This is a genomic window from Halobacillus aidingensis, assembly GCF_900104185.1.
GTDB classification, from domain to species: domain Bacteria; phylum Bacillota; class Bacilli; order Bacillales; family Halobacillaceae; genus Halobacillus; species Halobacillus aidingensis.
The window spans coordinates 115,344-173,014 of record NZ_FNIZ01000004.1 but is presented as its reverse complement, the minus strand read 5'-3'; the positions used below and the strand labels follow the sequence as shown (position 1 = coordinate 173,014).

Annotated in this window: 50 protein-coding genes (2 of these 50 cut by a window edge); 42 read left to right on the top strand and 8 right to left on the bottom strand. The window is 44.1% G+C overall.

What is annotated here, in order from left to right; all coding sequences use genetic code 11:
- Together BLS23_RS05650 and BLS23_RS05645 are read right to left on the bottom strand one after the other, a co-directional pair.
- A protein-coding gene (locus BLS23_RS05650; protein WP_089651569.1) for a hypothetical protein crosses the window boundary here: on the bottom strand, positions 1-206 show its 5' end (the start). Its footprint begins 295 nt before the window's first position; the window shows 206 of its 501 coding nt (coding positions 1-206); it begins with the start codon at positions 204-206; the stop codon falls past the left edge of the window.
- 116 nt (positions 207-322) lie between these two features.
- Positions 323-826: a hypothetical protein gene (locus tag BLS23_RS05645; protein ID WP_309545188.1), complete on the bottom strand. Its 504-nt coding sequence runs from the start codon at positions 824-826 to the stop codon at positions 323-325.
- A gap of 153 nt (positions 827-979) precedes the next feature.
- On the opposite strand from BLS23_RS05645, the gene BLS23_RS05640 reads away from it, so the two are divergent.
- Positions 980-1,543, top strand: coding sequence for a CotY/CotZ family spore coat protein (locus BLS23_RS05640; RefSeq protein WP_244157100.1), 564 nt, complete (start codon positions 980-982; stop codon positions 1,541-1,543).
- A 105-nt stretch (positions 1,544-1,648) separates the two neighbouring features.
- Here BLS23_RS05640 and BLS23_RS05635 read toward each other — a convergent pair whose 3' ends face one another.
- A complete protein-coding gene (locus BLS23_RS05635; RefSeq protein WP_089651568.1) occupies positions 1,649-2,017 on the bottom strand; it encodes a hypothetical protein in 369 nt (122 codons plus the stop codon).
- 11 nt (positions 2,018-2,028) lie between these two features.
- Positions 2,029-3,219, bottom strand: a complete 1,191-nt coding sequence (locus BLS23_RS05630) for a ParM/StbA family protein (protein WP_089651567.1) — start codon at positions 3,217-3,219, stop codon at positions 2,029-2,031.
- Positions 3,220-3,995: 776 nt separating this feature from the next.
- On the opposite strand from BLS23_RS05630, the gene BLS23_RS05625 reads away from it, so the two are divergent.
- The 3 genes from BLS23_RS05625 to BLS23_RS05615 all read left to right on the top strand — a co-directional run bounded on the left by BLS23_RS05625 (position 3,996) and on the right by BLS23_RS05615 (position 7,126).
- On the top strand, positions 3,996-4,754 hold the full coding sequence (locus tag BLS23_RS05625; RefSeq protein WP_089651566.1) for a CsxC family protein: 759 nt from the start codon (positions 3,996-3,998) through the stop codon (positions 4,752-4,754).
- A gap of 185 nt (positions 4,755-4,939) precedes the next feature.
- Positions 4,940-5,674, top strand: coding sequence for a CsxC family protein (locus BLS23_RS05620; RefSeq protein ID WP_089651565.1), 735 nt, complete (start codon positions 4,940-4,942; stop codon positions 5,672-5,674).
- 66 nt (positions 5,675-5,740) lie between these two features.
- Positions 5,741-7,126 (top strand): hypothetical protein, encoded by a 1,386-nt coding sequence (locus tag BLS23_RS05615; protein WP_089651564.1) that lies wholly within the window; start codon positions 5,741-5,743, stop codon positions 7,124-7,126.
- 50 nt (positions 7,127-7,176) lie between these two features.
- Here the strand turns inward: BLS23_RS05615 and BLS23_RS05610 are convergent, their stop codons facing one another.
- Positions 7,177-7,980, bottom strand: a complete 804-nt coding sequence (locus BLS23_RS05610; protein ID WP_181898649.1) for a CsxC family protein — start codon at positions 7,978-7,980, stop codon at positions 7,177-7,179.
- Positions 7,981-8,246: 266 nt separating this feature from the next.
- Between BLS23_RS05610 and BLS23_RS05605 the strand changes: the two genes are divergently transcribed.
- From BLS23_RS05605 to BLS23_RS05495, 23 genes are all read left to right on the top strand, one after another.
- Positions 8,247-8,978 (top strand): ZIP family metal transporter, encoded by a 732-nt coding sequence (locus BLS23_RS05605; RefSeq protein ID WP_089651563.1) that lies wholly within the window; start codon positions 8,247-8,249, stop codon positions 8,976-8,978.
- 55 nt (positions 8,979-9,033) lie between these two features.
- On the top strand, positions 9,034-9,405 hold the full coding sequence (locus tag BLS23_RS05600) for a VOC family protein (RefSeq protein WP_089651562.1): 372 nt from the start codon (positions 9,034-9,036) through the stop codon (positions 9,403-9,405).
- Between the two features lie 55 nt (positions 9,406-9,460).
- Complete coding sequence (locus BLS23_RS05595; RefSeq protein ID WP_089651561.1) at positions 9,461-9,904, top strand: DUF6376 family protein; 444 nt, start codon at positions 9,461-9,463, stop codon at positions 9,902-9,904.
- Between the two features lie 322 nt (positions 9,905-10,226).
- On the top strand, positions 10,227-11,450 hold the full coding sequence (locus BLS23_RS05590; protein ID WP_089651560.1) for an MFS transporter: 1,224 nt from the start codon (positions 10,227-10,229) through the stop codon (positions 11,448-11,450).
- A 113-nt stretch (positions 11,451-11,563) separates the two neighbouring features.
- Positions 11,564-13,096, top strand: coding sequence for a BCCT family transporter (locus BLS23_RS05585; protein WP_089651559.1), 1,533 nt, complete (start codon positions 11,564-11,566; stop codon positions 13,094-13,096).
- Positions 13,097-13,228: 132 nt separating this feature from the next.
- Positions 13,229-15,223, top strand: a complete 1,995-nt coding sequence (locus tag BLS23_RS05580; RefSeq protein WP_089651558.1) for a penicillin-binding transpeptidase domain-containing protein — start codon at positions 13,229-13,231, stop codon at positions 15,221-15,223.
- 235 nt (positions 15,224-15,458) lie between these two features.
- Positions 15,459-16,970 carry a tagaturonate reductase gene (locus BLS23_RS05575; protein ID WP_089651557.1) on the top strand — a complete coding sequence of 504 codons (1,512 nt, stop codon included), beginning with the start codon at positions 15,459-15,461 and terminating at the stop codon, positions 16,968-16,970.
- A gap of 17 nt (positions 16,971-16,987) precedes the next feature.
- Positions 16,988-18,412 carry a glucuronate isomerase gene (gene uxaC, locus BLS23_RS05570; protein WP_089651556.1) on the top strand — a complete coding sequence of 475 codons (1,425 nt, stop codon included), beginning with the start codon at positions 16,988-16,990 and terminating at the stop codon, positions 18,410-18,412.
- Between the two features lie 18 nt (positions 18,413-18,430).
- A complete protein-coding gene (locus BLS23_RS05565) occupies positions 18,431-19,921 on the top strand; it encodes a UxaA family hydrolase (protein ID WP_089651663.1) in 1,491 nt (496 codons plus the stop codon).
- Positions 19,922-19,937: 16 nt separating this feature from the next.
- Positions 19,938-20,585, top strand: a complete 648-nt coding sequence (locus tag BLS23_RS05560; protein WP_089651555.1) for a bifunctional 4-hydroxy-2-oxoglutarate aldolase/2-dehydro-3-deoxy-phosphogluconate aldolase — start codon at positions 19,938-19,940, stop codon at positions 20,583-20,585.
- A complete protein-coding gene (locus BLS23_RS05555) occupies positions 20,578-21,558 on the top strand; it encodes a sugar kinase (protein WP_089651554.1) in 981 nt (326 codons plus the stop codon). Before BLS23_RS05560 ends, BLS23_RS05555 begins: the two co-directional genes overlap by 8 nt.
- Before the next feature lie 12 nt (positions 21,559-21,570).
- The gene (locus tag BLS23_RS05550; RefSeq protein WP_089651553.1) at positions 21,571-22,431 is read left to right on the top strand and encodes a sugar phosphate isomerase/epimerase family protein; all 861 of its coding nucleotides are present in this window, start codon (positions 21,571-21,573) and stop codon (positions 22,429-22,431) included.
- Between the two features lie 28 nt (positions 22,432-22,459).
- A complete protein-coding gene (locus BLS23_RS05545; RefSeq protein WP_089651552.1) occupies positions 22,460-26,575 on the top strand; it encodes a bacterial Ig-like domain-containing protein in 4,116 nt (1,371 codons plus the stop codon).
- An 80-nt stretch (positions 26,576-26,655) separates the two neighbouring features.
- The gene (locus BLS23_RS05540; RefSeq protein WP_089651551.1) at positions 26,656-27,969 is read left to right on the top strand and encodes a hypothetical protein; all 1,314 of its coding nucleotides are present in this window, start codon (positions 26,656-26,658) and stop codon (positions 27,967-27,969) included.
- Between the two features lie 73 nt (positions 27,970-28,042).
- The gene (locus BLS23_RS05535) at positions 28,043-29,758 is read left to right on the top strand and encodes a cache domain-containing sensor histidine kinase (RefSeq protein ID WP_089651550.1); all 1,716 of its coding nucleotides are present in this window, start codon (positions 28,043-28,045) and stop codon (positions 29,756-29,758) included.
- A gap of 6 nt (positions 29,759-29,764) precedes the next feature.
- A complete protein-coding gene (locus tag BLS23_RS05530; protein ID WP_089651549.1) occupies positions 29,765-31,321 on the top strand; it encodes a response regulator transcription factor in 1,557 nt (518 codons plus the stop codon).
- A gap of 733 nt (positions 31,322-32,054) precedes the next feature.
- Complete coding sequence (locus BLS23_RS05525) at positions 32,055-33,353, top strand: ABC transporter substrate-binding protein (protein ID WP_244157106.1); 1,299 nt, start codon at positions 32,055-32,057, stop codon at positions 33,351-33,353.
- Between the two features lie 268 nt (positions 33,354-33,621).
- Positions 33,622-34,533: a carbohydrate ABC transporter permease gene (locus BLS23_RS05520; protein ID WP_089651662.1), complete on the top strand. Its 912-nt coding sequence runs from the start codon at positions 33,622-33,624 to the stop codon at positions 34,531-34,533.
- 17 nt (positions 34,534-34,550) lie between these two features.
- Positions 34,551-35,393, top strand: coding sequence for a carbohydrate ABC transporter permease (locus tag BLS23_RS05515; protein WP_089651547.1), 843 nt, complete (start codon positions 34,551-34,553; stop codon positions 35,391-35,393).
- A 25-nt stretch (positions 35,394-35,418) separates the two neighbouring features.
- Positions 35,419-36,546: a glycoside hydrolase family 88/105 protein gene (locus tag BLS23_RS05510; protein ID WP_089651546.1), complete on the top strand. Its 1,128-nt coding sequence runs from the start codon at positions 35,419-35,421 to the stop codon at positions 36,544-36,546.
- Positions 36,547-36,577: 31 nt separating this feature from the next.
- Positions 36,578-37,870 carry a Gfo/Idh/MocA family protein gene (locus BLS23_RS05505; protein WP_089651545.1) on the top strand — a complete coding sequence of 431 codons (1,293 nt, stop codon included), beginning with the start codon at positions 36,578-36,580 and terminating at the stop codon, positions 37,868-37,870.
- 56 nt (positions 37,871-37,926) lie between these two features.
- Complete coding sequence (locus tag BLS23_RS05500) at positions 37,927-38,562, top strand: YesL family protein (protein WP_089651544.1); 636 nt, start codon at positions 37,927-37,929, stop codon at positions 38,560-38,562.
- A gap of 68 nt (positions 38,563-38,630) precedes the next feature.
- Positions 38,631-39,551, top strand: a complete 921-nt coding sequence (locus BLS23_RS05495) for an AEC family transporter (protein WP_089651543.1) — start codon at positions 38,631-38,633, stop codon at positions 39,549-39,551.
- A gap of 1 nt (position 39,552) precedes the next feature.
- On the opposite strand, the gene BLS23_RS05490 is transcribed toward BLS23_RS05495, so the two are convergent.
- Entirely contained in the window at positions 39,553-40,233 is a 681-nt protein-coding gene (locus BLS23_RS05490; protein ID WP_089651542.1) for a rhamnogalacturonan acetylesterase, read from the bottom strand.
- The gene (locus BLS23_RS05485; RefSeq protein WP_089651541.1) at positions 40,234-41,217 is read right to left on the bottom strand and encodes a LacI family DNA-binding transcriptional regulator; all 984 of its coding nucleotides are present in this window, start codon (positions 41,215-41,217) and stop codon (positions 40,234-40,236) included.
- A gap of 206 nt (positions 41,218-41,423) precedes the next feature.
- Between BLS23_RS05485 and kduD the strand changes: the two genes are divergently transcribed.
- The 7 genes from kduD (at position 41,424) to BLS23_RS05450 (ending at position 49,288) form a co-directional block, all read left to right on the top strand.
- Positions 41,424-42,179: a 2-dehydro-3-deoxy-D-gluconate 5-dehydrogenase KduD gene (gene kduD / locus BLS23_RS05480; RefSeq protein WP_089651540.1), complete on the top strand. Its 756-nt coding sequence runs from the start codon at positions 41,424-41,426 to the stop codon at positions 42,177-42,179.
- A 55-nt stretch (positions 42,180-42,234) separates the two neighbouring features.
- Entirely contained in the window at positions 42,235-43,068 is an 834-nt protein-coding gene (gene kduI / locus BLS23_RS05475; protein ID WP_208599162.1) for a 5-dehydro-4-deoxy-D-glucuronate isomerase, read from the top strand.
- A 91-nt stretch (positions 43,069-43,159) separates the two neighbouring features.
- Positions 43,160-44,128 carry a dienelactone hydrolase family protein gene (locus BLS23_RS05470; protein ID WP_089651538.1) on the top strand — a complete coding sequence of 323 codons (969 nt, stop codon included), beginning with the start codon at positions 43,160-43,162 and terminating at the stop codon, positions 44,126-44,128.
- Between the two features lie 312 nt (positions 44,129-44,440).
- Complete coding sequence (gene pgsB, locus BLS23_RS05465) at positions 44,441-45,664, top strand: poly-gamma-glutamate synthase PgsB (protein WP_167356020.1); 1,224 nt, start codon at positions 44,441-44,443, stop codon at positions 45,662-45,664.
- Between the two features lie 43 nt (positions 45,665-45,707).
- Positions 45,708-46,157 (top strand): poly-gamma-glutamate biosynthesis protein PgsC, encoded by a 450-nt coding sequence (gene pgsC, locus BLS23_RS05460; protein WP_089651536.1) that lies wholly within the window; start codon positions 45,708-45,710, stop codon positions 46,155-46,157.
- Between the two features lie 13 nt (positions 46,158-46,170).
- Positions 46,171-47,427 (top strand): CapA family protein, encoded by a 1,257-nt coding sequence (locus BLS23_RS05455; RefSeq protein WP_089651535.1) that lies wholly within the window; start codon positions 46,171-46,173, stop codon positions 47,425-47,427.
- A gap of 13 nt (positions 47,428-47,440) precedes the next feature.
- Positions 47,441-49,288, top strand: coding sequence for a gamma-glutamyltransferase family protein (locus BLS23_RS05450; protein WP_089651534.1), 1,848 nt, complete (start codon positions 47,441-47,443; stop codon positions 49,286-49,288).
- Between the two features lie 41 nt (positions 49,289-49,329).
- On the opposite strand, the gene BLS23_RS05445 is transcribed toward BLS23_RS05450, so the two are convergent.
- Complete coding sequence (locus BLS23_RS05445) at positions 49,330-50,724, bottom strand: L-cystine transporter (protein WP_089651533.1); 1,395 nt, start codon at positions 50,722-50,724, stop codon at positions 49,330-49,332.
- 235 nt (positions 50,725-50,959) lie between these two features.
- On the opposite strand from BLS23_RS05445, the gene BLS23_RS05440 reads away from it, so the two are divergent.
- From BLS23_RS05440 to BLS23_RS05405, 8 genes are all read left to right on the top strand, one after another.
- Positions 50,960-51,943 carry a ring-cleaving dioxygenase gene (locus tag BLS23_RS05440; RefSeq protein WP_089651532.1) on the top strand — a complete coding sequence of 328 codons (984 nt, stop codon included), beginning with the start codon at positions 50,960-50,962 and terminating at the stop codon, positions 51,941-51,943.
- Positions 51,944-52,039: 96 nt separating this feature from the next.
- The gene (locus tag BLS23_RS05435) at positions 52,040-52,726 is read left to right on the top strand and encodes a cytidylyltransferase domain-containing protein (RefSeq protein WP_089651531.1); all 687 of its coding nucleotides are present in this window, start codon (positions 52,040-52,042) and stop codon (positions 52,724-52,726) included.
- Between the two features lie 168 nt (positions 52,727-52,894).
- Positions 52,895-53,497, top strand: coding sequence for a hypothetical protein (locus BLS23_RS05430; protein WP_089651530.1), 603 nt, complete (start codon positions 52,895-52,897; stop codon positions 53,495-53,497).
- A complete protein-coding gene (locus BLS23_RS05425) occupies positions 53,487-54,239 on the top strand; it encodes a cytochrome c biogenesis CcdA family protein (RefSeq protein WP_089651529.1) in 753 nt (250 codons plus the stop codon). The genes BLS23_RS05430 and BLS23_RS05425 overlap by 11 nt, the downstream gene beginning before the upstream one ends.
- Positions 54,240-54,255: 16 nt before the next feature.
- The gene (locus BLS23_RS05420) at positions 54,256-54,819 is read left to right on the top strand and encodes a redoxin domain-containing protein (protein WP_089651528.1); all 564 of its coding nucleotides are present in this window, start codon (positions 54,256-54,258) and stop codon (positions 54,817-54,819) included.
- A 10-nt stretch (positions 54,820-54,829) separates the two neighbouring features.
- Positions 54,830-55,513, top strand: a complete 684-nt coding sequence (locus BLS23_RS05415) for a response regulator transcription factor (protein WP_089651527.1) — start codon at positions 54,830-54,832, stop codon at positions 55,511-55,513.
- Complete coding sequence (locus tag BLS23_RS05410) at positions 55,500-56,573, top strand: HAMP domain-containing sensor histidine kinase (RefSeq protein ID WP_089651526.1); 1,074 nt, start codon at positions 55,500-55,502, stop codon at positions 56,571-56,573. Before BLS23_RS05415 ends, BLS23_RS05410 begins: the two co-directional genes overlap by 14 nt.
- Positions 56,574-57,061: 488 nt before the next feature.
- On the top strand, positions 57,062-57,671 hold the 5' portion of the coding sequence (locus tag BLS23_RS05405; RefSeq protein WP_089651525.1) for an AAA family ATPase. 356 nt of this gene lie beyond the right edge of the window; only the first 610 of its 966 coding nucleotides appear in the window; it begins with the start codon at positions 57,062-57,064; its stop codon lies off the right edge, out of view.

Sequence of the window (57,671 nt, the reverse complement as noted above, 5' to 3'; positions counted from 1 at the left end):
TTGGCTTTATCAACGGAATGCTCGAGACGATAGCTCTCCCCTTGATATGTAAACTCTACAAAACAACTGTTACGGTCCCAATTAAAATTGAAATTCTCAACCTTCAGGCGTTTGACCACTTTGATCAATCTTTTTTCACAAATGCTTTGCTCTTTATGTGGCATCCATCGGAATAGAACATTCTTGAATAAACGATTCTTGAACATGCCATTCACCTTCCTTTTTTATTAAGCCTAATCATGCAGTGACTGTATAACTATTTCTACAAGATCGATGCGATGACCTTCCAGTTTCAAGGATAATTTGTAGAATAAAGGAATTTTTATTTTAATCCTTGCAGAAGACGCTCGTCCTTTTCCCGAACGAGATCATAAGTTTCTACCAAATGTTCGGGGACTAATGCACGTCCATAGTTCCAAGCATTGGTTTCAATGACGGCCTTCAGTTCTTCAATCTCCTCATCTCCTCCGTACATGAGTGTGCGCAAATCGTGTTTATGTTTTTTGAATGTGAGGTAGTAGCCGATTTCATGATAGAGGATGATTTTCACAACGTTCTCTTCGGGTTCATTTACTTTTATTTTACTCATATATCCGTTGATTTGTAGATAGTTAAAATTCACTGTATTTGTGGATACATTATAGCTCATGGGTGCTGGAAGTTTATTATTGATTTCATAATTGATGTCCAGTTGATGTTCAAGCAGTGTATCCTTAATAATGTCTTCAACCTGCCGTACGTAAAGCATGAAAATCACTGACCTTTCCTTTCTATTATTCTCAGTATAAGTGAAGGAAAGAAGTGAACCAAGGTACGATACGCTCATAATGAAAAAGTCCTATAATGGGTCATTAGTATTATTCAGGAACCATGAGGGATTGAAGATGAAAGAAAATTCCCTTGCTGTGGGCGCACATATCAAACGAAACTCCTTTCCACACGTATAATACGGTAACTGAATCATTAAGGAGTGAAAAAAATGAGTTATCGAGCGTATGATTATGATTATGACTATGATCACCACCATAAAGATGGATGCTGTGGAAAAAAAGATAAACACCATAAAATGAAACATTATAAAAATTGTGTAGAAGATGTATTAGAGGCGATCCTTTATGCACAAAAGAAAGTAAAAAAAGATGATTGCCACACGTCTTGCCAGCAATCAATTAATGAACTGCTGGGAGAGAAGCGTGTAAAGAAAAACACGATTCCATTCCTTTTATATTGCGGATGTGAACCGTTCAAAGGCACAGGGGTAGCCACTTATTCCTGTCACTCTAAGAAAGAGAAGATCAAGTGTATCCATACTCACATTTTTAAAATTAAAGAATTGAATAAAGACTGTGCGGTTCTGGAGCTTCTTGACTTTAAGTCAGACTTGAAAGATAAGCAACCGAAGCATTGTCACAGCAAACACGGGGACGCCTGTCATCAACTGGATCATAAGAATCTTGATGATCTCGTAGGAACTGGCATCTGCATCACTGTGGATTTATCTTGTTTTTGTGCGATTACCTGTCTGCCAGCTGTCCATTTGTAAACCAAACGATTAAGATGAGGCGAAACGTCGATTTACCTTTCCTATGCACACGTCGGTAAAAGAAAAGAAGGTAGCCTCATGAGTCTACCTTCTGTACATATGTGCTTACCCGCCGAATGCTTCTAACAGATCCTCGATTTCCTGAATGTCCATTTCCTGTGAAACACTTGGTTTGTTGGTAGAGGATGGTACACTTCCCCTTTGGAAAGAGCCTCCGGCCAGCAGTCTCTTTATTTCCAGCAATTCTGACAAGACCCCATTTGTTCCCTCTTGTTGGGGAGTCGCTGTTTTATGGAAGTAGTGACTTAAGGCGGAAAATATTAAATGATTCAGGGTGTTATTTTCTGAGTGATAGGCAATTTCCTCTAAAATTTCAGGGGGGACAGAGTGGTGGTCCCCTGTTTTTACATCAATGAAGGAATCGGGGATCGTAAGCACGGTTTGTTTAAAATAATCGTGATATACGTTTGACATTCCTTCACCCTCTAACTTTTGGTATAAGCATAATCGTCCGTATATTCTTTGTTTTTGCTGATCCACTGCATCTTAGCAAGAATCATCAATCCCTGGACATTCAATTGCGACATGTTCTCAGGGAAAAGTAATTCAATCGGACGGCCGCGCTCATTCCATTTCACGGCTGCTTCTTTAATTTGTTTTTCAGCGATTTCAGCGGCTCCGCCGACCGCAATGTATCGGGATGCACCCTTGATTTCATTGGAACGGCTTCTCACTCTGTCAAAATGCTCGAGATACTTGATCGCCATCAAACGCAGCTGTGGCGTGATGTATTTACTAATATCTTTTCTTACTCCTGCGAATGGTTCAACGTACCATTCGGACTGTCCGGCCACGAGTTTTTCTTCAAGCTCCGAACGTGAATTGAAGCTGTACATTTCATTTTTACTTACTTTTTGTATGATATGGTCGAGGAATTGATTGATTCCGAACGGCTCACCTTCGACAGATGCGACCGGTTTATTCTTCTTAATCCCTACAAAGTCCACCGAATCTCCGCCGAGGTCTCCGATGAGAATGCCTTTAGAAGAATCCTTCACGAGTGAATCGTCCGAGATCATAAGCGTCTCCTGATCCCTCGTCAAAGCTAAGTAGGCAAGCGCGCCTTCCGCACCTACGATAACATCCTCAATTTGTATTTTGATTGCGACTTCCTTCGGTTCTCGTATACCCGGCACTTTATGAAAAATGACCGTATGATTTCCAATCAATCGCTGTTTGAAGATTTCCTTCTTTTCCTTGTATTGGGTGGTTGGTAACGATACCGCCAGCTGATCGATCGTAAATTGGAGATCCTCTTCAGCAGGATTGGTCAATAAAGCATGATACGCAGCGGTTGCAAAAAGCAGAAGGTAGGTGCGCTCTTCGTCAACCTTTTGATTGTTGAATGACGTTAAGCTGACGTTTTTCTGCTGCATCGCTGACTTTCCGATATAAAAGATCTCCCGTCGATCCTGGATGGAAGGGCTTTTGATTTCAACGATCAAATTCTCCTCAAGCTCCACATCCTCTTCATCATAAGGTTTTTCGTAAAATTCCTCATCAAACAATGCGATCGCGTTCGGCATCTGATAATCAAACATTTCTCCCTGGTCTGATACCAAAGCTTTGTACCAGCTGTTTCCGACATCTACGGCAAGAAAATTATTTCTATTCATTTTCTACCTCCTCATTCTACAACGTATGTCGAAGAGGCCGTCCCTGTGCGAATACCCATTTCCTCCCCATCAAATCCACGCCTTATCTTAAAGAATATGTCAGGATTGTGGAAGATTTGATTTCGAGATGGGGGTTCGTTTGCTATGTTGAGCGGTAGGGGTGGCTGGGAAGCTACTCGCTTTCCTGTGGGGGAGCGCCGAGCTTCCTCGGACTACGTCCTGCGGGATCTCGCCTATCTCCTTCTCCCACGGGAGTCTCGCAGCTTCCCAACCACCCCATTCGATGTATGGGTGAAACGAACCCTTTTGCCGAGGATGAGTGACTTTCAAAATTCCTGATCTATATTGATAAAGCGCTCTATAGCAGGATTTCTATGTAGGATATACACTCTAGGACCTAAAAGTGTATATGGAAAGCTTCTTTATTTGTTGAAGAGGTTTTGAGATACATATATGGCAAAAGGGCGTAGGGGAATGGCGAGACTCCTGCGGGAAAAAAGTGCATGGTGAGACCCCACAGGGCGCAGTCCGAGGAGGCTCACCGCGCTCCCGCGGAAAGCGAGCTATTCCCCGCAGCCCCCATCCACTCAACAAACATCTCGAAACTGAGTCTTAAAGAATAGGGAGCTTATGTTTAATAGATAGAAAAGGGGAGATTTCTATTAAAAATGGAGAACTTGTTCAAAGTTCCACGTTTATACTCCTTCATCTGACCATGCTTAATAGAGTAGATTGCATAGAATACAGTGAGGTTAATATAAAGGAGGAAAAAAGTGATGAAAAAAGATAATTGTCACGATAATTGTGTAAACCTTAACGCGTCAGCCTCAGTTGACAATTGCACAAACACGGAAGCGGCTACTCCAGTAAACCCTGCAGATGAACTAACAATCAAAGTTCCTGTTGAACTCGGAGCCTACGATGTTACGACTCACCTTGTTGCGAACATCAAGTTTCCACACCCTGTACTGGAAATCAAAGATATTAAGAAAAGAGTGGTAATCACTCAATGTCGTTTGATGACACGTACGTCAACAGGAAGCGACGACTTATTCACAGGTGGAGAATTCCCATTGTTCATCAAAGGATATGTCCGCAAAAACATTCAATATGCAAGCCCTGTTTACGGTGCTTCAGGCGAATGTATCTCTTCTGACATGAAGTCATTGACGACAAAGATCCACTTTGACTGCATGACGACTGTAGACCTGGAAGGACTCGTTCAGCTTCCTGTAGCAAACACAAGAAGAGAATTTGACTTCTTCCGTGCTCAGGACTTGGGTGAAGGATTCCCTGAGAAAGATCAAGCACTATCAAGTGATCTTTCCCAGTACCACCAAGAGAGCACACAGGCGTACAACGAGCTCCCATACTGTGAGCTTGTCGCGAGTGACATCATCGAGTGGGATGAAGCAACAGATCGCCAATCATACAGTCCTGTTGATGAAGGCTACTTCCACCACATCGTTGAAAAAATGATGCTCAGATTCCGCGTGAAAGTTTTGCAAAAACAACAAGTCGAACTTAATGGCTAAGGGTTAAACAAAAGCACGATTCCTCATAGAAGGGATCGTGTTTTTTATATTATTCTATAGCCCTTTGCCGGTTCCTTCTTATTAACCCTCTTGGCTTGAACGTATCTCGGAATCGAGATAAGAGCCCAGACATCAGCGGATTTCCTACATACGATGGGGATATCTTTCGTTTAGGAGGCCATCGAATGTCTGATAAACATAACGATTCCTATGAGTGTGAAAAAGGGTATTGTAAGCCATGCAAGCCTCACGTAAGCATTGGTAAGATCATCACAAAGGTGCCAGTCGTCCTCGCCGAACTCAATGTCCAGTTGAACATAAATGAAACCATCACTTTCCCAGAACCTGTTCTTGAAATTAAAGATATTAAGAAGAGAGTCGCTTTAACTCAATGTCGATTGCTTCTCCCTACAAAAAAATTGTTCCTTAAAGGATTCGTCCGTAAAAACATCCAATATGCAAGCCCATCGAACGAAATCGAAATGAGCACAGATACGACGGTCGCTTCAGATCTCCATTCGTTCACGGTGGATATTCCATTCGATACGGTCCTTGAAATCAAAGACTTCTTATCCATGCCGGTTATGCCGAAAAATAATAAGAGGGAAGAGTTTGATTTTGCCGTATCCCAATCCTTACCTTCCGGCTTCCCTGAGAAGGATGAATTGTTGAGCAGTGATCTTTCTCAATATCACCAGGAGAGCAGCCAATTTTATAATGAGCTTCCTTATTGTGAATTGCTTTCCAGTAAAATCATTGAATGGGATGAAGCGCTCGACCGCCAACCACTTCCGGGATCTTCACCATTCAATGAAGGCTACTTCACGCAGGTCGAAGAAAAAATGGTGCTCGACATTTGCCTGAAAGTTCTCCAGGACCAGCAAATCCGCGTAGCTTCAGCTTCCAATGATGATTGCTGAGTGACAAGTATAGGGCAGAAAGGAGGGGAGAAAGGATGCTGAAGGGCAAGCACCTTTCTGAGTAATATGAAGAGAGATGAAATCAAGTTCAATCAAACACGCTGGACGAAACGGTCACATCCAAAACCACCGAAAACAAAGGATGAGCGTAGAAGAGAAAATAATTCCTATGATTTTCAATTTGAGGATAATCCTTCTGTTTCAGGAGATCACCATGACATCTATTCACCTTACGACTCAGGTGGAGAAATGCCTCGACCCGTCATTTCCCCACCTTCAAAAATTTTGGATAATGACACGGAAGAACATGTGTTGGCAGAGAACCGGAAGCGAATGTCTTCGTTCCGGAAAGACTCGATGGCCATCGTTGAAAGTCCCAGTAAGGGGGAAGATTTCTTTGGGGAATCATCGGATCGTCCTCAGGTGAGATCCGATAGGGAAAGGAAGAAAAACAACCCATTCTTACCAGAAATACTAGCGTTATTAAAAGAGGAGCCTAGTCCAGACTGGAGCTCAATGAATGAGCCTCAAGAAATGATAGAAGATGAGTTTGAAGACTACTCGATCTTAACAGATATCGTTTCTTCCATGGGAGAGTCCTCGGACGATCGCCAAGGTTTTAAAGATCACTACCAGGCTCAAAAAAATATCATTTTGGATGATGAGGATTCCATGTTGCCAGAAGAAGAAAAATCAATGAATGAAGGCCCATCCGACAACCTATTCCATGAGGTTTGCTCCATGCTGGATGAATCCAGTTCTTGGTCAGAAAAAATCGAATGGTCTTATGATGAAGAAGAATCCTCAGCGATTCTCGAATCTCTCGATGAAAGCCGAGGCTGTATGATGGAGGATGAAGAAGAGTCTTCTTGTGAGCAAGATCAGGAAATGATTGAGAGTTCTTCATCTTTGGAATCCTATGAGGAAGAAAAATCTTCAAACATAGCATGGAATATGACTGTAAAAGTCCCTGTCTTATTATCTACTAAAAAGGTTGAAGTGAATCTGATGGAAACCTTGAACATTCCTGATGATCTATGTGAAATCATTGATATCCAATTATCCATTCACTCTCAAAAGGAAACCGTGGTTCTGCCATCTTCCTATGTTTTTCTTAGTGGCGTACTCATGGTGGAGGTCATTTATGACAATGGAGAATCCTTGCAGCAGCTCAAACAGACGGTGCCATGGGAAGAGACGGTTTGCGTGGACTGGAAGAAAGAGCCGCAGATCCCATGTTCAGATCGGAAGGAATACACCTTCGACTGTGACGAAACAGGAAACGTGCACTATGAGTTTGTGGAGACATTCGTTGAGCCGGTAGAAGTAGAAACGCAAAGTGTGAGCTTTGTCAGTCATAGCGATGCCTCTGTCACGGATGGAAGACTCTATATTCAAGGATCCGCTCATATCGTCTATGACCTTTTACAGAAACAATATGTACACATATAGTTCTAATCACAAGAAAAAGGAGATGCCCCCAGAGGAGCATCTCTTATTTGTTATTGACCAATGATTTTTCGAAAGCGGCTGTAAACCGTTTCTTGTTGTTGAGTTGTTGCAGTCTGAGCATCTTCTTCTCCACCGTTTTCGCCATTATCCATTGGCGGGACTGATGGGAATTCGAGATCTTGTTGTTTCTGAGTCAACTTGATGACAAGGTTGATGTCCATTTTTTCCGTCACTTTGTTGAAACGACCCCAGTTATCAAAATGGTGCACAATGTCCCACTGGTTAACAGCAGAAGCAAGAAGCTTACATTTGATTGGCTGGTTGTAGATTTCGAACGTCAAAGAACCGAATTCGCAACGGTCAGCGCCCATGCCGTCTTTAGAAAGCTCACGGCGTTGGAGGACGTTGTCTTTCACGCTGTATGGGAAATCGAATGGATATTGGACGTCGTTTGCAAGTTCAACCTGATCGTATGCTTTGAACGGGATATCGATGCTGTAATCTTTAACATATCCATACCCATCTTCCACATACTGGATGTTTTTGTGTACAACCCCTTCAACAAACAATTTCACGTACCCAGGGTTTCCGACAACAGGAATCGCTTTACACTGTGTCAAGGAAACGTTTTTCTCGATGTTTTTAATGGCTCTAGCATACGATGGTAGTTCGAAGTCCGCCTCAGTAAGAGACTGAATCAACACATCACCAAGAATGATTGTTTCTTCTGTATCATCCGAAGAAAACTCTTCTGATGCAGTGAAGAGACTCTTTGATTTGGCTACATCGCTGGATAGAGGTGGACATTTTTTACCGTGTCCATACCCATTTCCGCATCCTGTGTTTTTCCTCATATTGTTCACTCCTTCTATATTTTTGTCAAAAGTCTACCTTTCTTTCAGACAAGTTCCTTTTGACTCATTAATACTATATGTCTCTATGAAGGAAGGTGAATGGACGAGTGACGATAGGCATTAAAAATAGGTGCTTTCCCTCGTAATCTATGAGCGGAATTCTTTGAAAAAGTTTTGAACTGGCCCGTATGAGGAGTCTAATTCGGACAGCTTGGTCATATGGTGAAAAAGAAACGGTGAGCTTTGTCTATGACAGGGGGGATGCTATGGAGTGGAGTTTGTGGGTGATGGTGATGTCCGCGTTTGCAACAAGTGTCGGGGCCCTTCCTGTATTATTCATACGTTCCATATCCCACCGGCGGATGGACAGCATTCTTGCTTATACAGCGGGGATTATGGTGGCCGCTTCAACGTATGGATTAATTCCTGCTTCGCTTAAGTTAACCAATTTGTATGTGTTGTGTTTTGGGGTTCTGGTGGGTGCCTTGTTATTGAACGTGTTGGAATACATTATTCCTCACATCGATCTCGATCATGAACGAAGTGATGTGAAACTTCCTCAGCAGGCGCATATGTTTGTTGCGGCTATGACACTCCACAATATTCCTGAAGGGTTATCCGTTGGGGCAAGTTTGGCGAGTGAAGTTGAAAATCTTGGACTTGTTGTCGCCTTATCGATGGGGCTGCAGAATGCTCCGGAAGGTTTTCTTGTGGCTTTGTTTTTGTTGAATCAGGGCGTCCGTAAATCTTTAGGGGTGGCGATGGCCTTTTTAACAGGAGTCATCGAATGTTTAGCTAGTGTTTTTGGTTTTTTCATGGTTCATACCGCCTTGTCTCTCGTTCCTTATGGTCTTGCCTTTGCTGCGGGAGCGATGTTATTCATCGTATATAAAGAACTGATTCCGGAAACGCATGGCCATGGGTATGAAAGGCTCGCTACTTTTTCCTTCCTGCTGGGGCTTCTCAGTATGATCGGGGTTGTGGAGTGGTTCAGGTAGCTACTCGTCTTCTTTTCGATTACACTGATAGAAAAGGTAAAAAGGAGTGGAAGGGATGTACGAAGGTATTCACCACGTGTCCTTATTAGTATCAGATATCGAAAGAGCGAAGCATTTTTATAGTGATGTATTAGGTTTCGAAGAGAGCCCGGACCGTCCTGATTTTGGATTTCCCGGTGCATGGTATGAGGTGGGGGAAACGCAAATCCATTTGATTGTACATAAAGAAGGACGAACTTTCCGTGGCACGACAGAAATTGATTCCCGGGACGGACATTTTGCAGTAAGAGTGAGGGATATCGAGGCGTTCATCCATCGTTTGGAAGAGCATGAAGTTGAAATGCTGAACAAGCCTGAGAATAAAACAGAGTGGCATCAAGTGTACATCAGTGATCCAGATGGAAATATCATTGAGTTTAACAAATAGAGGGGTGCTTCACATCAGAGGTACACGAAGGATATAAGGGAAGAGGTGAAGGCGTATGAAGAAAGCCGCCCTTACGGTTTTATTAAGTGCATCCCTTCTTGGAGGATGTGGACTGATTGATGGAGTGAACAATACTCTCGCGTACGTCAATGAAGCAACAGAATATGCCAATGAAGCCAATACATTTGCAGAGGAAGCTCCGGCACTGGCCGAACGCGCCATCACAGATCCACAAGCGGCGCAGGAACTGGAAACAAAGCTTGAAGGTATGAAGGAAGATATTGAAGAATTCAACGAGCTTGATGCCCCTGAAGTCGCTTCTGACTTGCACCAACAAGTAGTCGATCAGAATAACCGGGCCCTTGAGGGGATTGAGGTGTACCTCTCCAATATGGAAAATGGCCAGCTCGATCCGTCGGTGCTTGAAAATACGGAAGTCTTCCGGACACTCAACGAGCTCACAAGTCTCCTCGAACAAATTCAACAATTCGGCGAATGATCAAACTCACTTTCTGACAAATAGGAATTTAAACAAAAGACTACAGCCCAACTTTACCAGGGCTGTAGTCTTTTTTCTGTATAAGCTTCCGACTGTGGAAGGATGAGTTTCGAGACTCTCATTTGGCAATGGGGCGGACGGAAAGCGACCCTTTTCCCCAGCCCTTGGATCTCACTAACATCTCGAAATCAAGTCTTACACAACCCTGCCATTAACTTGAATACGATTGTTTTTGAAGGGTGTGTCTTTTTCCCGTTTAAAATCTTTTATTACGGTTATATATTTTTAAAAAATAGTTTTGTAGGGATTTGGAGGAAAGGTTATGGGACAAGCAGAGAAACGACTGGGGTTGATTACAGCACCGGGCTATCCGAAAGAATTGGGAGAGGCTTTGGAGCAAGAGCTGCCGGAGCTCCTCAGCTATTATGTGGAAGACAATTACAACTGGGAAGTGGAATATACCGTCGATGCGCTTACAGGAGTGACGGAAAACTCCGTAGATGTTCTGGAGGCGACGATGGATAGGAGTGAAAAGGAAAACTGGGACTTTGCTGTATGCCTGACAGACTTGCCTTTATTCAAAGGGAAATTTCCAATTGTAGCGGAAGCTTATGAAGAAGGCCATGTAGCTTTGATCAGTCTTCCTGGTCTTGGATCGACTCCTATGATTAAGAGAGTGAGAGAGTCTATTTTACAACTCGTGAATGAAATCTATTATGGCAGTTCTGAAGAAGATCGTGAGCACGCAGAACAGAGGATTCAGTCGAAAGATGATGATCAACATGAAGAATTGAGAAATAAAAGCTCAACAAGACTGATGGGAAAGAGAGGATTTGAATGGCTTTCACCGATTCAGAGAGAAACTCCTCATGAAGAGGACGCGAACATTGATGTCCGATTCACTGTGAAGTCTCGTATCAGTGGAGCTTTGCGCCTTTTGACCGGAATGGTTCGTGCTAATCGTCCGTGGGCAATGTTTCCGGCCTTCCTGAAAGTCATCGTTTTTGCTTTTACCACAGGTGCTTATGCCCTGGTATTTCCGACATTATGGAATCTTAGCAACAATTACGGCATATGGCGCATGTTCATGCTTTCGGTAGTATCCATAGTAGCGATGGTAGGATGGATCATCCTTGCTCACAAGCTATGGGAAAAACCGAACGACAAAAGAGCATCGTATTTACGGAAGCTGTATAACGCGGCTACAGTATTGACGCTTTTTGTATCTGTCAGTTTATATTATCTGCTTCTGTTCTTTATCTTCTCTCTTGCGGTGATTGCCTTCATTCCAATGGGGATGTTGAAGTCACAATTAACAGGCGAGGTAGGGTACATCAATTATTTTTATATCGCCTGGACCGCAACGAGTGTGTCCACAATTATCGGAGCCCTCGGTTCTGCACTTGAAAAAGAAGAGGTGGTTCTTTCTTCCACTTATGGATACCGACAGCGCCAGCGTTATGAGCAGATCAAGAAGGCGGAAGAAGAGAAACGAGAAGATGGTGAAACGGTGGAAGACACTCAAGAATTGAAGAGAGTGAAGTGAAGTAAAGTATCCTGCCAGTCAAAAAATTATATGAAAATTGTTTCTTTTAGGTTATGGATAAGGCCCCAGCGGGTAGAAGGGGAGGAGAATCTTACGTAACTTAGGAGGATTGGATGAGAAAGAAGAAATTGATCGATTATAAAATTTTTGTTCCTTCATTAATCATAATGATTGGCATCAGCATTCCATTTGCCTTGTATGAGGCAGAGTCACTGGAACTGCTGAATGCCATTTTTGATTCCATCGTGAATAATTTCAGTTGGGGCTATCTTTGGTATGGTGTGATTTTAGTGGTAGCCGGGTTGTATTTATCTTTTTCTAAATATGGACAGGTGGTCCTTGGTGATCCCAAGGAAAAACCTCGCTTTACCCTGTTTGAATATGCGTCCATTTTAATTGCGATGGGCGTCGGTTCGACTATCATGCGGACAGGGATGCTGCAATGGACTTCTGTCGCTAACGATCCACCGGCAGGGGTGGAAGCAGGTTCTGCAGAGGCATTGCTGTGGGGGAATGCCTACAGTATGTTTTTATGGGGGTTCCAAGTATTCGCCATTTTCGTCATGATTGCACCTGCCATGGGGTATATTCTCCATGTCCGTAAGCGTCCATTGATGAGAATATCGGAAGCCTGCCGGGTACTTTTCGGTGATAGGTTTACAGATGGCATCGGAGGCCGATTCCTGGATGTTCTGTTTCTGATCAGTATTCTTGCCGGAGCATCAGTAACGTTAGGTCTTGGAGCACCGATCATTACGCAAAATTTATCCCACTTGTTCGGGATTGAAGTGAATTTCACACTGACGATTACGGTTACGATCATATGGGTGCTTTTATTCTCGTTAAGTGCCTATCTTGGCATTGAGCGGGGAATCAAAAGGTTGAGTACGTGGAACATGTATATCGCAGGGTTCTTTGCTGTGTTTATTTTAATTGGAGGACCTGGCGTGTTCATCCTCAATTATTTCTCAGACAGCGTATCCTTCTTATTATCCAATTATTTGAATATGTCACTGAATACAGACTCCGTTCACCAGGGAGAAGCTTCACACATTCAGAGTAATACTGTATTCTGGTACGCATACAGTGCGACATGGGCGATGCTGCACAGTGTGTTTGCTGCAAAAATTTCCAGAGGACGCACGATCAAGGAAATGATTTTGACTTACTTGCTTGCGCCTACGCTGATTTCCTGGGTTGCAACAGGAGTGCTTGGTGGACTTGGTGTCTATCGCTATCTCTCTGGCGATCTTTCCGTTTTAAATCTAGTTAAAGAAAATGATCGCATGGCTGCTATACCGGATATTCTTTCTACTCTTCCATTCGGTGAACTGGCCATCATCATCTTTATGGTCGTCGCGCTCATTTTCCTTACGACAACACTGGATTCTACCACTTATACTGTAGCCGCCTACACAAGTACAAGAGACATGAGTAAATTTGAACCACCGAAACTATTAAGGATTATCATTGCCGGGATTATCACTGGATTTGCTCTTGTTCTGATGAGGATTGGTGGATTGGCACCACTGGAGGTCATTTCAGGATTGATGGGTCTCCCTGTCATCATCATTCAATTCATCCTCATTTACGCTGCGAAGCGGATGATCGATGAAGATCGTGCGTGGAGCAATAATATAAGATGAATCGTAAACCCTCTTCATATTTTCATGAAGGGGGTTTTTGTATGGGATGTGGCTTTCTGTTCATTTAGTCATGAATGTACTATGATGAAAATAAGGTATTTTTGTCTATATATGTAAAGGGGAGAGGTAAATATGAAGTGGTGGCGACTCATGTTTGTTGGGATCGGTTTGATTTTACTAGTGGCCTGCTCGGATCAACCGAAGCCGGAAGATGCTTTTCAATCCTATATGGATCATTGGGAAAGCGGTGAGTATGGACAAATGTATGAGATTCTCAGTGAGAACTCAAAGCAACTTATAAGCAAAGAGGAATTTGTTGATCGATATACAACGATTTATGAGGGAATTGACATGGCGAACTTATCATTTACATACGAACTTCCAGAAGAAGAGCAAGAGTATGAAACAGAAGATACACCTTCCTTTGAATTTGAAGGTGGGCTGGATTCGTTGGGAGGACCGATTGAGTTTTCGAACGCGGCAACGCTCGTCTATGAAGAAGGGGAGGAGAGTGACCGATGGGCTGTGCAGTGGAATTCTTCGATGATTTTTCCTGAAATGGAAGAAGGAGATAAGGTGAGAGCATGGACATTGGATCCCGAACGTGGTGAAATTTTTGATGCAAATGGAAGCCCGCTGGCTGTCAATGGAGGCGTCCTTAATGTTGGTCTCGTACCGGGGTGGATGGAAGAGCACACGGAAGAGGAAACAGAAACGCTGAAAAAAGAGGTCGCTGAAATTTTGGAAACGACCGTAGAGGAAATCGATCAGCAGTTGAACCAATCCTGGGTCACTACGGATACGTTTGTACCTGTGGGAGCTGTAGCTGAAAATGATCAAGAGACAATTGAGGCTCTTAAGGATGAAGAGCTGCCCAAGGGAGTGAAGTTCCAGCCCAATCAAGAAGCAAGGAGCTATCCTTTAGGAGAAGCAGCTGCTCATTTGATCGGATATGTCGGACCGATTCAAGCGGAGGAACTTGAAGAGTTGAAAGATGAAGGATATACAGCGGCAGATCAACTTGGAAAGACAGGACTTGAGAGTGTTCTCGAAGATCAATTGAGAGGTGAGGAAGGTGGAAAGGTCGTTATCCAGACGGACGCGGGAGAAACGAAAGAAACCTTAGCTGAAACAGCGGCAACGGACGGAAAAGATTTCAACCTGACGATATCATCGGAAGTGCAGAAATCCCTTCATGAACAATTGTCAGGTGAATCAGGGGCCGCTTCAGCTGTAAACCCCATGACAGGGGATGTCCTTGCTCTTGTTAGCGCCCCTGCTTATGATCCAAATGCGGTTGTCCTCGGTCGCGACGAAAAGTCGACCTTGAACAAATTCAACCGCACCTATTCACCCGGATCGACCTTCAAGCCAATTACAGCTGCCATCGGTCTTGAACAAGGGGTCATTACACCAGAAGAAGAACTATCCATTACGGGAACGACCTATGAGCATAACGGATACACAGTAACAAGAGTTCCAGGAGCGGCTGAAAATGAACAAGTGAATTTAAGAGACGCGCTCGTGCGTTCAGACAATATTTATTTTGCCCGCAAAATCCTCGAAATCGGAGGGGAAACCTTCCTTCAAGAAGCCCGCGAGTTCGGTTTTGGGGAAGATCTTCCTTTGACTTTCCCAATCGAAAATTCCCAGTTGTTGAATGGAGAAACATTCGAACGGGACGCGTTACTTGGTGACACTGGTTTTGGCCAGGGAGAAATTCAAATGAGCAGTCTTCACTTAGCCCTCACTTACACGCCTTTTGTGACCGGTGGGGACGTAATGAAACCGAGGTTGGTTTCTTCTGAAGGTGAGGGTCAAGTATGGCATGAGAACGTGATGAGTGAAGATACGGTTTCGGTCATACGAGAGGATTTGAAAGCTGTTGTCGAGGATCCAGCAGGGACCGCTCATGAGCCTGTCGTGGAAGGCTTGAGTCTCGCTGGTAAAACTGGAACAGCGGAATTGAAACAATCCCAGGAAGAGGATGGACAGGAGAATGGATGGTTCATTGCGTGGGATACAGAAAGTCAGGACCTTATGGTTTCGATGATGATCGAAGATGCTGAAGGTGGAAGTCACTATGTTGTGCCGAAAGTGAAAAATGTTTTTCAAATCTTAAAATAAAACAGATGCCGGGTGAAAGCATGATCATGCTTTCACCCGATTATCTTTATAGACCAAAAACAGACGTAATTTTCTGAATATAATCCAGGTTAACCATTGACAAAGTTAAGGAGCATCCATAAACTAGTAAGTAACAACGTTGTTATGACTCCCTTATTCCCCCTATATGGAATATTTTTTTACACAAAAATAACAACGTTGTTATTTTTGTGATATAAGGAGTGTGGTCTGACTCATGGAACGGTTGAATCGAGAGACAGCAGCCCATTTACCGACGATAGATGTTTCTAACAAATCAATGATTGATAAAGAACTGCCTATTCGCGCTATTCAGTTCGGCGAGGGGAATTTTCTTCGTGCTTACTTGAATTGGATGCTTGAGCGGATGAACCGAAAGCAATTATTTAACGGAAGGACGGTTGCCATCCAGCCCACACCTCATGGGAGAGTTGTACCAAAGCTTGAAAAGCAGGATCACCTGTACACGACGATTCTTCAGGGGATGGAAGACGGGGAAGAAGTCCAACACGTAGAAGTGAACTCAACCATTGCCCGGAGTATCAATCCCTATGACGATTGGGGATCTCTTCTTGCGCTTGCGGAACAGGATTCTATTGAATTTATTTTTTCCAATACTACGGAGGCTGGGCTTGCGTACATGCAGGAGGCGTTTCCGGAGAATGAATCTCCCCTTTCCTTTCCAGGGAAGTTGGCAGCTCTCATGTACCGCCGTTTCATTCATACAAAAGGGGACCCTCAATCAGGGTTTACAATCATCCCATGTGAGCTGGTGGAAGAGAACGGAAAACTTCTGAAAGCCATCGTTGTTCGGGTAGCTAAGGAATGGAGTTTACCCGCATCCTTTTTGAAATGGGTGGATGATCACAATGTCTTCTGCGACACGCTGGTGGACCGCATTGTCCCTGGGTACCCAGGAGAAAGCGCAGAAGAGTGGCAAAAGAAGCTTGGTTATGAGGATGTGCTGATGGCGGTAGGAGAGCCGTTTCACCTTTTTGTCATCGAGTCAGAATTACCTTTAGAGCATAAGCTTCCGTTTCAAAAGGCAGGACTTCAAGTGAAATGGGCAGAGGTAAAGCCCTATCGTGATTTGAAGGTCGGCCTGTTGAATGCGCCTCATACGTTACTTTTTTCTGTAGGGTTTATGGTCGGACTTCGAACTGTGAAAGAAGTGATGGCGGATGACGTTGTTTCCACTTATGTGCGTCAAGTTCTTTATAAAGACCTACTGCCACGTCTATCTTTTGATGATACAGAGAAAAGTCAATTCGCAGACTCTGTCATCGAGCGCTTTCAAAATCCTTTTGTGAAACACAAACTTTCTGCCTTAGGTCAAAATGCCGTACAAAAACTGAAAAGCCGGGTGTTTCCATTAATCTCGGAAGACGAGAAACTGCCGGAATCCATTGCTTTATCGCTTGCGTCCCTTCTTCATTATTACAAACCTCATACGATCCATGAGGGCCATTTCATGGGGGTTCACAATGGTGAAGAGTACAAGGTCCGGGACGATCAGGTTGTTCTGGAAGCATTCATTGATTTTTGGAGCAAGGATCAGCAAGGCAAGGAAGAGGTTCGCTCTTTATTGAGGGACGAAAGGTTATGGGGGAGAAATTTGGCTCTCCATACGGATATGATTTTTAACTATTTTGATGATATAAACCAACATGGAGCTAAAACGACAACGGAAAGCTTGTTTGAAGGAACAGCTGCGAAAACACAAAACTAAAAAAGGATGGGATGATATTGAAAAACTTTGTGGATGAGACATTTCTATTGAACAGTGAAACAGCCGAACGTCTGTATAACAATTATGCCAAAGATATGCCAATCATTGATTACCACTGCCACCTCAGCCCAAAAGAGATTTTTGAAAACAAATCTTATAAGACGATTACAGATATTTGGCTCGACGGGGATCATTACAAATGGCGCTTAATGCGGGCAAATGGAATCGATGAAGAGCTGATTACAGGAGATGCAGATCCATACGATAAGTTTCTGGCCTGGGCTAAAACGGTACCGAAATCGATCGGGAACCCAGTCTATACGTGGACGCATTTAGAGTTACAAAGGTACTTTAATGTGTATAACGCATTGAATGAAGAATCCGCACCTGAAATTTGGGAAAGGGTCAATGAACAGTTGAATCAGAAGGATTTTGGCGTACAGGATTTAATTAAAGCTTCCAATGTCGAAGTCATTTGTACGACGGACGATCCGGTTGATGATTTGCGATATCACAAGCAGCTGAAGGAATCGGATTTTGAAACGGTGGTACTTCCAAGTTTTCGACCAGATAAAGGATTGGAATTGAACCGTGATGGCTTTCAGGAATGGCTGAGCCAATTAGAAGAGGCTTCCCAGTTTTCGATTGATACGTATGAGGATTTCCTTGCTGCTCTTGATGGAAGAGTCCGATACTTTCATGAGGTTGGCGGGAGGGTTTCTGATCATGCCCTTGACGAAGTCGTGTATGAAGATGCGAAGTTGGGAGAGGCCGCAGAAATTTTTATAAAAGCGAAAAACGGTGAAAAAGTCAGTCATACAGAGGAAGCGAAATATAAATCCTTTACGCTGACTTATTTAGGCAAACTTTATAGTGAACATGGATGGGTGATGCAATACCATATCAGTGCGCAGCGGAACAATAATTCGAGAATGTTCGAACGCTTAGGTCCGGACACAGGTTTTGACAGCATGAATGATGGACAGATTGCCAAGCCACTCTGCCAGCTGTTGGACTCTTTGGATAAACAGTCCGCCTTACCGAAGACCGTTTTGTATTCTTTGAACCCGAAAGATAACCCTGTCCTCGCTACGATTGCCGGCAGTTTCCAGGAAGGCGGAGTACCAGGGAAAATGCAATTCGGCACGGCCTGGTGGTTCAACGATACAAAAGAAGGAATGCTCTCACAAATGAAAACGCTTGCAGATATGGGGGTGCTCAGTCAGTTTATTGGAATGCTGACAGATTCCAGAAGCTTCCTTTCCTACACACGTCATGAATATTTCCGCCGTATTCTTTGTGACTTGCTGGCCACATGGGTGGAAAACGGTGAAGTCCCGAATGATGATGAATTACTTGAGCCAATCATCAAGGATATATCCTACCGGAATGCAGCGAATTATATTGGCATCAAGACTCCCACGCAAAGCCTGGAGGTGTAAGAGATGAAAGGATCAACATTGGAAAGGATCTTAAAGATCAATGAACAGGACAACGTTGCGGTCGCACTAAAAGATCTAACCGCTGGAACAGAAGTGGAGGTGGATGGGAAGAAAATCACCTTGAGTTCTGACATCCCGAGAGGACACAAGATCGCCTTGGTTTCCATGAGTGAAGGAACCGATGTAATCAAGTATGGATTTCCGATCGGCCATTTAAAAACCGCAGTGAAAGAAGGAGACTGGATTCATACGGAAAACACGAAAACCAACCTCGACGGCGTCCAGGAATACCAATACGAACCGAAGTTTGCAGAAAATCCTTATCCAAAAGAAAACCTGACTTTCAAAGGATTCAAGCGGGCAGATGGGCGTGTAGGGATACGTAATGAATTATGGATTGTACCGACGGTCGGATGTGTAAATGGGATTGCTGAACAGATCATTAAAATCTTTCAATCTGAAGTAGGAGATATCGCGCCTTTTGACAATATTCAAGTCCTTAAGCATAACTATGGATGCTCCCAACTCGGAGATGATCACGTTAATACAAGGACGATTCTCGGGAATGCGGTCAAACACCCTAATTCCGGAGGAGTGCTCGTTTTAGGGCTGGGTTGTGAGAATAATAATGTCGATGAATTCAGAGAGTCGCTCGGGGATTACGATGAGGACAGAATCAAGTTTCTGACTTCTCAGGATGTTTCCGATGAAATTGAAGAAGGAGTCAATTACCTGCACAAAATCTATCAGGCAGCTAAGGATGATGTGAGAGAAGAAGTTCCTCTTTCTGAACTGAAAATCGGCTTGAAGTGTGGGGGGTCTGATGGGTTCTCAGGAATTACCGCAAACCCCCTCCTTGGCAGGATATCGGATTACATTGCTGCTCAAGGCGGGACGACGGTCCTTACGGAAGTGCCTGAGATGTTTGGGGCAGAAAAACTACTCATGGAACGAGCAGTCAATGAAGAAGTCTTTCATAAAACGGTAGATTTGATCAATGATTTCAAACAATACTTCATTACGCATGATCAACCAATCTATGAAAATCCATCCCCGGGAAACAAAGACGGGGGCATAACGACACTTGAAGATAAATCACTCGGCTGCACCCAAAAAGCTGGAACTTCAGTTGTCATGGACGTGTTGAAATATGGGGAGCCATTAAAAACAAAAGGGCTTAATCTGTTGTCTTCCCCAGGTAATGACCTCGTAGCATCGACAGCACTCGCTGCTGCCGGTTGTCAGGTCGTCTTGTTTACGACAGGAAGAGGAACGCCTTTCGGATCTTTCGTACCTACAATGAAGATTTCAACGAACACCCCATTATATGAAAAGAAAAAACACTGGATCGATTTCAATGCAGGAAGCTTACTGGAAGGGGCATCTCCAGACCAAGTTCTGGAAGACTTCCGCGACTATATCATCAAGGTTGCCAGCGGTGAACTCGTAAACAACGAAAAAAATGATTTCAGGGAAATCGCGATGTTCAAATCAGGAGTAACTCTTTAAATGAGGAGGAACAGAGATGAGTCGAAGCATCATGGAACAGTTAGAAGAAGATAAAATCATAGCGATTCTACGGGGGATCCCTGCTGGTACAGGTGAAAAAGTAGCCGAAGCTTTGTACGATGGCGGCATTCATTTCCTTGAAGTCACCCTTGATACAGAGGGGGCTTTGGGAATGATCAGAAGCCTGAGAAGGGTTTATGATGAAAAACTGAAAATCGGAGCAGGCACAGTACTCAGCGTAGCGGATGCGGAAGCTGCTCTTGAGGCTGGGGCCGAATACATCGTCTCGCCTCATTTTGATGAAGAAATCGTGACCTATTGTTTATCAAAAAATGTAACCGTTTTACCTGGGACGATGACTCCGACGGAAATGGTCAGAGCTACAAATCTCGGAGCACCGGCTGTCAAAGTATTTCCTGCCGGTGCCCTCGGTGTGAAATATATCAAAGATGTCCGTGGACCGCTCGGCCATATTTCGATGGTCGCGACAGGCGGAGTGAACCTTGAGAATATCGAGGAAGTTCTTCAATACGGCGTTAAAGCGGTCGGTCTTGGCGGAAATCTTGTTGACAACCATTGGGTTTCTGAAGGGAAATATGAAGAGATCACAAAGAGAGCGAAGGAATACGTATCAAAAATCGAAGGGGGTGTCGTTCATGGCTGATATCGTCACTATCGGGGAAAGCATGGTTCTTTTTCAGCCTTATACGGGTGGAGGAATTAAATACGCGCCTCTCCTGAGTAAATCAGTAGGGGGAGCCGAATCCAACTTGGCGTTCGGCCTCACGAGACTTGGGAAAAAAGTGAGATGGATCAGTCGTGTCGGAAATGACCCTTTCGGTGAATTGATTCTCGCCACGCTGGCCGGGGAAGGCGTGGATGTTACGCATGCGGTCAAAGACTCTGAATATCCGACCGCTCTATATTTCAAAGAAGCAAAAATCCCAGGAGATCCGAGTGTTTATTACTATCGTAAGCATTCCGCAGCAAGCCGCTTTTCTCCTGACGACATCCGCTCGGAATGGTTTGAAGATACCCGACACCTGCATGTGACAGGAATCACACCTGCGCTGGGGGAAGAGACCGCTGCATTCACTAAAGAAGCGATGAAACAAGCGCGGAAACAAGGACTCACCGTTTCATTCGATCCTAATTTAAGAAAGAAGCTCTGGGATGAGGAGACGGCGAGAAGGGTCCTCCTTGATTTGATTCCCCATTGTGATGTGTTTTTACCCGGCATAGAGGAAGCTGAATTTTTACTTGGAGAAAAGCCGGCCGTCGCTTACGGAGAAGCATTTTTAAACATGGGACCATCCATAGTAGCGATGAAGTTAGGGGAAGAGGGTTCGATTGGATTTACAGATGGACATGTCTTCGAAGCTCCTGGCCACACCGTGAAACAGGTGGTGGATACTGTCGGGGCAGGAGATGCTTTTGCTGCAGGATTGCTTGACGCTTTGCTGGGGGAGGCATCCCTTTTCGATAAAGAAACCATTGTGAGGACCCTTCCTCAAGCGCTTGAACAAGCCAATATTACTGGTGCACTGGCGACGCAATTCGCTGGCGATTGGGAAGGGGCACCGACAAAGGATGAAGTCCGTCAGTATATGAACAATGAAAAAGTGGTCACACGATAGGAGGTTATTTTGATGAGTGTCGGGGTGTTGGCTCATTTATTCGGCAAAATGTCGTATCAGGAACTGGCCGCAAAAGTGGGAGGCAAAGGATTTTCCCATGTGCAGCTTGCGTTATGGAAAGCGTTCAATAACTATGATTTCAGTAAACCCGGTGTGCTCAGTCCCGGTTTAGCGGAGGATGTAAGGGAAGTATTCAGCAAGCATAATGTATCCATTTCCGTGCTTGCCTGCTACCTTCATTTTTTCCATGAAGATGTGAACGTTCGAAGGGAAAATATCGAACGGTTCAAAGAACTCATTCGCCACGCGCGGTTTTTCGGTGCTCCGATGGTGGCAGCTGAAGTCGGCAAGATGAATACGCAGAAACTGACAGGTGATGAATGGCTTATTTTGAAAACATCGCTTGAAGAGCTTGTGGAAGAGGCGGAGAAATGGGGTGTCTACATTGGAATCGAACCGGCAAACGACCACTTGATCGGAACGGCAGCATCGTTGAAGAGAATGCTTGATGAAGTTCCATCCTCTCATATCGGTGTCGTTTTAGATCCAGGAAACCTTGTGCACAAAGACAATTTCGCTCATCAAGACGAAGTCATCCAAGAAGCTTTTGATTTGTTGGGTTCCCGGATTATTGCCGCCCACGCCAAGGACAGGATTATCAACAAGGATGGAGAAATCGAAACCGTTGTGCCTGGAAAAGGGGATTTGAATTACGAACTGTATATGACTTTGCTGGAGCAATACAAACCACAAGTGAAGATCATTATGGAAAAAGCTAAGGAGCATCAAATGACAGAAGCGAAGAGCTACATTGAGAAGGTAAGAGAAGAAGCACGAGTAAAAGCATCCGTCCGTTCTGTTTTGTCCCATTGAGTTTCATCGAAAAATAAGGAGGAATGACATGCAGCACTTTTATAGAAAAAGTTGGGTAGTCATGACGATTCTGGTCCTTTTATTCTCCGCTTTTCCACCACATGTTTTTGCAGATGTCGGAGCAGGTGAGGAAGGGTGGAGTTTTCGTGCTTTCGGTTCGAACACAGGGGAGGATAAAAACCCTGATCCTCAATTCAATGAGGATGGTTCAGTTACGATTGAGGCTGCAGGTGGGAAGATTGCCAGCAGCGAAGTAGGCCTTTCCTATTATTCTACAAAACTATCCGCAGATTCGAATTTCAAACTGACTACAACGGCACATGCAGATGCATACAGTCCTGACAGCCAACGGGCCTTCGGGTTAATGTTGAGAGATGGTGTCGGTGAGGATGGAAATAGTGGGAAACAAGCTTCTAATTATGTTGCTGTAGGTGCATTGGATGATGCGATGAGAGGTTTCTACAGCAAGGGTGGCTTGGAAAAACTGGATGTATTTTCAGAGAATGTCGCCCCAGGCCCGGGAGAAGCGTATGAACTGTCGATCCAAAAGTCAGGGGATACATTCAAAGTGACATCCAATGGTCAATCGGAGACATTTTCCATAGATGGTTTATTTGAAGAAGAATTGTATCTCGGGGTGTTTGTAGCAAGAAACGGGACAATTACATTCCAGGATACGGACATAGAAAAGGCGGCAGAAGTGAAAGAGCTTGAAGTGAACGCAGATGCTATGAAGAAAGAATACTTAATCGGAGAACATTTGCAGCTGGAGGGGCTGGAGGTAAAGGGAATCCAAGAGGACGGAGATGCAATCGCCCTTGATGAGGAGGATTATATTGTAACCGGTTTTGACAGCACTGAGGCTGGACAAGTCGATTTGATCGTCAGTTACAATGGAATCCAAAAGGCGATTCCCCTACAAATCAGGGAACTTCAATTGACCGACATGTCTATCCTGTACTACCCTGCTCAAACGGAATATTACGTTGATGATTTTTTCGATCCGGAAGGGTTGGAAGTAACAGGGGTGTACGATGATGGATATTTAGAGGAGACATTAAATGAAGAGCAGTACACCCTTCTTATAGATGGAGTGGAAATTGAGGATGGTACACAGCTTACCAAAAGCGGGACTCAGACCGTGACCATTCAGTCAAATCAAAATGATGACGTGACCAGCGAATTTGAGATTGAGGTGAAAGATGAAGACGTCACAGCGTTGAACGTTGTACAGCCTCCATCTAAAACGCAGTATTTCATAGGAGAAGTGTTGGACTTGGATGGTTTGTCTGTAGAAGCCACCTATACAGATGGCGAAACCGTTCGAGTCATGAAAGAACACATGGAAGTATCTGACCTTGATACGAGTGAAGCGGGTGATAAAAAAGTCGAGCTGAGTTATAAGGGATCAGAAACTTCTTTCCCTGTGAATGTCAAAGAAAAGGAGCTTCAGGGCGTTGAGGTGACAGAATATCCGAAGACAACCTATGAGACTGGACAACCGTTTGATGCTTCAGGGTTGTCCATATCCAAAGTGTATGACAACGGCGATCAAGAGATCCTTGATCCAACTATGTATGAAGTGGATGATTCTGCATACAATGCTGAGCAATCCGGCGTATATACGATACAAATTATTCCGAGTGATAACAGTATCGATCCAATAGACTTCCCTGTAACGGTCAGAAATGAAGAAGAGGTGGATTGGAAGGAGATTCAATTCGGCCAGTCCACGGGTGAGGATACAAACTATATAGAAAAAATGGGTGATACAGTACGAATCGTCGCAGAACCGGGGGCTGGGAAGATCACCGGTGACCATGACGGGATTACCTTTTACTATACGGAAATTGATGCAGCAGAAGATAATTTCACCCTTTCAGCAGATATCAAAGTGAATGAGTATGCGAAAACACCGAATCATGATGGGCAGGAGTCGTTTGGCATCATGGCACGTGACGCGATTGGGGAAAATGATAATTCTAGTGTTTTTGCCTCAAACATCGCTGCTATTGGAGGTTTTAGTGGCGGAACACGTGAAGACAACGGCACTCAACTTTTCATTCGTACAGGGGTGGATTCCCCGGATGGTGCCGGCAGTCAAGGTGTACAAAAGGTGATGCTCGAAAATGAAAAGCCTGGTCCGGACAATACACATCCTGCACAGGAATACCGCCTGACACTTTCTAAAACGAACAGTGGCTATACAGGAGAGCTGAATGATGGGGAAGAAGCTATTTTCTTTGAGCCTGAGCTATTGAATGTCCAAGATTCCAAGGTTTATGTTGGGTTCTATACCGCACGTTTAGCAGATATCGAAGTAAGCAACATCGATTATTCGGTGACAGCAGCGGAAACAGATCCTCCAAAGGTGGAAGCACCGGAAGAACCTGTCGAGCCTGAGTTTACTGTGGAATCAAGAGACAAAACTTCTGAAGAAATGTATGAGTTGCTTCTCGAGTCCAATGTGGATGGAGAAGTAAGTGTAAAACAAGGGAATGAAGTCATTTCTAAGAATGAATCCATCACAGCTGGAGAAAGGTTATCTATTGAAACGGAGTTAGAAACGAATGCGGCTACGAACTTCAGCCTGACGTTTTTACCAGACGACACACAATTCCTGACTGATTATGAACGCCAGGTGCAGAACTTTACAGTTATGAACCGGACGTTCAGGGATGGAGGAAACATTCATGTCTCTCCGGACGGAAAGAGTGATGGAGATGGAACTGTAGAAAAACCGCTTGATCTCGATACGGCAGTAGAATATGTACAACCCGGGCAGAAGATTATCCTGGCAGACGGAAATTACGTCAGAGATTCCAAGCTCGAAATTTCCAAATACAATGATGGTACAGAGTCTCAAATGAAATATTTACTAGCATCTGATGGAGCCCGACCGGTCCTCGATTTTGATAAAAAATCGGAAGGTGTTGTGCTTAGTGGCAACTATTGGCATGTGAAAGGAATTGATGTAGCTAGATCAGCTGGGAATACGAAAGGCTTTGTCGTAGGCGGCAGTCATAACGTTGTCGAAGCCAGCCGCTTTTATGAAAATGGCGATACAGGCCTTCAAATCAGCCGAACAGACAGTGAGGCAGCTAAAGAGGAATGGCCTTCCGATAACTTGATATTAAACAGTGAATCGTTCGATAACCGTGACCCTTCAGATAACAATGCTGATGGTTTTGCAGCGAAACTTACGTCTGGAGAAGACAACATATTCAGAGGGTGTGTCGCTCACCACAACATCGATGATGGATGGGATCTTTACACGAAAGCGGGCACAGGCGCAATTGGTGCTGTGCTTATCGAAGATAGCATTGCTTATGAAAATGGAATGCTCACTGACGGCACGGTCGGTGACGGAGACAAAAATGGATTTAAGCTTGGTGGAGAAGGGATCCACGTTCCTCATGTATTAAAAGGGAGTCTTGCTTTCGATAATGGTGCGGATGGAATCACAAGCAACAGTAATCCTGGTGTGATTGTAGAGAACTCAACATCATTCAGCAACAGCGGACGGAATGTATCCTTAACCACATATGCGAACATCGAAGAAGACTTCATCGTTGATGGACTGATTTCTTATCACCAAGGGGAGGCTTCAGCGGATCAATACCCTGAAGAAAATGAAGCGGATAACAATTTCTTCTTTGATGGTGAAGTCAGTAAAAATAAATCAGGTGTGGTGCTTGATGAGAGCAACTTCAAGAGTTTGACGCCTCCTCTTCCTTTTGAAAGAAATGAAGATGGGACGTTGGTCAGGGGAGAATTCCTGAAGTTCGAGTTGACGGCCACTGCAGAATGGACGCCTCCAGTCATTAAAAAACATAAAGGCAAAGTTCCAAAAAATGAGAAGGGACCGAAAGCGACGGTCTATATCAGCATCCAGGAAGGGGCTGCTTTAGAAAACATCGACCTGGACTCGATCCAAGTAAACGGTGTATTGCAGCCATTGGACAAGCAGAAGAAAAAGGTGATAGCAGATTTTGATAAGGACGGAGAAAAGGAATACCGCGTCGATTTCTCAAGGAATGAGCTTGCTTCCATTCTTGAGAAAGGCGAGCAGGAAGTCGTGTTGAGCGGAAAATTAACATCTGGACTGTCATTCTCTGCAAAAAGTAAAATCCTTGTGAAATAAGAGAAAGAAGAGGGGGAGCCCTCTTCTTCTTTTTCTATGAATAAAGATTTTTTTGTAATAAAAAGAAAGAAGGTATGACATTGAAGGCATCAGAAGGGCATTTGTCCTATAGACAGCTCAGTAATTTTTTTATCCCTTTAGGCTTTTCCGCAAGTTTGACGTCTATTACCCACGTGATTATCAATGGGACCCTCAGCCGAGGTGAAAATGCAGCCTTCATTATCGCTTGTTATGCTGTTGCATTCGCCTTGTTCGGAATCATCGAACGTCCCATCATCGTCTTTAGACAGACGTGCTCTGCCCTGGTGAAGGATGTCCAATCGTTTAAGGTTCTCTCTTTGTTCATGATCGTTCCAATGGTCTTGATCATCGGCTTCAGTTTGACGATGGCTTTTACATCCTTCGGGGATTGGGTTTATATGAACCTATTCAATGCTGATGCCAACATGGTCGATACCATCTCTGATACGTTTGCAATCATTTTATTTGTGATCATTTTTTCAGGGATCCGCGGCCTCTATCAGGGAGTGATCATCAACCATTTGGAGACGAAATGGCTCACTATAATGGTTGTCATCCGCTTAATTATCATGTTTCTCGTCGCCTATTCATTTGTCTACTTTGACTATATTACGAGTTTGAGCGGGGCGATTTTATTTCTTGTCGGAATGTTCATCGAATGTATCATCAGTGTTTGGAAGGGGCATGGAATCCTGAAATTTTCTTATCGTAAGAAAGGAACGGATTTGCGCAATGGAGAGATTGCAAAGTTTTACGTACCGCTCGTCTTTTATTTTGTGATTCAAACGATTTTAGTACCTGTCATTTATGTTTTTTTAGCGAAAACGAACAACATTGAAATGGGTATTGCGTCATTTGCTCTGGCTTTCAGTATTACACAAATGCTTTTGAGCTTCTTTATGTACACCCATCAGCTTGTTCTTCAACTTTATGAAGTGAATAGGCAGAAAGTCATCCGGTTCATCATTTTTATCAGCCTTCTCCCTACACTTGCGCTGGTCCTTTTGTGTTATACACCTGCAGGCATGTGGTTTATGGGGGAAGTCATGGGCGCAAATGAAGAGTTGGCTTTGACGACAATAGTCGTGCTGAAGTTTTTTATTATTAAAACATTGGTTTTTCCCTGGGTGGATTTCCTTAACGGGTATTTGATGCTTTATAGAAAAACAAAACGGATGGCCATTGCGCAAATTCTTAATCTCGTTACAGTCATCGTGACCGTCTCTTTACTCGTAACCTTCTTCCCTTCCTTGAACGGAGTCAATGGTTCCATAGCAGCGTCGTTAGGCGAATTGGTCGCTCTTGTTATCGTTTCTACTATTGTTCTACGGATGATGGGAAAAAGCGAAAAGCAGGTACGGAAAACAAGCTGATGTAAGTATTTTACATTTATATTTTTCTGAATTGTGATATAATTCGAGTTAAAAAACAAGAGGGGGGACGGATTTGAAGCCATTTTACAGCAACTTCAGAATTAAAAACAAAATATTCTCCGTCTCTCTTTTGTTATTGATGATTTTCGGTATATTAGGTCTGATTACCTTTCAATACTTCACTTCGTTGTATGAAAAAAGGATTTATGAAGAGTCGGCTGATATGCTTCAATTATCTTCATCAATTGTTGATAAGGAATTGAATTTGATTGAAGAGCTTTCATTTCAAGTAAGTACGGACACTTTTGTGCAGAATTACTTAAAAAAAATCAATGAAAATCGTTTCAGTTTCGAGTCTTATGACACAAAAACCAGACTGTTGGAACGATTGCTTCATTATGCCTCCACAAGAAAGTACATAGCATCAATGCAGATCATCGATTTGCATGGCGAAAAGCATACGACAGGATTTGATACATCTCTCGAGAATGATGAAGGGAAAATCAAAAGGGTGTTGTCCGAAACGAATGGCTCGAACGTTTGGACGAAGATAGAAGGGAAGAACGGGATTTCTGCCGCCCGGACGATTAGGAGCAAAGAAAACCTGAGCCTCAATAATATCGGTACCCTGATCATTTCGATTGACATGGACACCTTTGTCGAGGAAACGCTCAATTTTTCACCTGACAATAAAGAAATGGTCATTACAAGTAATCATGAAATCTTTTATCAAAGTGATACGAGCAACTGGGAAATGAAAGACTTTGCTGTTGAAGGAAATGGCAGCGGTTACATGACGACTCCAATAGATGGGAAGGAATACCTGCTGACATATGCGCACTCAGGTTTTTCTCAACTGACGTATCATCATTTACTACCTTATGGTGACGTGAAAAAGCAAACAACAGCGATAAAAATTATTATGATTATTTGCTTTGTCCTGATGCTGTCGCTGACCATTTTATTAAGCCAGCGGGCGGCTAAAAACATCTCCAAGCCGCTGGAAGCCTTATCTTCACAAATGAAAAGGGTAGAGGAAGGAGATTTCAGTGAATCTCTTAAAAACAAATATCACAATGATGAAGTAGGGGAACTGCATGACAATTTTCAGTTGATGCTCAATCGAATCAATGAGCTCATCAAGGAAAATTATACAAAACAATTGATGATTCAAGAAACAGAGTACAAAGCGCTCCAGGCGCAAATCAATCCCCACTTTTTATACAATACGCTCGATTCCATCAACTGGCTCGCGAAAATGCAGAAACAGGAAAAAATATCGGTTATGGCGGATGCCCTTGGAAATATGATGCGAAATATCATTAGCAAAAAGGATCCAATGATAACAATTAAAGAAGAATTGGATATTGTACGCAACTACATCACCATTCAAAAATACAGGTATGATCATAGGTTGAATTTTACACTTTCGAACTTAGAGGATTATGAAATGGGGGAAATTCCAAAACTATCCATCCAACCTATTGTCGAAAATGCGATTCAACACGGGTTGGAAGAAATGATTGATGAGTGCCGCATTCATTTGGACATCTCTGAAACCGAGGGTAACTTGGAAATTAAGGTGAGTGACAATGGTCCGGGGATTGAAAAGAGTCTCCTTGATGGCATTTATCAGGGGGATGTACGATCGAAGAGCTCCGGGATCGGTCTGAATAACATTCATGAGAGGATCAAAATGATGTTCGGAGAAGAGTATGGGATTACGATCGAAAGTGAAGTAGGCAGAGGAACAACAGTAAGGATTCGATTACCTTATATAACGGGGTGAGGGAAAGTGTACAATGTTCTATTGGTCGATGATGAAATCAATATCCTTGAAGGAATCGCCATGATCGTTGATTGGGCGGCCTGTGGCACAAAGCTTGAGTCGAAGGCCCACCATGGTCAGATGGCTTTCGATATGATTATGGAACAAAAGCCGGATATCGTCATTACGGATATTAAAATGCCTGGTCTTAATGGAGTGCAGCTGATCAGGAAAGTCCACGAAATTCATCCTGAAATCCGGTTTATTGTCTTATCAGGTCATGATGAATTTGAATTTGCCAAAACGGCAATGGAATGTAACGTTAAACATTACCTTTTGAAGCCAAGCAACGAACAAAAAATTGAAAAATCATTAAAAGAAGTGGTTGCAGACCTAAATGAAAAAGAAGAGAAAGAAGCTTTTCTCGAGAGTATGCAGGATCATTTGAAGAAAGTCATGCCAAAAGCGAAAGAGCAGTTCTTGAAGGAGTTTATTACAAACAAAAAGTACGGGGTGCAAGATTGGGAGTATTACAGCCGTCTTTTTGAAATAGACACCGATTCAAAAGAATTTTATCTTGTGGTGGCAGAGATGGATCCTCCTTATGAATACGAACATGTCCTGGCCTTAAAGAAAGTAATGGTTGAAGAGATGGGAGAGGAGCACATCCCGCTTGAAACTACGATCGGGGATAAGATTGTCATCTTGGTCGAACGGAAGTCCCGTGACAGGATTATTGAAAAAATAAAAGCGGCCAAGCAGTCTTTCTCTGATTTTTATCCGAAAGAGTATACAGTCGCTATCAGTGACCTGGGAAGCATCAGCCAATTGAGGGAATTGTATAATGACACCCTTTACTGTCTGACCCAGCGTTTTTACGTATCAGGTGGAAGCATCATTACGATGCAGGATATTAAGAAAGACCATACAGGTATGAAAGAATTACAATATGATCATGAAAATTTGATTTTTGCTATACGAAGTGGAAATGAATCGCTTGTCCAACAAAATCTTGAAGAGTTCTTTAAGGAAGTATGGCAGGAGAAATATGAAGTCAGCCTACTAAAATCTCATTGCCTTGAATTGTTCATGTCCATCATTCGTCAGGCGGATCGTGAAAAAATGGATGACTATTTCAAACAAGTCCTCCTATTCCAGGAATATGATAAGTTCCAAGAGCTGAAGCAATTTTTGGAGAAGGTTGCTTTTGAGATCGCTGAACATCACTACGATCGGACGAAGCAGACGCAAAGTAATATCATCAACCGTGTGATTGAATATGTAGAAAAACACTTATCTGATGAGGAACTCACACTATCCTCCATCGCATCAGACGTTCTTTATATGAATTCCGATTACTTAGGGAAGCTTTTTAAAAAAGAAAAGGGAGAGCGTTTCTCAACCTTTCTCGTTCACCGCCGCATGGAAAAGGCTGTCGATCTTATCAACCAGGAAGAGCATGCGAAAATATCAAATATCGCAGAAGCCGTAGGTTTTGGTAACAATCCGAGGTATTTTGGACAGGTTTTCAAAAAACATACAGGGATGACTCCGACAAACTATATTCAAGAAAAACAGAAATGAAAAACTTATAGACTATCGTTCTATAAGTTTTTTTATATGTTTTGGATTTAGTAATGAAGACTTTAATTAATAGTTATTAAAGTAAATGGCAGTATTTTTGAAGACTCGATTTCGAGATTTTTGTGCGGTTTTAGGGGCTGCGTGAAAAGGTTCGCTTTCCATGGGGCGGGCGCTGAGCCTCCTCAGGTTACGCCTTGCGGGGTCTCAGCTGGCCCGCACACCTCATAGGAGTCTCACCGTTTCCCTCCGCCCCTTTACAAATGAGGTTCTCGAAATCTCTCAGTACTTGTCTAGCTCTGATGTAAAATCCAGTTAAGCCGCGTTGATAGAGTATTCTTAACCATAAAAGCTCTTCTTACTGGAAGGTAGTTTCGAGAAACCCTTACGGCAAGAGGCGAAGGGGAATGGCGACACTCATGTGGGAAAAAAGTGCTTGGTGAGACCCAGCAGGACGCAGTCCGAGGAGGCTCACCGCGCTCCCACGGAAAGCGAGCTATTCCCCGCAGCCCCACCCACTCAACAAAAGCCTCGAAACTGAGTCTTCAAGAATAGGATGCTTATGTTTGATTGGATAGGAGAGGAGGCGACAGGATTATTCCTGTTTTTTGTACAAGTCTGTTTTTTCTACATAGATATCTGAAAATTTTATTTATTAGGAAAGTTATTCATCTTATGATAGATACATGCAAAGGAAAGCGCTTTCAAATATTAAGGGGGAGGTCTTTTGAAATTGATGAAAAAGTTTTTGATTTTCAGTTTGATGGCATTGGTGTTAGCAAGTGTTCTGGCCGCCTGTTCGAACTCGGATCAGGCATCCGGGGAAGACAGTGATGGCGACAGTGATGTAACGACATTGAGGATGACCTGGTGGGGTTCACAAAGCCGACATGACCAAACACAAGAGATTATAAAGGCATTTGAAGAAGAAAACCCTGATATCAAAATTGAATCAGAATTTACAGGTTTCGACGGGTATTTTGAAAAGATGGCCGCACAGGCATCAGGAAACAACCTTCCTGATATCATGCAGCAAAACTTCGGTGAATACTTGAACCAATATGCCGATAAGGAATTGCTCGCTGACCTCACGCCATTTGTTGAAGATGGTTCCATCGATGTCGAAGGTGTAAGCGACACAATCATGGAGTCTGGTAAAAAGAATGGCAAGCTACTTGGTATTCCAACAGGAACGAATGCTTTGACTGCTTTCTACAATAAGGACATGTTGGATGAAGCTGGAGTCGATGTTTCTGACGGTCAGTGGACTTGGGAAGATTATGAAGAATATACAACAGCCATTAGTGAAGCGACAGGTGAATATGGTGCCCGCCTAATGGAACCGAAAAACTTGTTTGAATATTATCTTAGAGAGCAAGGGAAAACGTTGTTCAATGAAGACGGTACAGCTCTAGGATATGAGGACGATCAACTCCTCGTTGATTATTTTGAAAGGAACTTGGAACTAGAAGAAAAAGGGGCTATCCCTAACTATGACACCATTCAGCAAATTAAAGGTGTTGAGGATGAGTTGATTGTACGTGGGGAAGCTGCTTTTGATTTCCGATGGTCCAATCAGGCGACTGCGCTTGATAGTGCAGCGGGCGATAAACCGATCGGAATGACCCTCCTACCTGGGGAGAACAACAGTCAAGGCATGTACTTGAAGCCTGCAATGCTTTGGTCAATCAGTGAAAATTCTGAGCATAAAGAAGAAGCGGCTCGTTTCATCGACTTCTTTGTTAATAATATTGAAGTGTACAAGATCGGTGGTTCTGACCGGGGTGTACCAATCAAAGAAGAGATTCGAAGTGAACTTTCTGCTGATTTGAGTGAGACTGATCAGAAAGTGTTTGACTACATTGAGCTGGTGACGGAAAACAGTTCACCAATCGACTCAAACTTCCCACCGGAATCTTCTGAGATCCTGGCAGAATTGACCAAGATTGACGAACTCGTCATGTATGGTGAGCTTTCCGCTGAAGAAGGAGCCGAACAGTTCAGATCTACGGTAGAAAGGATCATGAGCAGGTAATAACTAGGGAAGATGGTCCTGTTCCTTTCTAAATAGGGCCATCTTCTTCTTTATAAAATAAGGACACTAGGAGCGGGCGGCCGGCCAAGACTCTTCAGTTTTATGTGGTGGGGTCTTGTCAGGTCGTTATCCGCCATGCAAACGATGGTTTCTAGTAAACAAATCTATGAAAGTGAAAGAGGTGAGTGCGTTGATTCCTAAGAAAAAAGAAGAAATCCATGAAACGGTAGAACCTCAGCACCCGGCGAAAAAGCCGAAAAAGAAAAAGATGAAACCCGTACCACCAAATAAAAAATTAAATACAGGAAATCAAAACGTAACAGGATATGCGTTTATATCTCCTTTTCTAATCGGACTATTTTCGTTGACTTTGTTCCCAATTCTTTATTCCCTGTATCTATCTTTTACGGACTTTGACTTAATGGGGACGCCGAATTGGATCGGTCTAGATAACTACCAAAGAATGTTCACAGAGGATCCAACGTTCTGGAAGTCTATGAAAGTGACATTCTTCTATGCTGGAGTAGCTGTTCCCATTCGATTGGTCTTCGCTCTTCTAGTCGCCCTGGCTTTGAATAAAGTGGTGGAAATGGTCGGGTTGTACCGAACTCTTCTTTATCTTCCGTCTGTCGTAGGTGGAAGTATTGCCGTCTCTATCATGTGGCGTCAATTGTTCGGAAACGATGGGGCTTTCAACTCTATTCTTGCAACCCTTGGTTTACCGACACACTCGTGGCTAGGGGATCCGGATACAGCGATTTGGACACTTATTGTATTGTATGGCTGGCAGTTTGGGTCATCGATGTTGATTTTTCTTGCAGGGCTCAGAAACATTCCGAAAACATTCTATGAGGCATCAAGTGTCGATGGTGCAGGACCGATTCGTCAGTTCTTCATCATTACCATTCCATTATTGACTCCGGTCATTCTGTTCAACACAATCATGCAGGTTATTCAAGGTTTCATGGCCTTTACTCCTAGTTTCGTCGTAACGAACGGTGGCCCAGTGAACAGTACACTATTGTATGTCCTTTATATGTATCAGCGGGCTTTTGAGTACTTCGATATGGGTTACGCATCAGCGATGGCATGGGTGATGCTGGTCATTATCGCTATATTTACAGCATTGATCTTCAAGAGTTCTGAACATTGGGTTCACTATGAATCGGATGCGAAGTAAAGAAAGGAGCGGGCGTGATGAAGAAAAAAAGAATTACGAAAAAGACCATACAGCATGTGCTGATGGGGAGTTTCGCATTAATGATGATCTATCCGCTTGTCTGGATGGTCAGCAGTTCATTGAAAAAGAGTGAAAATGTATTCGTCAACTCTCACTCGTTGATTCCGAGTGAATGGCATTTTGCCAACTACATTGATGGTTGGAACGGCTTCGCAGGCATTACGTTCGGGACGTTCTTTTGGAACTCCACAATTATTACCGTTATTGCGACTGTAGGTAGTATTATTTCTTCAACGTTTATCGCTTATGGTTTTGCCCGCATTAAGTTTGCAGGGAAGAAAATCTGGTTCGTTGCGATGATGCTTACGATGATGCTGCCGTTCGAAATGGTCATGATCCCTCAATATATCATGTTCAACAAGTTCGGATGGATCGATACCTATCTACCACTCATCTTACCGACCTTTTTCGGGATACCGTTTTTCATCTTCCTGATCATGCAGTTCATCCGGACCATCCCGATGGAGCTGGATGAAGCAGCGAAGATCGATGGCTGTAACACGTTCGATATCTTTTTCAGGATCATCGTACCGTTGATCATACCAGCGATGATGACTTCAGCGATCTTCTCGTTTTATTGGAGATGGGACGATTTTATGGGACCGCTCATTTATTTGTCTACACCAGAGAAATACCCGGTTTCCCTTGCCTTGAAACTTTTCTCTGATCCGAACTCCGTGACAAACTGGGGTGCGATGTTTGCAATGTCGACGTTGAGTATTTTACCGATTTTCATCATTTTCTTTGTCTTCCAGCGTTATATCGTTGACGGAATCAGTTCTACAGGTATGAAAGCTTAAACTCATTTTAAAGGAGAGATCTTCTATGGTATCAAATCAACAAACAGCAGCACGTAAGAAATTAACCACCCCTCTCGAATGGGGAAAAGCGGCATGTGACTCCCTTATGACAACGTTCGACCCTTCAGAGCTTCCGCCTGATGGAAGGTGGCACTACCATCAGGGGGTATTTTTAGAGAGTATGCGCCAGCTGAAGGAGATTGTAGGCGGGGATGATTACCTGACTTACATTAAAGGTTATGTCGATCACAATATCGATGAAAACGGCAACTTCCTCTGGAATCGTAAAGAACTGGATGCCATTCAAGCAGGGCTATTATTATTTGAACTGGATGAAAGGTATAAAGAGGAGGACACAAGATACAGAGTTGCTGCCCAAAAATTACGCCGCATGTTTCCGACATTAAACCGGACATCTGATGGAGGCTTTTGGCATAAGGATGGCTATCCATACCAAATGTGGCTCGATGGATTGTACATGGGCGGTGTGTTTGCGATGAACTATGCGAAAGCTTATAACGAACCTGAACTCATGGATATGGTGCTTGAGCAGGAGCGGTTGATGAGAAAGCACACGCTTGATCATGAAACAGGCCTTTATCATCACGCATGGGATGAAAGTAAAGTCCAGCCATGGGCCGATTCTGAAACAGGGAAATCTCCTGAATTCTGGGGAAGAGCGATCGGCTGGTACGGCATCACTTATAACGAAATTCTGGACTTTTTACCTGAAGCACATGAATCGAGAGCAGAGCTTGAGACTGCCCTTAAGAACCTTGCTGAAAGTCTTGTGCAATATCAGGATGAAAAAACCGGCCTTTGGTATCAAGTGGTCGATAAAACGGATCGTAGTGACAACTGGATTGAAACGTCCTGCTCAGCTTTGTTTATTTATACCATTGCACGAGCCATCCGGAATGGTCATTTAGATGAGAGCTATAAAGAGCAAGCAATTAAGGGCTATCGAGGTCTTTTGGAGAGAATGGAATTCAATGAAGAAGGGCATTTTATCATGCCGGAAATTTGTATCGGGACAGGCGTCGGAGACTATGAGCACTACATCAACAGACCGAAAACAGCAAACGACCTTCATGGGGTTGGATCGTTTGTTCTGTGCAGTATTGAAATGCAGCACTTAATCCCTGAGTTATAAGATAAATCTGCTTGAAATTGGAGTTGAAAGCATGAGGAAATTTGCTGTTTGCGGAGTGAGTAAAAGGGCGAACGATATGTTTATCCAGCCAATGATTGATACGTTCGCCGCTACAAGTGAACTTGTCGGGCTTTTGGATAACGATCCGAAACGTTTCGCTGTCTGTAAATCTACTTTTCCTAAAATCGCCAACGTTCCGGAGTATAATGAAGAAGCATTCGATCGGATGGTATCAGAAACAAAACCTGATACGATCATCGTCGCTAGCCGGGATGATACGCATGTGGAATATATTTTGAAAGCATTAGAAAAGGACATCGATGTGATTACAGAAAAGCCGATGACCACGACAGCCCATGACAGTCATCGTGTCGTGGAAGCAGAGAAGAAAAGTAAAGGGAAAGTGACGGTCACATTCAATTATCGTTACAGCCCGTATCATATGAAAATTAAAGAATTGGTATTATCAGGTAAGGTCGGCCGAGTGACCTCGGTTGATCTGAACTGGTACATCGATACCTACCATGGGTCAAGCTATTTCCAGCGTTGGAACCGGAATAGAGAACATTCCGGTGGATTATCGATCCATAAGTCTTCCCACCATTTTGATCTGGTCAACTGGTGGCTGAATCAGAAGCCTGTCGAAGTTTTTGCTTTTGGCGCACTCAATTACTATGGGTCTGAAAGTGTCCATAACCCGGTGAAGGAAGATGGGCGTCATTGCAAAACTTGTGAGGTTAAACATGAATGCCCGTACTACACAAGGTGGAATTCAAGGAGTAACAGTGCGGTCGTGAAAGATGACCATATTGATTCGGACGAAGCGAGAAAAGATGGATACACCAACTATCGTCCTGACCAGTGTGTGTTTGATTCGGATATTGAAATCGAAGATACGTACACCGCGACTGTCCGTTATGATCAGGGAGCCTTGTTGAGTTATTCCATTAACTTTTCACTTCCATATGAAGGCTACAGACTTGCCATCAATGGGACAGAAGGGCGAATTGAAACGACGGAATGGCACGCGCCTTCACGGGTGCCATTCCCTGTTCCAGAGCAGACGATCGAGTATTTCCCTTTGTTCGGATCAAAAGAAACGATCCACGTCCTGAAGCAGGAGGGCGGCCACGGAGGGGGAGACCCTATTATACAGGAAGATATTTTTATGGGAGAAGACCCCGCTCGTCCTTATCAAGTACTCTCAGGGAGTGAAGACGGGGCTTATGCTGTAACGACAGGAGAAGCTGTGTGGAAATCTGTCAAAGAAAAACAGGCGATTCAGATTGAGGATTTATTTCATCAGCCGACTTATAGCGGATAAGTCGAGCATCTAAGAAAAGGTCTCAGAAGAAGACCAATTCCAAGGAGGTTTTCACGATGAATGGAGGACGTTTACTTTCAGGAGTTCTTGCGTTATGCAACTGGGTGACTCACTTCGCTTTGCTGAATCTGTTATGGATCGGCTGCACACTGCTTGGTGGTGTCCTTTTCGGGATCGCTCCGAGTACAATCGCATTATATACCGTTACGAGAAAAGCGGCTCATGGAGAGAGCGATATAAAAATCACAAAAACTTTCTGGAACACGTTCAAGAAAGAATTCTTTCGTGCGAACGGTCTGGCTCTTCTTCTGACTTTCATAGGTGTCGTCTGTTTCTATGATTTACACTTTTTCCGTCAATTCGATGGAGTGATCTATGAGGTGCTTGCGACAATTGCGCTCATTTGCTGCCTGACGTATATCATTCTTCTTATGTACATTCTTCCTGTATTCGTTCATTATAAGCTAAAGGTAATCGAATCTATTAAACAAGCATTGCTCATAGGGTTCCTGAAACCTGGGAATTTAATTTTAATGGTTGTTACAGGCTTGTGTACGTACTACTTTTTCATTAGTTTCCCTGGTTTCATACCAATCTTCGGCTTTACGATTTTCGCTCATTTGAATATGTGGATTGGATTGAAATGCTTTGAGAATATCGAAGAAATCAAAGTGGAAAGCCAGGCTGCTTAATAAACGAACCATCTTTTGGCCCCTTGTTTAAGGGGTCCTATTTATTTGTAGGAATAGGGGGATGACCCATGGAAATTCTTTTTATATTTTTGAATATCATTGTCCCGGTCTTTATTTTAATAGGCGTTGGTGCGGGGATGCATAAAGCCTTCAAGCTTGATTTGTTTACGTTGGCGAAATTGAATATCTATTTTTTAAGTCCTGGATTCGTTCTTATCAATCTCTATGAATCTTCTTTTTCTATCGATTTGTTAGGAAAAGTCGTTCTCTTCTTTTCTCTTTTCATATGTGCACTTTTTATCATCGTCCAACTCGTATCCAGAGTGTTCCAATTCAATAAAGGAGTGCGGGGTGTATTTACGAACAGCGTCGTTCTATACAACTCTGGAAATTATGGTATACCTGTGAATGATTTGGCATTCAAGCAGGACCCTTTCGCTGCAACGGTTCAAGTCATTGTTATGACGCTGCAAAATGTCTTTTCTTACACATTCGGGATTTTTTCGTTGAGGGCTGTAGAGGAGGGGCGACTGCGGGCGTTGGTTGGATTGTTGAAAATGCCTGCGATTTACGCGATGACGCTTGGAGTACTACTGAACATTGGAAATGTGGATGTACCTGAGTTTTTACTCAAACCGGGAGAATATGTGGCGGATGCCATGGTAGGGATTGCTTTAATTACGCTTGGAGCACAGGTGGCTCAGCTGACTTTTAAGTTCAAATTGCTTGTCGTATACATAAGCCTGTCCATCCGTCTTATTTTGGGGCCGGCGCTCGCTTTTCTTATTATTTGGGGGTTGGGTTTTGAAGGTTTACTTGCTCAAGCCTTATTGATTTCCTCAGGCATGCCAAGCTCTGTGAACAGTGCGATCATCGCGCAGGAGTATCGCAATGAACCAGAGCTTGCCGCCCAAATTGTTTTGGCTTCCACTGTTTTCAGTATGATTACGGTGACGCTTACGATTTACTTCTCCCAAGTGTTGTTTTGAATTAGATACGTATCCATTGCTTGAGGGGCGAGTTTTGCTCAACCAGTGACTCGCACACGAGACCTGCCACTTTTTGAGCTCCGCTTTCATTAAGATGAGTATCATCTCTTGCTCCTTCAGGGAAGTTCAGGGAGTATCCCGGGCTTAACCACATGAAAAGTTCTTTGGAACGTTCGGGACCAAGCTCTAGTAGGAGGGTGGTTGTTTGGGTGGTCATGTCGATCAGCATGACAGAGTGACTGTCCGCTACTTCTCTCATCGCTTCGGAAAAATGGCCGTGTGTTGGTTCAAGGGTATGTTCATCCAGGAACTTTCGTCGTTGGATCGGTGTCAGAAGTACAGGTGTGGCTCCTTTAGAACGCGCCGCTTCTATATAGGTCTTTAAATTTTCCTGATACGTTGTGTATGGATCCGTCTGCCGGTGTTCGTCCGGTTTGCTGTCATTGTGTCCGAATTGAATGAAAAGGTAGTCTCCTTCTGTTAAGGAGGCGTTTATTTCCTGTAGCCGGCCTTCAGACAGAAAACTTTTCGAGCTTCTTCCGTTTACAGCTTTATTCATAATGGTCACTTCATCTGTGAAGTAGGAAGGAAGCTTCTGGCCCCACCCCATTTGAGGGTGGGAAGAAGGGGGATAATCCGCCATTGTTGAGTCGCCTGTCAAAAAAATAGTCGGTTGTTTCATCTAGGATCTCCTCCGTGTTTGACAAGATTCGGTAATCTTTAATTCGGGTTCCAAGTAAATGTTTTGTTCGACTTTTTCTTCACTAATTAAACGCATGACAACATCGGCCAGTTTTTCTGTAATGGTGTGGAGGGGGACACCTACCGTGGATAGGGGAACCTCGAAACTTTCTGTCGCCGGGATGTTGTCGTAGCTAATGATGGATACATCGCCAGGGATAGAAAGACCTTTTTCATGAACTGCTCTCAGGATTCCTTTAGACAAGTCATGGCTTCCACTGATGATAGCTGTTGGGACGGCTTGTGCCGCACACACCTTTTTCATCGCTTCATAGCCATCGTAAGATTCCAAATCCTCGACAGCAATGACAACAGAGGAAGCTGCGATTCCGTTTTCCTGTACAGCTTCAAGAAAACCGTTCACTTTTTCTTCTTGAAGATGGTCCACTTTTGTCATCCCGCCGATATATGTGATTTCTTCATGGCCATGCTCGGTCAGATAGTTAACAGCTGCTCGTACCGCCTGCTTGCGATTGACATCGACCGTAGGGAAAGGAGATTCTTCATGAGCAATTCCATAGGTGATAATCGGGACGGTAGAGTTTGCAGGCTCTTGTGAATTTCTTTCATCGAAAGCAACGATGGCATCGACTTGATATCGGTTGAATGTATTGATGGCATGTTCCATATCGTTGATGGAAATCAGAGTCGTATAGGATAGTTCTTCCAACCGCTTGTTCAAACCCGTAATTAAAGCAGAATGTGTGACACGTTCAATGGTTGGCCAGACGATCCCGATGGTATGGGATTTCTTTGAGACGAGACTTCTTGCGGCTACGTTTGGCTGATAACCAAGTTGTGCGGCAATTTTTATGATTTTCTGTTTCGTCGGTTCTTTGACGAGGGGACTGTCCCGAAGCGCCTTAGAAACCGTCGAATAGCTGACTTCAGCAGCTTTGGCAATATCCTTGATTGTAACTCCCATGGATGGACCTCCATTTCTGAATGACTGTCATGATTATAAAAAATTATGAAGCGTTAAACAATGAGAAACCTTGGTTCTTTCGATGTTCTTCGACTTTCCTTGGATCTTCGTTGACAAAGAAAGCCTTTACATTTACAATAATAACAACGTTGTTATTATAGCGCAAGTAAGTATGAAATTGAACCTTGAGGAGGTTTTTCATTCTAATGAATTCACTATTTTCTTTGAACGGTAAAGTCGCTCTTGTTACAGGGGCAAGCCGAGGGTTGGGACAAGGCATTTCAGTAGGCCTTGCCAAAGCTGGAGCTGAAGTGATCGGTGTCGGAACGAGAACGCTGCAATCAACGAAAGAATCTGTCGAGTCGGTTGGTGGTACCTTCCATGAGTTGATCTCAGATCTGAGTGAAAATGGTGCTGCGGAAAAGTTGGCTGCGGATGCTATTGCGATTACGGGGCGTGTGGATATTCTCGTAAATAATGCAGGTATTATTAGAAGGTCTGAGGCCAAAGACTTTTCGAATGAGGATTGGTTTGATGTCATCGACGTTAATCAGCACGCGGTATTTCAATTATGCCGGGAAATCGGAAATCACATGCTCGAAAATAAATCTGGAAAGATCATTAATATTGCATCCATGCTTTCCTACCAAGGGGGTCTCAAAGTTCCGGCGTACACAGCAAGTAAACATGCCGTTGCGGGACTGACCAAGTCATTTGCGAATGAGTGGGGAAGTCAAGGCGTCAATGTAAATGCCATCGCGCCGGGATACATGGCCACAGACAATACGGCGCCAATCAGGGAAAATGAAGAAAGAAATGCCTACATCACTTCACGAATCCCTCAAGGAAGATGGGGGGTCCCGGAAGACCTGCAAGGTGCAGCTGTTTTTCTAGCTTCGGATGCTTCAGATTATGTGAATGGACATATTTTGAACGTTGATGGAGGATGGATGAGCTCTTAAATCTATTATTCTACTTAATTAAAATCATAGACCTGGAATAGGGAGGAGAATAAAAATGGAAGTACGATATGCGACAAACCCGACGGATTTTAAAAATTATGATGGTGAACGTTTGAGAAGTGACTTTCTAGTAGAGTCGTTATTTGTTGAAGGGGAAATCAATATGGTTTATTCCCATTATGACCGTGTCATTACAGGCGGGGCTGTACCTACTGTTAAACCATTGAAACTTGAAGATGCGGAAACGTTGAAAACGGAATTCTTCCTTGAGCGAAGAGAAGTAGGCATCATCAATATTTCAGATGGAAAAGGAAAAGTGACGGTTGACGGGGAAACCTATGAGTTGAATAAGCGAGACTGTTTGTATGTGGGTCGTGGAAACGAAGATGTCCAGCTTGATAGTGCAGATGCATCTCAACCCGCTCGTTTTTATCTGGCCTCTGCAACCGCTCACAAAGAATATCCTACGAAAAAATTGCCGATTGAAGAAGCGACACCGACGAAGCTCGGGTCTGATGCGGAATCAAATAATCGGACCATTTATAAATATATCCATGAAGACGGCCTGCAAAGCTGTCAACTCATGATGGGGATGACATTACTTGCGCCGAATAACATGTGGAATACGATGCCGCCACATGTTCATGACCGACGAATGGAAGCCTACTTGTACTTCGACATGGATGAGGAATCGAGAGTGTTCCACTTTATGGGTAAGCCGGATGATACACGTCACCTGGTCGTGAAGAATGAACAGGTCGTTCTTTCTCCTCCATGGTCGATCCACTCAGGAGTTGGAACAAATAATTATACATTCATTTGGGCTATGGCAGGCGAAAATTACACATTTACGGATATGGACCATGTGAAAATGGATGAATTGAAATAATGAAAAAAGCCGCCACATTCAACGAATCGTTGGATGTGGCGGCTTTACATTGCGAGTGTTTATATCTCATTTCAACATAGGAGGAATTGGAGTGGAAGTAGATCATTATCTCCAAAAGGTTTATGACGAAGCGACCTCAAAAAACACACGGACTAACAAAGAAATAGTGACAAAAGTCAAAGGAATTCTTGGGGATTTCCCTATTCCGGATGAAGAGAAAATCGAATGGTTGAAAGCACCTGTGGATTGTGGAGACTATATAATAGAAAAGGTTCAATTTTTTTCTACAGAAGGTCTCCGTGTACCTATGTATATCCTGACACCGAAATCAGCTGATGAAGAACCCCCCTGCGTTTTGGCCTTGCATGGGCACGGGAATGGAAGCGTGGATGTGATAGGGGGTGAAACTGATTCTGCCCACATCCACAATCATTTTGCCATTCAACTTGTGAGAAAAGGAGTCAAAGTCTTTGCGCCAGATATGATTGGTTTCGCGGACCGCCGCCTCAAAGAAGATCTAGTGGGAGGGAATCAAAACTCCTGTTACGCACTTGCGTCCAGACTTTTGATGACTGGAAAGACACTTGTCGGCCTGCGTGTGTTTGAAGCGAGGAGGGCTCTGGATGTCATCACTACTCACTTTAGAGGAGAAGGTATAGGCGTAATGGGGTTTTCTGGCGGCGGATGGATCGCTGCTCTTACAGCACTTGTGGATGAAAGAATCTCTGCCACCGTGTTAGCCGGATTTGCAAGTACATTTAAGGGGAGCTTCTTCCATACGGAGCACTGCTTAGACAACTACTTGCCCGGGATCTTGGAAATAGCAGAACTTCCTTGTTTACTTAGCGCCATTGCTCCAAGACCTTTATTTATTGAGCATGGTATAAACGATGACTGTTTTCCTGTGGATCACGCAGGAGATGCGCTGGAAACGATAAGAAAGGTCTATCGAAAACTTCATGCGGAAGGGCGTGTGGCTGCGCACTTTTATGATGGAGGGCACGAGGTGAACGGGCAGTTGAGTAGTCAATGGTTAAAGAAACGATTGAGTGAGAGGTAAAGAAATGAAGGAATTTAAGTAATCGGTCCATTTAGAAAAGAGTCCACCTTCTTATAAGTAGAAGCTGGACTTCTTTTTTTTAAAACGTCATAAAAAAGAAAATGAGGACGAAACCCTTTATGTAGAATTTTCTCGAAAATTCTTTTGAAAATTCCAATTATATTTTCCGCATTAGGGTATGGTAGAGTACTAGGACTTATGCCGAGTGTTGGCGTATGTTGTAATAATCTGTTAGTTTTAGAAAGAATGAGTTCATGGTATCTTTGGAACTAGATAAGGATGTGAAAGTTAGTGGATGAGTTAGCGTACCTGATGATCTTCTTTGTTTTTGTGCTCGTTGTAGGTCTTTGGGAAAAATATAAGCTTGATCGTCGACTGAAGAAAATCCCTACTAGGATTCTCGTAAATGGGATCCGTGGGAAATCGACGGTCACTCGTCTTGTGATGGGAATTCTTAAACATGACGGGCGGAAAGTGGTTGGAAAAACGACAGGGACGTCAGCGCGGATGTTTTATTGGGATCAGGAAGATGAAGAGCCGATTGTCCGTGGTCTGCAAGGTCCGAATATTAATGAACAAATGAGGATTACGGAACAAGTGGTGAAACGGCGGGCAGATGCTTTTGTCAGTGAATGTATGGCTGTGAATCCTGAATATCAGAAGGTCTTCCAGGAGAGGCTGGTGAAGGCGAGTATTACCATCATTGCCAATGTTATTGAAGACCATATGGACGTGATGGGCCCCACCCTTGATGATATTGCGGAAGCTTTCGGTTCGACCATTCCGGAAAACGGATATGTCATCATTCCGGAAACGCCTTATCAGAAGTATTTTGAAAAAGTCGCGCGCCGCAAGAACTCAAAAGTTGTGGTTGCGGATGAAAGCTGGATTGATGAAGCGTACTTACAAAAGTTCCCGTTCATGATTTTCCCTCAAAATGCGGCCCTTGCAATGGCTGTTGCTGAGATTTTGGATATCGATCGTGATGTCGCGCTTGAGGGAATGCTGCAGGCACCTGTCGATCCGGGAGCGATGCGCGTGCACCGTTTCGGTAGAGAAGAAGCGCCTAAATACTTCTTCAACGGATTTGCCGCGAATGATACAACATCAACGTTGAACATTTGGGAAAGAATCCAACAGTTGGATTACCCCGATCAGGAGCGTACAATCGTCATGAGTTGCCGCAGTGACAGAGTTGAGCGGACCATCGATTTCGCGGAAAATGTCCTGCCCCATATTGAAATGGAGCGGTTGATTGTCATGGGAGAAAGTGTTTGGCCGATTACGAAAGCCTATGAAGAAGGGAAAATCAGGCCACTTAATCTCATAAACTTGGAAAAAGCATCGACGGAGGTTATTGTCGAGCATCTGAAAGAGCTTCCTGATGATAGTGTCATTTACGGAATCGGAAACATCGTCGGGGCTGGTGAGAAAGTGGCTGCCGCTGTCGAAGAGCTTGAATTCCGTCCTTCATCTCGAGAAGACACAGGCTGGGACGTTATAGAAGTCGGAAGAGAGCCGATCTTTTTCTCGTAAGGTGTTGCAGGCGAACAAATAATGGTAGGGAGTTGGAGTCCACGTGTTCGGTACTGATTTATATATCGCGATTGTCATAGGTGTTTTATTAAGTTTGTTGTATGCAGAGAAAACAGGGATTGTGCCCGCGGGATTGGTTGTCCCGGGCTACATAGCTTTGATATTCGATCAAGTGATGTACGTATTAGCTGTTGGAATGATCAGCTTGGTTACATACTTACTCGTTTCTCAAGTTCTATCAAGGTTCACGGTTCTTTACGGTCGTCGTAAATTTGCTGCGATGTTGACCGTCGGGGTTTTGATGAAGATGTCGATGGATTATTTATATCCTCTCACCCCATTTCCTGTCATGGAATTAAGGGGAATCGGAGTCATTGTGCCCGGATTGATCGCAAACTCAATACAAAAGCAGGGAGTGCTGCCTACGTTCAGTGCCACTTTCCTTATTGCGTTCGCAACTTTTGTATTGATTACGGCGTACCATTTGATTTAGAGGAGATTTTTCAATGGAAGAAAAAGATCTTAAATATAAGATGAAGGTATGGACGAAGAAGCATAAAAAGAAAGCGCCTCTCCATTCCATGGTGCTCGCAGCTCTATTAGCTGTGCCTTTCTTTGGTCATCAATGGATCGACAAGCCGGAGATGCCGGAAGATACACGACCCGATGATGTGGATTTCAGAATTTCGATGGTCGGAGATATGATGCTCGGTCGTCACGTCCGTGATGCCGCTGTCAGAAGTGGAGAACCGATTGGTCGTGTATTTGATTATGTGACTCCATATTTTGAAGAGTCCGATTATGTTACGGGAAACTTTGAAAACCCGGTCATTGATGCAGAAGATCCTGAAGTCGAATCGGTTATGGAAGATTTTGAGCTGCGTAATAAGGATATCCATTTGTATGCAGAAAAAGGAGCCGAAGAGGCGCTGGTGGATGCTGGTTTCGACTCTGTCAATCTAGCAAACAACCATATCATGGATTACGGAAACCTTTCATTAGAAGAAACTTTGGAACATATGGAAAAGGTTGATCTTGATTTGCTCGGAATCGGCCGTGCATTAGATCCTGCTGAGGGGATGTTTGAGGAAGAGGAAACGTTGACCGATGCCGGTGAAATTCATTATTTTGATGCGAATGGAAGAAGTGTAGCCATTCTAGGTTTTACGGATGTATTTGTTCAAGGATACAGCGCCAGTGAATACGTCGGTGGGGTTTTGACGAATGCGGGGCTTGGTGTGCTGCAAAGCCGTATCCGTGAAGCGAAAGAACAGGCGGACGTCGTCATGGTCCATACCCACTGGGGCGATGAATATCAGGTCGGTTCTAATGATACACAGGAAACGCTTGCGTATTTGATGACCGATATGGGGGCGGATGTCATCATCGGCCACCACTCTCATGTGCTTGAGCCCATCACTCGTGTACATATCGAGAGAGACCCGGATGACCCGGAAAGTGAAGATAAGACGTCGATCGTTATGAACAGTCTCGGAAATTTCGTTTTTGACCAGGGCTGGTCGCGTACGAAAGATTCGACACTCGCTCAACTTGACTTTTTGCAGGACGGGGGAGCGGAACTTTCCTTCGTACCTATGCAAATTTCCGATACGAGACCGAGAGAGACAGATGGAATTCTGAAGCCGTTCCGCGATTACCGTATTTTCCGGACACTTAGGAAAGAACTGGACGATGAACTATGGCGGATGGAAGACGGCAGACTCGTGGTCGACTTGAAAAAAGCTGGCGTCATTGAAGGATAGGAGGTTCACAGGTTTGAGTGATTTGAAGGTGACCTATATACTTGCCGGCATCATTTTCGTCGGCTTAGTTGGATGGAATGTTTATTTTGAAGAAGAGTTTGACCAGTTCCGTGAACCTTATGAAGTCCAAGGTCGTGAGGAGACGGTTGAAGTAGATACTTCCTCAGAGGAAGAAGCTTTTGTATATGGCGTCAGTGCTGTGCATCCTCTCGCAGTTGAAGCTGGGATGAAGGTGCTTAACGAGGGAGGGAATGCTGCCGAAGCAGCTATAGCCGTCTCCTTTGTGCTGAATGTCGTTGAACCTTATGGCTCTGGGATTGGCGGGGGTGGACAAATGATTGTCCACGAACCGGATGAAGGAGCCATCACGTACGATTACCGCGAAGCAGCTCCTGTAAGTGGGGCGCGGCCTCAACGCGGAATTGCTGTGCCTGGTTTTGTGAAAGGGATGGGCAAAGTCTACGAAGATTACGGAGATGAAATGGAGTGGAATCAGCTGCTTGAAGATGCCGTCACTCATAGTGAAGAAGGCATCAAAGTCGGACGAATTTTCAATGAGCAGCTTCAAAACTCGAGACGTTTCATTCAGTCAGGGAATGAAGACCCGGCCGTTTACAACATGTTTTACCCCGAAGATCGGCCGCTGCAGATCAACGATACCCTTGTTCAAGCAGAGCTTGCAGAGACATTGAAAAAACTGCAGCGAGAAGGGGCGGAATCTTTCTATGAAGGGGAGATCGCTGACTCGCTTACAAGTCAGCTCGGTTTTCAACCGGGTGACCTTGAAGCTTATGAAGTCGGTAAACGTCCTGCACCAAAAGGAGAATTCAAAGGCCAGACCTTGTATGCCGGATCTTCTCCGACATCAGGCATCATCGTTATTCAGGCATTGAAGATGCTGGAACAATTGGAAGCTAACCTGGATGAAGTACTGGAAGAAGAATATGCCCTGCCTGGTGGAGGATGGCCTGCTTTTCTGGATGGAAACCTTCCAGAAAACATGGAACAGATTGTCAATGATCCACAATATCAAGATATCTATATCCACCTTGTGAACAAAATCGTCGATAAGGTCTACACAGATCGAGTGTACACCCTGGGCGATCCTGCATTTGAGGAAGTGGAGCAGGAGAAATTGACTTCTACAGAATATACAAATCAGTTGTTTGAAGAAGAATTTTCTGTCGGTGAGGGTGCACTGACAAGTTCCGCGGACCTGTACACCGCACCAGGTGAGAAAGCCGATCACCGCAATACGACGCACTTTGTCGTAGTCGATAAGAACGGGATGATGGTTTCCGCGACCAACTCATTAGGGAAATTCTTCGGCTCCGGTTTGTACATTGATGGTTTCTTTTTAAACCACCAAATGAACAATTTCGATACAGCGGAAGATTCTATGAACGCCTATGAACCAGGCAAACGCCCGCGGTCGTTCGTCTCACCGATGATTTTCGAAAAAGACGGAAAAGCGGTCCTCGGCATCGGTTCCCCTGGTGGGAAAAGGATCCCGGCGATGCTGATTCAAACCTTGATTCAATACGAATATGGATTGAATGAAGACACTGGTGAGCAGCTGACCTTGCAGGAAGCCATCGGTCGCAGTCGTTTTTATACAGAAGATAACGTCGTTCATGTTGAAAACTTGATTGAACAGCAGCCAATCGCCCGCTTAAGGGATTTGAAAGGCTACTCTGTCATTGAGCATGATTCTCCTGTTTTCTATGGCGGCATCCAGGGACTTGGAATCCGCACGAACGGGGATGTCCTCCAAATGTATGGGGGCGGAGATCCTCGACGTTTAGGAACATGGCAGATTGGGAACCAGGATGGTATGGATGATGTGAGTACAGCACAATAGATGAAAAAGGCCTCTCCTTAACTGGAGAGGCCTTTTTTGGCTTAAACCACGATATCTTTTTCAACTGCTTTTCTGTCGTTGTAGCGCTCGAGATTCAAGGTCTTCATGACACGTGAGGTCAATGTTCCTGAAGTCATCGCCCCATTGACGTTCAATGCTGTACGCCCCATATCAATCAAAGGCTCAACAGAAATGAGCAATCCGGCAAGGGCGACAGGGAGGTTCATGGAAGAGAGCACGATTAATGCTGCAAATGTTGCCCCGCCTCCAACACCGGCGACACCGAATGAACTGATAGCCACAATCAACACAAGTTGAATGAGGAATCCAGGGCTCAACGGATCGATCCCTACAGAAGGGGCGATCATGACAGCGAGCATGGCTGGATAAATGCCGGCACAGCCATTTTGACCGATGGTCGCACCGAAGGAGGCAGACATGTTTGCAACCCCTTCTTCAACCCCAAGGCTGTTTTTCTGGGCAGAAATATTCAACGGAATCGTTCCGGCACTAGATCTTGAGGTGAACGCAAAGCTTAAAACGGGCAATACTTTTCGTAAATATGTGAAAGGATTTAACCCAAAGATTCCGATTAATACAAGGTGGATGATGAACATCACACCTAATGCGACATAAGAAGCGAGGACGAATTTCCCTAATTCGAGTATTCCGGCTACATCTGTTTTCGCTACGGTGGTAGCCATCAGTCCTAAAATTCCGATGGGAGTGAGACGGAGGACAAGTGTGACGATCCGCATGACGACCGCATAAAAGGAGTTTACGATTTTGACGAACATTTCCACTTGTTCCGGCTGTTTGCGACGCACACCGAGAACAGCGATGCCGATGATGGCAGAGAAGAGGACGACAGCTATGGTAGACGTTGCGCGATCTCCAGTCATGTCAAGAAAAGGGTTCGCTGGTATGAATTCGAGAATCTTTTGTGGTGTGGACATATCCTGAACATCGGTCAGGCGTTCTTCTAAATATAACCCTCGGCTTTCTTCTGCTTGACCTGCTTCAATTTCACTTGCATTCAAATCGAACAAAAAGGAGCTCCCGATTCCCACAAGCGCTGCAATCGCCGTTGTTCCTACGAGGACACCGATGATCCAAAGTGAGATTTTTCCTAACTGTGATGTTTTTTCGAGATTAATGATGGATTGGATGATGGACACCATAATTAACGGGATGACAATCATCATGAGCAAGCGTACATACCCACGTCCGGCAATGTTGTACCAATCTGTTGTCTGTGCGGTGATGCTGGAATCGGTTCCAAAGGCGACCTGTAAGTACATACCTAAGAGGACCCCTAGTCCAAGGCCTGCAAAGACACGCTTACTGAATGAGACGTGTTTTTGCTGCATGCGGATGAGGACAAAAATAAGTGCAAAAATAAGAGCGATGTTGACGATAACGAAAAATGTTTCCATGTTCATACTACCTCCTTTTAACTTATTAAACTGAAAAACTTACGCCAGACCGAAGAATTTAAGCTAGGAGTTAAGATCGGTCTAAGGTGGAAAATGGTGTCTTCCTATACAGAAGGTATGAGCGGGATGGTTATTGTATGAACTCAATAAATTGACATGGAAGTGGATATGTATTATATTTATCTTGAAACTGAGATATTTATGATGTAGCTATAGATATATGGGAGGCGATCGAATGAATGAATTGAAAGGGATTCACCATGTAACCGCCATAACAAGCAGTGCAGAGAAGAATTATGAATTTTTCACATATGTCCTAGGGATGCGTCTTGTCAAAAAGACGGTCAACCAGGATGATATTGAAACATACCATTTATTTTTCGCAGATGATGAGGGAAATCCAGGTACGGATATGACCTTCTTTGATTTTCCGGGCATTCCGAAAGGCTCGCATGGGACGAATGAGATCGCGAAAACATCGTTCCGAGTACCGAGCGACGCGGCATTGGACTACTGGGTGAAGCGATTTGACCGCTTGGAAGTGAAACACAAAGGAATCCAGGAGCGGTTTGGTAAAAAGGTGCTTCCGTTCGTCGATTTTGATGATCAGGCTTATGAACTAGTATCCGATGAAAACGACGATGGAGTAGCGCCGGGTACACCATGGCAGAATGGCCCTGTTCCATTGGAGTACGCGATTACTGGTCTCGGCCCCTTGTACGTGAGAGTCGATAATAAAAAATACTTCAAGGAAGTGCTGGAGAAAGTCATGAATTTCAGGGAAGTGGATGAAGAAGGAGCGTTCACCTTGTTTGAAGTGGGGGAAGGTGGAAACGGTGCTTCTGTCATCGTAGAATATAACGCGATTCTCCCTCCGGCACGTCAGGGATATGGAACCGTCCACCATGCTGCTTTCCGTGTGGAAGACAGAGAAGCGTTGGAGGAATGGATCGAACGTTTATCGAAGTTCGGCTTAAGGAACTCAGGGTTCGTCAATCGCCACTATTTCGGTTCTTTATATGCAAAAGTTTCCCCGTCCATTTTATTTGAATGGGCAACAGACGGGCCGGGCTTCATGGGCGATGAACCATATGAAACCCTTGGTGAAAAGCTGTCTCTGCCGCCGAAGCTTGAACCGAAGCGTGAAGAGATTGAGAATTATGTTCGTCCAATCGATACGGTTCGAAGTACGAAGGATATAGAAAAAGAATATGAATGAATGAAAGCCAAGGTGCTGGAGTATTGCGCCTTGGCTTTTCTATGATTAATGATCCTCCTCTTTTTTTCATAAGATGATTATTGTAGGGGGGAGACAATGAACGTTGTAGCTATTGTACAGGCGCGGATGGAAGGATCCGCATGTCCGGGAATAATCATGAGCAAAGTGAATGAAAAACCGCTTTTGGCCTATCTGATAGAAAGGGTACGGCGTGCGAAGAGGATTGATCAACTTGTAGTGAGTACATCGACGAAGGAAACCGATGATCCAATTGTTCAGTTGTGTCATCAGTTGAATGTGGATACGTTTCGTGGTTCAGAAAAAGATGTGCTTGGCCGATATTATGAAACCGGTCGGAAATTTAAAGCGGATGTCATTGTTCGACTGTCGGGAACTGGCCTCTGTATGGATCCTGTAATCATCGATCAAGTGGTTGATATGTTCCTTCAGCATTATCCTAGGCACTTGTATGTTTCAAATACTCTCCACAGGACCTATCCCAAAGGAATGGATGTTGAAGTCTTTACTTATGAAGCTTTGAAAGATGCCTACATGAATGCAAGCTCGTCTCATGACTTTGAACAGGTCACCCCATTTATACTGAAACGAGTGGGGGAGGCAGCTGTTGGGAAGGTTGTGCATGATCAAGACCTCAGTCATCATGACTGGTCCGTGGATACGTTGGAAAACTTTAAGTTTATGGAGAAGATTTTTGAACATGTCCACCACCATAAGCCATCCTTTTCTATGACAGATGTCCTCACGTTTATCGAAAATGGCTGAAAATCAATGAACAGCCAATCGGAAGGATTATAGTGTAAGATAGTGGAGGCCAGGGCTTTTGAAGTCCAGAGGCTTCTTTTATTATGGGAAAATATCACGGGTGTTTGTTCTTTCATGATATTTTCACACATGTGATTTAGGATAGACAGAAGGAAAAGAGGTTTTCATATGATTTTGCAACCACTGCTGGTCATCAGGGTCATCGCATTGCTTATCGGGCTGGCTGTATTTTGGATTCTTTCCTCACAAAAGGAAAAAAAGAAAACGGTTGAAAGCTACGCTTCGACCCTCACTACATGGCTTCTGTTTTTTATAGGAGCTAAAGGATTGACGCAATGGGAGCTTTTGTTGGATTATCCGCTCTCGGTGCTTGCTTATCCGAGTGGAACGGTTGAATTTTACATCGCCTGTATAGCTACAATCTTGTGGGAATGGCAGAAGCGTCATGTTCATAAACCCTATTTGCAGGCTTACATTCTGATGTTGGCCAGTAGTTTTGTAGGCTTTGCCTTATTAGAGAAGCTCGTATTGGATCAAGGCCATCTCGTCGATGTCATCTTTGCTTTCGGTTTCTTTTTCCTGGTTGTCTTACATAAGCAGCGTCTATGGAGTGTTTTCTTCGCATTCAGTGGGGCGCTGCTCACAGGGATGCTGTACCGGATTCCTGATGTGATGGGGTATCGAATGGATCTCGGGTTTTATCTTGTAGTTACACTGGTTAGTTTAACGTTGGTTTTATTGAAAAAAGGAGGGATGAATCATGGGGACTGATGTAACGCTTTGGCTTGCGCTCGGCGCAGGGATCATTTCTTTTCTATCACCGTGTACCCTGCCCTTGTTCCCGGCCTATTTATCTTATATTACCGGGATGAGTGTGAAAGAGATGAAAGAGAATCGCAGCCTTAAAGTGAAGAAGAGGTTACTCACACACTCTTTGCTTTTTCTTCTAGGCGTTTCCTCTATTTTTATCAGTTTAGGGATTGGCGCTTCTTATGTAGGAGGTGCTGTACAAAACATTTTAACCGGGAGCTCAGGTCTGCTGTTGCAGCGTCTGGCTGGGGTTTTCATCATTTTGATGGGGCTGTTCGTCGCCGGTTGGTTGAAGATCGGCTGGTTTATGAAAACGAAAAGGGTGCAGACGAAGCCGAAAACGTCACTCAGCTTAGCGGGCACTTTTTTTGCAGGCATGGGTTTTGCAGCAGGGTGGACGCCTTGTATCGGGCCAATTTTTGCATCGATTCTTTTGTTATCCGCAAGCAATCCGACGCAGGGGATCTTGTACACCGTCGTTTATGTCATCGGATTTGCCCTGCCGTTTCTCGTATTCTCCTTTTTTATAGGATCAACAAGAGTAATCTTGAAATACAGTGAGCGGATCTTGAAAATCGGTGGAGTGGCGATGATTTTAGCTGGTGCGTTTCTTTATACCGGTTATATGACGAGAGTGTCGACATTGCTGTTGAATTTGGTCCAGGATACATGGCTTGCCAATCTAGGAATGATCTTTTTATAGAAAGGAAGGAGATTGTATGAAGAAATGGGGGCTCATTGTCATTGTAACCGCCTTATTTGGTTGGGCTGTTTATGATTTTGTGTATGAAGGGGAAAGCCAGGAGCCGGTTGCTGAAGGCGAGAAGATGGTCGCCGAGGGCCCGGCCACGGAAGAAGTCGACATTGGGTTGGAAAAAGGGCAGCAAGCGCCGGATTTCACGCTGCAGACGCTCGGTGGCGAAGAGGTTTCTTTGTCTGATTATCGTGGAGAAAAAGTAATGATTAATTTCTGGGCGACGTGGTGCCCGCCATGCCGTGCAGAAATGCCGGACATGCAGAAGTTTTCCGAGAACGAGGATATAAAGGTACTGGCCGTCAATTTGACAGAAACAGAGGCAAGTGAACAGGGTGTTCAGAGTTTTGTAGACGAATTTGGATTAACGTTCCCTATATTGCTTGATAAAGATGTTTCCGTAGCCAATCAGTATGAGGTCAATCCCGTTCCTACCTCTATCTTCGTAAATGAAGAAGGGAAGATCAGCTCAGTAATGCTTGGGGCGATGAATTACGATATGATGGTACAAAGGATGGAAGAAATGTAAGGGTGATTACATGAAACCAGAAGTACTGATCGTTGAAGATGACCGGAAAATTTCAAATCTCATAAGCATTTACTTAGCGAATGAAGGGTACGGCGTCAAACAGGCTTATGACGGGGAAGAGGGCAAGGAGCTCTATCTTCTGCACCGTCCCTGCCTGCTGATCCTTGATTTGATGCTGCCGAAATGGAGTGGGGAAGAGTTATGCCGCTTTGTTAAGGAAGAAAGCAAGGACTCCCCTGGCGTCATTATGTTGTCTGCGAAGGGAACGACGGAAGACCGGATTTCAGGGCTGCGTCTCGGTGCTGATGATTACATGACGAAACCGTTCAGCCCGGAAGAATTGATGGCGCACGTGGAAGCGGTCTTACGGAGAACGGGCCATGTGTGCCAAAAGCTCTCCCATGAAGGACTTGAAGTGAAGCCGCGGAAAGGAGAAGTATGGTTGGACGGTGAACGACTGGAGTTGACGCACTACGAGTTCAACCTGCTTTATTTTATGATGGATCACAAAGATCAAGTGTTTACGAGGGAACAGCTCCTCGAACAAATCCATCCGCACGGCGAAGCGGACATTATGGCCCGTACCATTGATGCGCACATTAAAAAGCTCCGCCGAAAAATAGAAACAGATGCTTCTGATCCGAAGAGAATTGTGACGGTAAGAGGGATGGGGTATAAATATGCGTCTCATTGAACGGGTCCTGCCGCCGAAACTTTGGGTGAAGATGACAATCGTAAACATTGCGCTTCTTATTGGAGTCGTCATCGTTACAGGAATGACACTCTATCAGACGGCTTGTTTTCTGGCTGCTGATATTACAGGCGTCGAGCGTGAAGCCCAGTTGACCTTCAACAACTCTTTGCTCATTTACGCATGGGTGATCGGCGGCGTCGTCATCGTGATGGGAGCTTTTTTATATTCAACCGTGACAAGGAAAGTGCTTGTCCCTGTTAAAGAGTTGAGCTCGGCCATGGAAACGATGAAATCCGGGAACTACCCAGGAGATTTGAACGTCCATACCAATGATGAAATAGGAGAACTTGTGGACCACTTCAATCGAATGAACCGTCGTTTGCAGCAACAGGAGCGCTCTCGTCACCAAATGCTTCGTGACTTATCTCATGAATTACGTACACCATTATCCAATTTGCAAGGTTATTTGGAGGCCCTTGAAAAAGGGGTGATTTCAGGGGATCAGACGATTTACCGTTCTCTTGCAGAAGAAACCGATCGAGTCTCTCAACTGCTCTCCCGGCTGGACGACATGGAATCCTGGACAACGCTGACCCCTTCGAAGCCACTGGAGGTCAGCCAAGAGGAAATGACACAGGTGATCTCTCAAGTAAGTCAGATGTTCACGTTGGAATTTGAGAAAAAGGGCATTGGGTTGAAGAGTGAGGTTGAAGCTGCGGAAGTGTCTGTAAATAGACAAGGCATCCAGCAGGTTTTGACGAATTTATTGAGGAATGCTCTTGAGTACCATGAGGGCACAGATGGAGTGGAAATCGAAGGGAGAGCAGAAGGTGAAAAATACGTGATCAAGGTAAAAGGAGGAGGAAAAGCGATTCCTTTAAATGAAAAGGATCGAGTTTTTGATCGCTTTTATCGCGTGGATCGTTCCCGTTCAGATGGCCGTTCTGGGCTCGGGCTTTCAATCAGTAAACAGATCGTTGAACGACATGGTGGTCAGATTCAATTGGAAACAGACGGCCGGAATCACTGTTTTTCTATAACATTACCGATGCAAGCGTAGACGAAAAGTTTGCGCTTTTTTTGTTGGGCGGAGGATGGATTCTTCAGCGTTGTGCGGTTTCATCGCTTTCGATCTTTCTGGTGCCAGGCACCACAACCGGTTTCGACGGTGCCAGACTTCCTGCTCATACATTCACAAACTCAAACGTATGAAAAGCCCCAGCTCAACGCTGAGGCCCCGCCACCTATACCTATACAAACTTTCGTCTCTTTGAATTCTTTTATCTTTAATTAAGATGGCTCAAATTCAAGATACCATAAAAAGTCATGAAAGTTAACCATTTTTTAGAAAAAATAGAAGGGGCAATGAAAACCTTATTCTTCTTCTATCGACAAATTTTTTTATAGAGTATGAAAACCGTAATGACGCCATTTCCTTTAATATCCAACGGTTCACAACCTTTGTTCATGCCTGTGCGTTATAGTATAGTTAAAATGAGCTTGATTTTTCTGAAAAAATAGTATTTTAGGGAGAAAGGGGTACACCAAATGACTCAGCAGACATTTTTGTATCAGCCGAAAATATCGGAAGTACTTAAAAATATGAGGAAGGTCATGATCGGGAAGGAAGAAGCAGCAATGTTGAGCCTTGTCGCGTTACTTGCGAAAGGGCACGTCCTTTTAGAGGATGTTCCAGGCGTCGGGAAGACGATGCTTGTGAAAACATTAGCTAAATCTCTGGATTGTGACTTTAAACGCATCCAATTCACGCCAGATTTGCTTCCTTCTGATGTGACGGGTGTATCGATATATAATCCGAAAAGTATGGAATTCGAATTCAGACCTGGTCCGATTCTCGGCAATATCGTCTTAGCGGATGAGATCAACCGGACATCACCGAAGACCCAGTCTGCTCTTTTGGAAGGGATGGAGGAGACGAGTATTACAGTGGATGGAAATACCGTTCCACTCAGCGATCCGTTTTTCGTCATGGCGACGCAAAACCCGATTGAGTATGAAGGGACTTATCCACTGCCGGAAGCCCAGCTCGATCGTTTCCTTATTAAAATGAAGATGGGGTACCCTTCAGCGAAACAGGAAATGGAGATGCTTTCAAGGACATCGAACGGCCACCCGATCGAGGGGATTTCCGCTGTGC

Bases quoted from the DNA above. Each gene is read 5' to 3' on its own strand.
- BLS23_RS05440 (WP_089651532.1), top strand. From the start codon at position 50,960: ATGAATGAATTGAAAGGGATTCACCATGTAACCGCCATAACAAGCAGT.
- BLS23_RS05550 (WP_089651553.1), top strand. From the start codon at position 21,571: ATGAGTGTCGGGGTGTTGGCTCATTTATTCGGCAAAATGTCGTATCAG.
- BLS23_RS05590 (WP_089651560.1), top strand. From the start codon at position 10,227: ATGGGACAAGCAGAGAAACGACTGGGGTTGATTACAGCACCGGGCTAT.
- BLS23_RS05545 (WP_089651552.1), top strand. From the start codon at position 22,460: ATGCAGCACTTTTATAGAAAAAGTTGGGTAGTCATGACGATTCTGGTC.
- BLS23_RS05500 (WP_089651544.1), top strand. From the start codon at position 37,927: ATGAATGGAGGACGTTTACTTTCAGGAGTTCTTGCGTTATGCAACTGG.
- BLS23_RS05410 (WP_089651526.1), top strand. From the start codon at position 55,500: ATGCGTCTCATTGAACGGGTCCTGCCGCCGAAACTTTGGGTGAAGATG.
- BLS23_RS05595 (WP_089651561.1), top strand. From the start codon at position 9,461: ATGAAGAAAGCCGCCCTTACGGTTTTATTAAGTGCATCCCTTCTTGGA.
- BLS23_RS05630 (WP_089651567.1), bottom strand. From the start codon at position 3,219: ATGAATAGAAATAATTTTCTTGCCGTAGATGTCGGAAACAGCTGGTAC.
- BLS23_RS05620 (WP_089651565.1), top strand. From the start codon at position 4,940: ATGTCTGATAAACATAACGATTCCTATGAGTGTGAAAAAGGGTATTGT.
- BLS23_RS05625 (WP_089651566.1), top strand. From the start codon at position 3,996: ATGAAAAAAGATAATTGTCACGATAATTGTGTAAACCTTAACGCGTCA.
- BLS23_RS05510 (WP_089651546.1), top strand. From the start codon at position 35,419: ATGGTATCAAATCAACAAACAGCAGCACGTAAGAAATTAACCACCCCT.
- BLS23_RS05575 (WP_089651557.1), top strand. From the start codon at position 15,459: ATGGAACGGTTGAATCGAGAGACAGCAGCCCATTTACCGACGATAGAT.
- pgsB (WP_167356020.1), top strand. From the start codon at position 44,441: ATGATCTTCTTTGTTTTTGTGCTCGTTGTAGGTCTTTGGGAAAAATAT.
- kduD (WP_089651540.1), top strand. From the start codon at position 41,424: ATGAATTCACTATTTTCTTTGAACGGTAAAGTCGCTCTTGTTACAGGG.
- BLS23_RS05605 (WP_089651563.1), top strand. From the start codon at position 8,247: ATGGAGTGGAGTTTGTGGGTGATGGTGATGTCCGCGTTTGCAACAAGT.
- BLS23_RS05495 (WP_089651543.1), top strand. From the start codon at position 38,631: ATGGAAATTCTTTTTATATTTTTGAATATCATTGTCCCGGTCTTTATT.
- BLS23_RS05435 (WP_089651531.1), top strand. From the start codon at position 52,040: ATGAACGTTGTAGCTATTGTACAGGCGCGGATGGAAGGATCCGCATGT.
- BLS23_RS05490 (WP_089651542.1), bottom strand. From the start codon at position 40,233: ATGAAACAACCGACTATTTTTTTGACAGGCGACTCAACAATGGCGGAT.
- BLS23_RS05560 (WP_089651555.1), top strand. From the start codon at position 19,938: ATGAGTCGAAGCATCATGGAACAGTTAGAAGAAGATAAAATCATAGCG.
- BLS23_RS05580 (WP_089651558.1), top strand. From the start codon at position 13,229: ATGAAGTGGTGGCGACTCATGTTTGTTGGGATCGGTTTGATTTTACTA.
- BLS23_RS05600 (WP_089651562.1), top strand. From the start codon at position 9,034: ATGTACGAAGGTATTCACCACGTGTCCTTATTAGTATCAGATATCGAA.
- BLS23_RS05525 (WP_244157106.1), top strand. From the start codon at position 32,055: ATGAAAAAGTTTTTGATTTTCAGTTTGATGGCATTGGTGTTAGCAAGT.
- BLS23_RS05420 (WP_089651528.1), top strand. From the start codon at position 54,256: ATGAAGAAATGGGGGCTCATTGTCATTGTAACCGCCTTATTTGGTTGG.
- BLS23_RS05615 (WP_089651564.1), top strand. From the start codon at position 5,741: ATGAAGAGAGATGAAATCAAGTTCAATCAAACACGCTGGACGAAACGG.
- BLS23_RS05585 (WP_089651559.1), top strand. From the start codon at position 11,564: ATGAGAAAGAAGAAATTGATCGATTATAAAATTTTTGTTCCTTCATTA.
- kduI (WP_208599162.1), top strand. From the start codon at position 42,235: ATGGAAGTACGATATGCGACAAACCCGACGGATTTTAAAAATTATGAT.
- BLS23_RS05645 (WP_309545188.1), bottom strand. From the start codon at position 826: ATGAGCGTATCGTACCTTGGTTCACTTCTTTCCTTCACTTATACTGAG.
- BLS23_RS05640 (WP_244157100.1), top strand. From the start codon at position 980: ATGAGTTATCGAGCGTATGATTATGATTATGACTATGATCACCACCAT.
- BLS23_RS05485 (WP_089651541.1), bottom strand. From the start codon at position 41,217: ATGGGAGTTACAATCAAGGATATTGCCAAAGCTGCTGAAGTCAGCTAT.
- BLS23_RS05415 (WP_089651527.1), top strand. From the start codon at position 54,830: ATGAAACCAGAAGTACTGATCGTTGAAGATGACCGGAAAATTTCAAAT.
- BLS23_RS05555 (WP_089651554.1), top strand. From the start codon at position 20,578: ATGGCTGATATCGTCACTATCGGGGAAAGCATGGTTCTTTTTCAGCCT.
- BLS23_RS05635 (WP_089651568.1), bottom strand. From the start codon at position 2,017: ATGTCAAACGTATATCACGATTATTTTAAACAAACCGTGCTTACGATC.
- BLS23_RS05610 (WP_181898649.1), bottom strand. From the start codon at position 7,980: ATGAGGAAAAACACAGGATGCGGAAATGGGTATGGACACGGTAAAAAA.
- BLS23_RS05425 (WP_089651529.1), top strand. From the start codon at position 53,487: ATGGGGACTGATGTAACGCTTTGGCTTGCGCTCGGCGCAGGGATCATT.
- BLS23_RS05505 (WP_089651545.1), top strand. From the start codon at position 36,578: ATGAGGAAATTTGCTGTTTGCGGAGTGAGTAAAAGGGCGAACGATATG.
- BLS23_RS05430 (WP_089651530.1), top strand. From the start codon at position 52,895: ATGATTTTGCAACCACTGCTGGTCATCAGGGTCATCGCATTGCTTATC.
- BLS23_RS05455 (WP_089651535.1), top strand. From the start codon at position 46,171: ATGGAAGAAAAAGATCTTAAATATAAGATGAAGGTATGGACGAAGAAG.
- BLS23_RS05520 (WP_089651662.1), top strand. From the start codon at position 33,622: ATGAAACCCGTACCACCAAATAAAAAATTAAATACAGGAAATCAAAAC.
- BLS23_RS05445 (WP_089651533.1), bottom strand. From the start codon at position 50,724: ATGGAAACATTTTTCGTTATCGTCAACATCGCTCTTATTTTTGCACTT.
- BLS23_RS05515 (WP_089651547.1), top strand. From the start codon at position 34,551: ATGAAGAAAAAAAGAATTACGAAAAAGACCATACAGCATGTGCTGATG.